The following is a 56,399-nucleotide window of genomic DNA, read 5'->3' as shown; positions in this document are numbered from 1 at the left end:
CCACGAACAGCGGCAGCTCGACGCCCTCCGCGCGCAGGAGGTCGGTGAGCGGGACCTCCTTCCAGCCGATGGTGGGCGCGTGCACGCGCACCGCCTCGCCCTGCTCGACGGTGCCCGGGACGCCGACTCCGACACCGAGCACGGTCGCTTCGTCGACCCCCGATTCCGTGATCACCTCCCGGAGCCCGGACGCCACCTGGGTGACCGCCGCGGCCGCGTCCGGCCGGGGCGAGGCGAGGGGATGTTCGACGGTGGCGAGCCGGTTCATGGTGAGGTCGAACAGTTCGACCTTCACCCCGGTCTCGCCGATGTCGACGCCAGCGACATGTCCGTACGCCGGGTCGACGCGGAGCAGGACGCGCGGCCTGCCGCCGTCGGACTCGACCAGCCCGGCCTCGGTGATGAGCCGTTCTTCGCCGAGTTCGGCGGTCACGTTGCTGACGGTCGCGGCGCTCAAACCGGTCAGACCGCTCAATTCGTGGCGGCTGAGCGGGCCGTCGAAGTAGAGTTTCGACAACAGGAGGGAACGGTTGTGCCGCCGCAGGTCACGGACGGTGGTGCGCTTGGCAGGCATGCGGATACCCATCTTGTGGCGGCGGACCTTTCCAGGATGCCCCACGACCTTATCCTCCGCCATGTATCAACTGGTGAAATAAGGCGGGAAGAGGGTTATGACGGGGGACGACGAGCTCATCGGCACCTTGCCGCCGGACTTCCGGTGGGGCGTCGGCAGCTCGGCCTACCAGGTCGAAGGCGCGGTCGCCGAAGACGGACGGACACCGTCCATTTGGGACACTTATGCCCAGTCCCCCTGGTCGGTCGACAACGGTGACACCGGTGAGGTCGCCTGCGATCACTACCATCGGATGCCCGCCGACGTCGCACTGCTCAAGGAACTCGGCGTCGACACCTACCGCTTCTCCGTTTCGTGGCCCCGTGTGCAGCCGCGCGGGCGCGGCGGCGTCAACCCGGCCGGGATCGCCTTCTACGACCGGCTGGTCGACGAACTGCTCAACAACGGCATCGACCCCTGGCTGACGCTGTACCACTGGGATCTGCCGCAGCACCTCGAAGACGCGGGCGGGTGGCCCGCGCGCGACACCGCCGTTCGGTTCGCCGACTACGCGATGCTCGTGTTCGAGCGGCTGAGCGACCGGGTCCGCCACTGGACCACGCTGAGCGAACCGTGGTGCACGGCCATGCACGGGTATGTCCACGGGGTGATGGCGCCCGGCCGCCGGGACGCGAAGGCGGGGATGGCGGCGGCGCATCACCTGCTGCTCGGCCATGGCCTCGCCGTGCGGCGGATGCGGGAACTCGCGCCGCCCGGGACCGAGTTCGGCATCACGCTAAACCTGAGCACCGCCGACCCGGCCACTTCGAGCGAGGCCGACCGGGCCGCCGCCCGCTTCGAGGACGGGCTCGGGACGAGGTTCTACCTCGACGCGCTCGTCCACGGCCGGTACCCCGAGGACGTGCTCGAGACCCTCGCGCGGCAGGGCATCCGCCTGCCGTCGGAGCCGTGGGATCCGTCGATCATCGCCGCACCGCTCGATTTCCTCGGTGTCGACTACTACTTCGGGACGCGGTACTCCGGGGTGGAGGAGAACGGGGACGCGGTGGAGCATCTCGGGATTCCCGCGTTCCGCAAGGTCCCGTTCGGGGCGCCGTCGACGGTGCTGGGCTGGGAGATCCTGCCGCACAAGCTCACCGAACTGCTCGTCCGGATCGGCCGCGACTATCCGGGTCTGCCGCTCTACGTCACCGAGAACGGTGCCGCGTTCGCCGACGTCCCCGACGAGACCGGCTTCGTCCGCGACGACGACCGCGCCGAGTACCTGTCCGCGCATATCGCCGCCACGGCCGCCGCGAGGCAGGCGGGCGCGGACGTCCGCGGCTATTTCGCCTGGTCCTTTTTGGACAGTTTCGAATGGGCGTACGGCTACGCGAAACGGCTCGGCTTGGTGCGGGTCGACCGCGAGACGCAGGCGCGGACGATCAAACAGAGTGGGCTGGCGTACCGCGACATCGTCGAGCGGGTGCGCGGCGGACGGCGGTAGGGGCTGCTCCACCCTCGAACCGGCGGCCCGCTCCATTCTTCCCGGTGGCCCCGCGTCCTAGGTTCGGCTGCGGAAAGTTGTTTGCCGCTACCGGAAACGTGGGGGACAGTGATGACCGTCAGGCTCGAACAACGTGACCAGCGGGAGGCGCCACGGAAATCGTGGTGGCGAAGGCCGTGGGTGGGGCCGTTGGCCGTCGTCATCGTGATCTTCCTGGCCTTTTCGATGCCGCCGTATCTGGCGATGGACCCGGCGCGGTCGAGGGTTCCACAGCCGCCCGGGTTCACCTCGCACTACTGGTTCCTCGCGGCGCATGTGCTGTTCGGCTCGATCGCGATGGTCGGCGCGCTGCTCCAGATCTGGCCGTGGTTCCGGGCGAAGTACCCGGCGGTGCACCGGAAGATCGGCCGGGTGTACGTCTTCGCCGGGGTGCTCCCGGCCGGTCTGCCGGCGCTGGTCGTCGGCGCGACGAGCCCGTTCGGCCCGGCGACGCGGGTGGCCAACGTGCTGGCCGGGGTGCTGTGGCTGGGGTGCACGTTCGCCGGCTGGCGCGCGGCGAGGCAACGTCGGTTCGGCGATCATCGGCGCTGGATGATCCGCAGCTTCGCGCTGACCATGTCGATCATCGTCAGCCGGGTGGTCGGGCCGATCGCGCTGATCACGCTGCGGCCGCAGCTGGAGACCACGTTCGGCGGAAGCGAACTGGCCTTGACCCAGTCGGTCGCCGCGATCTCGGCCTGGGTGAGCACGACGCTGGTCCTGTTCGCCACGCAGTGGTACCTGGATCGCCGTCCGGCTAAGAAGAAACCAGCGATCGCGCGATGATCGTCCGCTGCACTTCGGACGCGCCTTCGTAGATCCGCGGCGCGCGGACCTCGCGGTAGAGGTGTTCGAGCAGATGCCCTCGCCGCAGCGCCCGCGCGCCGTGGATCTGCACGGCCGAGTCGACGACGTACTGCGCGGTCTCGGTGGCGAACAGTTTCGCCATCGCGGCGCGGCCCGCGAGGTTCCGCTCGCCCGCGTCGTAGGCGGCGGCCGCGGCGTAGACCAGCAGGCGCGACGCCTCGGTGCGGGTCGCCATTTCGGCGAGGGTGTGCGCCACGGTCTGCTGTTTCAGGAGCGGACCGCCGAACGCGACACGGGACTGGGCGTGGGCGACCGCGGCGTCGAGCGCGGCCTGCGCCATCCCGACGGCGAAGGCGCCGACACTCGGGCGGAACAGGTCCAGGGTCCGCATCGCCACGCCGAAGCCTCGGTCCTTTTCGCCGAGCAGTTCGTCCCGTTCGACGCGGACGCCGTCGAAGACCAGGGTGCCGATGGGATGCGGGCTGACGAGGTCGAGGTGCTCGCCCGACAGCCCGGCGCGGTCGGCGGGCACGACGAACGCGGAGACGCCGCGCGAGCCCGCTTCCGGTGTGGTGCGGGCGAAAACGCTGTAGAAATCGGCCTCGGGGGCGTTCGAGATCCACATCTTCTCGCCGGTGAGACGCCAGCCGTCGCCGTCGGGCTCGGCGGCGAGTTCCAGTGCCGCCGCGTCCGAACCCGCGTTCGGTTCAGTGAGCGCGAAGGCGGCGACGGCGTCACCCGCGGCCACGGCCGGGACCCACTTCGAGACCTGCGAGTCCTGTCCGGACTGGAGTACCGGATACGTGCCCAAACCCTGCAACGCCAACGCGGTCTCGGCTTCGGTGCTCTGGCTCGCGAGCGATTCCCGCAGGATACAGAGATCCGTCGCGGCGGCCTCCCGGCTCGGGCTGCCGCCGTCAACGCCGGGGAACAGCCGGGCGAGCAGGCCGAGCGCGCCCATTTCCTTGAGCAGCGGCCGGTTCACCGCGCCTTCGGTGCCGGATCCGGCCAGTGGGCGGAGCTTTTCGGCGCCCAGCCGCCGGACCTCGTCGGCGAAGGCCTGCTGTTCGGGGCTCAGTGCGAAGGCGGTCATCGATCGCTCCCAGGTCGCCAGCGGGCATGCGCGGTGCCGGTTTCGCCGGAGCGCAACAGTTCGAGCCGTGGTTTCGGCCCGTCGGTGCGGCCGCCCTGCGGTTTCCGGCTGCCCGCCGCGAACTGCTTCGGCCACGGCATCGGATAGCCCTGTTCGGCGGCGGCGTGCAATGTCCACTGTGGATCGTAAAGGTGGGTCCTGCCGAGCGCGCACAGATCCGCGCGGCCCGCCAGGATCAGCGAGTTGACGTCGTCGTAGGAGGAGATCGCGCCGACGGCGATCACCGCGATCCCGTACTCGCGCCCGATCTCGTTGCGGATCCGGTCCGCGTACGGCGTCTGGTAACTGCGGCCGTACTCCGGTTTCTCCTCGCTGACGACCTGGCCGGTCGACACGTCGATGCCGTCCGCGCCGTGCTCTGCGAACGCGCGGGCGATCTCGACGGCGTCGTCCACGTCGATTCCGCCTTCGTGCCAGTCGGTCGCGGAGATGCGGACCGTCATCGGCCGCTCCGCGGGCCAGGCCGCGCGGACGGCGTCGAAGACTTCGAGCGGGAAACGCAGCCTGTTCTCCGGCGAGCCGCCGTACTCGTCGGTTCGCCGGTTGGTCAGCGGTGACAGGAACGAAGACAGGAGGTAGCCGTGCGCGCAGTGGAGTTCGAGGAGGTCGAACCCGGCGCGCGCGGCGGCGCCGGCGGAGTGCGCGAACTGGTCACGGATCTCGGTCAGCTCGGCTTTCGTGAGTTCGCGCGGGGTCTGATTCGCTTCGCTGTACGGGATCGCGGACGGGGCGCAGATCTCCCAGTTGCCCTCGGGGAGCGGCTGGTCGATACCGTCCCACATCAGTTTCGTCGAGCCCTTGCGTCCCGAATGTCCCAGCTGGACACCGATACGCGCGGGGGTGTGGCCGTGGACGAAGTCGGTGACCCGCGCCCAGGCGCGTTCCTGTTCTTCGGTGTAGAGGCCGCCGCAGCCCGGGGTGATCCGGCCGGTTTCGGAGACGCAGACCATCTCCGTCATCACCAGCCCGGCGCCGCCGAGCGCCTTGCTTCCCAGATGCACCAAGTGGAAATCGGTCGGGACGCCGTCTTCGGAGGAGTACATGTCCATCGGCGAGACGACGACGCGGTTCGGCAGGTCGAGGTTCCCGACGCGGAACGGCTGGAACATCGGCGGCCGTACGTCCGAGTCCAAAGTGGACGCGAACCAGGAGTCCAGTTCGGCGGCGAACTCGGGATCACGCAACCGGAGGTTGTCGTAGGTGACGCGGCGGCTGCGGGTGAGGATGTTGAACGCGAACTGCGCCGGATCCTGGTGGGTGTACTGGCCCATGTTCTCGAACCACTCCAGGCTCGCCTGCGCGGCGCGCTGGGTGGAGATGACGACGGGCCTGCGTTCGGCTTCGTACGCTTGCAGTGCACTGTCCATATCGGACTGTTCGTGCAGGCAGGCGGCGAGCGCGAGCGCGTCCTCCATGGCGAGTTTCGTGCCGGAGCCGATGGAGAAATGCGCCGTGTGCGCGGCGTCGCCGAGCAGGACGACGTTCTCGTGCCGCCAGCTCGCGCAGCGCACGGTGGCGAACGCGGTCCACTTCGAGTTGTTGGCGAACACCTGATGGCCGCCGAGGACTTCGGCGCACAGTTCGCGGATGACCTCGATCGACTTCTCGTCGCTCTCGCCCGGCGCCAGCGCGGTCGCGGCGATCTCGCCGAACGCGCGCTGCCAGACGTCCTCGTGTAGTTCCAGGATGAACGTGCTCGCGGTGTCGCTGTACGGGTAGCCGTGGATCTGCATGATCCCGTGCGGGGTCTCCAGCACGTAGAACTTGAAGGCGTCGAACACGAGATCCGTGCCGAGCCAGATGTACTTGCAGCGCCGGGTCTGGAGGCTCGGGCGGAAGCTCTCGGCGAAGGCGTCGCGGGTCGGGGAGTTGACGCCGTCCGCCGCGACGACCAGGTCGTACTCGGCGCTCGCCTCGGCCGCGCTCGGTGCTTCGGTGCGGAAACGCACGTCCACACCGAGTTCCGCGCAGCGTTCCTGGAGGATGCCGAGCAGCCGTTTGCGGCTCATCGCGGCGAACCCGTGCCCGCCCGACGTGTGCACCGTGCCGCGGAAGTGGACGTCGATGTCGTCCCAGCGCGCGAACTCCCGGCGCATGGCGGCGTGGATCACCGGATCGGCGTGTTCGATCCCGCCGAGCGTCTCGTCGGAGAACACCACCCCGAACCCGAAGGTGTCGTCGGGCGCGTTGCGCTCCCAGACGGTGATCTCGTGATCGGGATGGAGCTGTTTCGCCAGCGTGGCGAAGTAGAGCCCCGCCGGGCCGCCGCCTAACACCGCGATACGCACGTCGCTCAGGGTATGTCGCGGTATGTACGACCGTCAACGATACGGGATATGGTGACCCGTATGGAGCGCATCAATCCGCCCGAGCTCGGTCGCCCTTCCGGCTTCTCGCACGCCGTCGCCGCGACCGGGAGATTCGTCTTCCTCGCCGGTCAGACGGCGTTGGACGAGGAGAACCGCATCGTCGGCGACGGCGTGGTCGAACAGTTCGAACGCGCGCTGTCCAACCTGCTCACCGCGTTGCGCGCGGCGGGCGGGGCGCCGTCGGACCTGTGCAGCGTGACCATCTACATCGTCGACATGGACGACTACCGCGCCCACGCGCGCGAGATCGGCGCGGTGTGGAAGCGGCTGGCCGGGAGCGAGTACCCCGCGATGGCGGGAATCGGCGTCAGCCGGCTGTGGGACGAGGAGGCGTTGGTGGAGGTGCAGGGCTTCGCGGTCGTCGCCGCGTAAGTGAGATGAAGGACGCTTTCATAGCAAATTTTGCTATGAAAGCGTCCTTCATCTCACATGGGCAGGGTGCGTGAGACGTGCGCGGCCGCGGCCTCGCCCAGCCTCGCGTGCAGCGTGAAGAACAGGTCCGCCGCCCGGATGCCCGCCCAGCCCGGGGGCAGCAGTTCGGCGGGCAGGCCGGGGTCGAGATAGGGCAGCCGCCGCCAGTCGGTCAGCACGCGGACGTAGTCGGCGAACGCTTCGGCCTCGTCCGTGGTCTTGCGCCGCTGCCACCGCCGCAACGCGGCCGCGTGCTCGTCGAGGAAGGCGGTGTACAGCGACTCGAGTTGATCGAGGTCCCACCAGTCACGGATCTTCTCCCGCACGTCGCCGAACGCGAGGTGCTCGGCGTGGAAGAGATCGGCGTACCCCTCGAGTTCGAGCCGTCGCAGCATGTCGGAGGTCGCGTCACGCAGATGCGCGGGCGCGATCCAGACCCCGGACGACGCCGTCCCGAAGCCGAGCCGGGCGAGCTGCGTGCGAAGAACGTGCCTTTTGTGCCGTTCGGCTTCCGGGACGGAGAACACCGCGAGCAGCCAGCCGTCGCCGGGGGTGGCGCGTTCGCGGCGGAAGATCCGCTCGTCTCCTTCGCGCAGGATCGCCAGCGCGGTTTCGGAAAGCTCGTAACCCGCGGCGCCGTTCCGGCGTACCGCGGAAAGGATCCCGCGCCGTTTCAGCCGGGAGATCGACGACCGGACGGCCGGTTCCTCGACGTCCACGCCCGCCAGCAGGTCGATCAGGGAACGGACGGAGAGCCAGCCGCCCTCGCCGCGGGAATAGAGGCCGTACACGGTCACGATCAGCTGGCGCGGTTGCGCCGTCCGCCCCGCGCCGTCGACTTCGGTTGCCTCCGACACGGCCGTCACCCGGTCACCATAACAACGACGCTGTGCTCATGTTTCGGCCGTGACCGAAGCGTTCCGCACTTAGCGTCACGGTATGGACGATCCCCTGATCGAAGCCCCTGTCCCGCCGGTGCCCCAGGACGTCGAGCCGGGTGGTGTCCGGTGGTTGCGGGCGACCGTCGCCCGGTTCAGCCGCCCGGAGGACCACGCGCGACGGCGGGCGCTGGTGCTCGCCGAGCTCGCGTCGATGGAGTCCCTGCGGGACAAGGCTTTCGCGCTCGCCGGCGAAATGCGGGACGGGCCGGTGGAGCGGACCGTGTGGACGGTCCCGGTGGCCGTGCTGGCCGCGGAACTCGGCCTGCCGGACGTTTCCCGCGACGTCGCGACGGTTTCCGGCGCCTATCATCCGCACACGGAAATCGGGGCCGACGCCGAAGAGGCCATGCGGCGGCTGGTCGAAACCTGCGGTGACGCCGACGAGCGGACGGCCGCGCGGATCGGGCTCCTGGTGCAGGCCTGTGACGCGACGGCCAAGCTGCTCGGCAAGGCGCTGGCCGCCCACCGGCCCGGCGAGGACGTCGAAGGCCTGCTCGACCGGGTCCTGCGTGAGGATCCGCCGGTCCGCGTCACCCGGCGGTGGGTCGGCGGCGAGGTGGTCGAGGTGGACCTGACGAAACGTCCGTTCGGAGCAGGGCCCAAGCAGTGCCCAGGGGAAACGCAGGCGCGGCAAGTGGCCGCGGGAATTCTCGACGCCCTCCTGTGCTAAGACTTACCCCGGTCATCTGGAACTGGGGAGTCTTTCGATGCTGTATTTCAATGGTTTCTTCGGCGTTCTCACGCTCGGTCTGTGGATCTTCTGCATCGTCGACGTGATCACCACGGACGAGGGATCGTGCCGCAACATGCCGAAGGGGATGTGGCTGCTGCTGGTGCTGCTCGTCCCGTTGATCGGCTCGATCGTCTGGCTGGTCGCCGGTCGTCCGCAGAATGCCGCCCGCGTCCCGCGCGGCCGCTACGAACGTGAGTCGCCGGCGTTCCCGGAGTACGACCGGCCGGGCCGCTTCGCCGCCACGAGCGCCGAGGACGACGAAGAGTTCCTTCGCAAGTGTCGGGAGCGCGCCGAAGAACAGCGCCGCAAAGCCCGTGAAGGCTGAGTAGCCTCGGCATCGAGAAGATCGACACTGGAGGAAAGTTGTCCGAAGCGCTCGACTGGAACAAGAACATCATCAAGGAGTTCCGCGAGAACGAGGGGAAGGTGGGCGGCCCGTTCGAGGGTGGTTCGCTGCTGCTCCTCACCACCACCGGGGCGAAGAGCGGCGAGCCTCGCACGTCGCCGCTCGCGTTCGCGGAGGAGGACGGTAAGTACATCGTCGCCGCGTCGTTCGCCGGGTCGGACAAGAATCCGGCCTGGTACCACAACATCCTGGCGAACCCGAAGGTCACGATCGAGGTCGGCACGGAGAAGTTCGACGCGACCGCCACCGTCGTGGACCGCGCCGAGCGTGACCGTCTCTACGCGAAGATGGTCAGCTTGATGCCGGGCTTCGCCGACTACGAGAAGAAGACCGATCGGGTGATCCCGATCGTCACGATCTCCCGCTGACCCGCTCGCATTTAGTCCTCTGAATGCGGTAGTTGCAGGCGCAAGTACCGCATTCAGAGGACGAAACGCGGGAGGTCAGCGCGCGCCGCTGGGGGCTTTTACGGCTGCGGGGCGCTTGAGTTCGGCTTCGGCCGCACGCAGTGCCTTGCGCTCCTGGCGGCGCGCGATCAGCTTCTTGCCGGTGAGGATCATCGGCTGCTCGACCCAGCGGTGGATCAGGTCCGCGATCGCGAGCCCGACCGCGAACACGGTCAGCGCGCTGATCATCCGGTGCTCGCCCAGCGGCGGGATCGCCTCGACCACCACGAAGTGCACCGGGCCCTGCAGCAGGTAGAGCGAGTACGAGCGCTCACCGACGAACCGCATCACCTTCGTGGCCAGCAGCCAGCGAAGCGGCCCCGGCGAGACGAGCACGACCAGCAACATCGCCGACAGCAGGCCGTAGGCGATCAGCAGGCCCAGGTTGCTGCCGGTCTCCCACCACAGGCTTTCCATGTTGACGTGCAGCACGGCGAAAGCGCCGAACACAGGGATCGCCGCGAGCGGATGGGTCAGCGGTTTGAGCACCGCGTAGGACCGGCGGTAGTGCATCGCGATCGCCAGCACGCAGCCGATCAGCAGGATCGCGTAGTGCACGGTCGAGCGGTAGATCGGCACCTGCGGCCCGTTGAGCACCCAGCCGCTGGTGACCCCCACCAGCCCGGCCATCAGCGCGAACGCGGCGAACGCCAGCGCGAGCTTGCGCCAGGCCGCGGCCAGCCCGGCCGCCCCGGCGACCACCAGCAGGAACGGCCAGACCAGGTAGAACTTCTCCTCGATGCCCAGCGTCCACGAGCCGCTGAAGAAGTTGTCCGGGCCGTCCGGGCTGCTGGCGGGGAAGAACTCGTTGAAGAAGGTCAAGTAGTACTTCAGCGCGTGCGGGAACTCGCGGACGAAGAACTCCCCGCGCAGCCACACGAACACGACGATCCCGCCGAGGATCACCAGGTACGGCGGCAGGATCCGGAACACGCGCCGCAGGTAGAAGGCCGAAAGCGAGATCCGGCCGGTCCGGTCCTGTTCACGCAGCAGCAGCGTCGTGATCAGGAAACCGGACAGCACGAAGAAGATGTAGACACCGACCCAGCCGGACAGCCAGCTCCACTTCGGACCCGCGAAGTGGTAGAGGATCACGATGGTCGCCGCGATCGCGCGCAGGCCGTCGAGCGCGGGGAACCGACGCATGGCGAGGAACTCGTCATGGTCCAAAGCGCGCACGGCATGCCCCCTAATGGCGGTATCGGCCCGGAAGTATACGGGTGCCGTTCGCTGCGCTTTCGCCCCGTGTCGAGGCCTCCTACCTGCGGTTTCGAAGATCACCCAGCGTCAGGCGCGGGTTCGACGTTATGTGTCAGCCGGAACCGGTTCACCGGGTCGACGGCCGCCTTGACCTCGGCGAGCCGCCGCAGATCGGCCGGGGAGTACACCTTGGACGCTTCCTCGCCCGCCGCGCTCTCGCCGTAGACGAAGGTCAGCAGTTTGCCGGTCGACCAGGGCTTCAGCGCGTCGAACAGCTTCGCGTGCGCGCTCCGGATCTCGGCGATCGAAGCGTCGTCCACGACGGACAGCGCGCGGACGGTGAAGCTCGCTTCACGGTCCCAGCCCACGCCGGGGTGCTCGGGCACGTCGGACAGCGCGCCGCCGAGCAGGTCCAGCAGGACGACGGTCGGCACCGGGGCGTCCGGGCCGGCGTGTTCGAGGATCGCGTCGAGCATCGCGTCGTTGAGTTCGGACACGGTGGCGTTGTCGGCGCGGTAGCCGTGCGGGAAGGGCGGCTCGTTCGCGATCTTGCCCGATTCGGTGAACGGGATCTCGGCGAGCGTGTCACCCAGGACGGGGGCGGCGGCGCGCAGCGGGGCGACGAGGCGCTCGCCCTCGGCGGCGTCACCGAGATAGGCGACCCGGATCTGCGCGACGTGCTGCCCGCGCAGCGGTTCGGGCACCATCGGCAGATCCGGCATCGGGACCATGCCCAGCGACGACGTCATCTCGCGGGGCATCCCCGTCGCCCAGTCGCGCCAGGCGTGGAGCACCGCGGACAGCGATTCGGTGCCGAATTGCAGGCTGCCGCCGTACAGCCGGGTGACCGGGACGAGCCGGAACTCCAGCGCGGTGACGATCCCGAAGTTGTCGCGGCCGCCGCGGAGCGCCCAGAACAGGTCGCTTTCGGTGTCCGGGGTGGCGCGGCGGAGCTCCCCGTCGGCGGTCACCACCTCGATCGCGGTCACCTGGTCGGCCGCCAGGCCGTACTTGCGGCCGAGCAGGCTGAACCCGCCGCCGAGGGTGTAGCCGACGACGCCGACGCCGGGGAAGGAGCCGCTCAGCGGCGCGAGCCCGTGCTCCGCGGCCGCTTCGATGACCGCACCCCAGCGCACGCCCGCTTCGACCCGTGCGATCCCCTCGTCGATCCGGATCCCGGTCATGCGGTGGGTGGTGACGAGGACGCTACCTTCGAACGGGACGCCGACGCCGTGCCCGGTCGAGTGGACGGCGATCGGGAGGTCGTGCTCGACGGCGTGACGGACGGCCTCGACGACATCGGCGGCCGAGGCGGCGGGCACGATGACGTCGGGACGGCGGGGCACCGCGGTCTGGAAACCGGCGAGTTCGTTGTCGTAATCCGGGTCGCCGGAGCGGAGCATCGTGGTCATGCCATCAGCGTGATCCCGATTCGGCCAGAAGTCCAAGATCTGGTTTGTCTGGCAATTAGAATCATCGGTTATGGAACTGCGCCAGCTCGAATACTTCGTCGCGGTGGCCGAGGAAGCGAACTTCACCCGAGCCGCCGAGCGGCTGCACGTCGCGCAGCCCGGCGTCAGCGCCCAGATCCGCCGCCTCGAACGCGAACTCGGGCAGCCGTTGCTCGACCGGTCGGCCAGGGCGGTGCGGCTGACCGAGGTCGGCGCCGCCGCGCTCCCGCACGCGCGGGCCGCGCTCGCCGCCATCGCCGGGGTGCGGCAGGCGGTCGACGACCTGACCGGCCTGGTCCGCGGCCAGGTCGCGATGGGCATGGTGTCCTCGCGTGGCCCGGTCAACCTGCCGGATCTGCTCGCGCGTTTCCACGAGCGTCATCCGGCGGTCGACATCACGCTCGCCGAGGCGACGTCCGACGTCCTGCTCGCGGGTGTCGCCGACGGCCGGTTCGACGTCGCGCTGATCGGGGTCTCCGGCGAACCGCCGCCGGGGATCGGCCTGGAGGTCGTCCTCGACGAGCCGCTCGTCGTCATCTCCGGGCAGGAGGATCCGCTCACCGGACAGGCCACGATCACCCTGTCGGAGCTGGAAAGCCGTTCCCTGGTCAGCCTGCCGAAGGGCACCGGCATGCGCGCGATCGTCGACGCGGCGTTCCTCGCCGACAGCGCCCAGCCGAGGGTGACCCTGGAGGCGGGCGACCCGAACGTCGTCGCCGAACTGGTCGGGCGCGGGCTCGGCGTCGCCGTGGTGCCGATGTCGCTGGCGACGCACTACACGGAACTGCACGCCATGGAGATCACGCGGCCCGCCGGGCTGCGGGCGAAACTGGCGCTGGCCTGGCGGACGGAGGGGCCGGTCAGCCCCGCCGCCCGCGTGTTCATCAGTCAGGCACGGGCGCTGCTCGGGTTGTGAGCCGCCACCGCGTCGTGACCTCCTTCGCGTTGGCCCGCGGATGCCGCGGCCGGATGTCCTCCCGGCCCCGGACTTCGAGGCCGGACCGCTCGAAAGCGCCGAGGAGTTCTTCGCGTGTGCGCAGGCCCAGCAGTTCGAGGATCAGCCACGCCTCCCCGCCGGGTTCGAGATGCCGGGGGCAGCCGGTCGAGGAACGCCTTGAGCATCCTGCTTCCCGGGTCGTAGACGGCGCGTTCTAGCGAGGTGTGCGCGCGGGACGGCAACCAAGGCGGATTGCAGACGACCAGCGGCGCGCGGCTCGTTGTCCGTCGCCACCACGCGCTCGACCCCTCGACGTGCGAGGACCGCGGCGAGCACGCCGGTGCCGGTGCCGATGTCGAACACCAGTTGCTTGGCGGGCAACGGAGTTCTCGCCACCAGATCGACGTACTCGCCACGGACGGGGGAGAAGACCCCGTGGTGCGGATGGATTTTCGCGCCGAGCGACGGGATTTCGACGCCCTTCACCCGCCATTCGTGCGCGCCGACGATGCCCAGCAGCTCACGCAAGGACACCAGCGACGCGGTCTCGGAAGGTCCGAAGACCTCGGCGCAGGCCTCGCGCACGTCCGGCCCGCGGCGCAACGGCAGGACGTGGCCGGGGTCCAGCGGGACCAGCAGCCTGCCGAGGATCCGCGCCCGGCGTGACCGATGGTCCCGCTGCTCCTGAAAAGGTTTCCCAGCCGCGATACCGCAACGGCGGGACAACGCGGCGAGGAGGTTCCGCGCGCCCGGGAAGTCGCCGTGCCAGGCGAGACCGGTGCCGCACGCGGCGAGCCGGAACGCCTCGTCGGCGGTGATGCGATCGTCGACGGCGACGACGGGCCGGGGCATTTTCGTGCCGACGGTGGTCAGCTAGCGCCGACCACCGTCCTTTGTGGACAGGGGGTTCATGGTTTCCGTTCCTGGATCCGCCCGCGGTGAAGAGACCCCGCGGGCGTGGCTCGTCGGGGGACAAGGTCAGGAACGGCGGCTAGTGGACCACCGCGGCATGAACCGGTGTCGACACGGACCCGACTCTACCGGAACGCGGCGGCGTGGTCGGCCGCCCAGACCTCGAAGTCCAGCCCCGGCCTGCCGGTGACGTCCTGGACGGTCGAGGTGACCTCGCCCGGTTTCGTCACCAGTCCCTGGAACCCGGCCAGCATCGTGTCGACGATGAAGTCCGGCATTTTCGTGAGCAGGGCGGCACGCGCTTCTTCGAGCGGGATCTCCTCCCAGCGCGCCGGACGGCCCGCGGCCTCGCCGATGATCCGGACCTGTTCGGCCTGCGTCATCGGCCGTGTGCCGGTGAGCGTGTACTTCGCCCCAGTGTGCCCGTCGCCGGTCAGTGCTTCGACGGCCACCGCGGCGATGTCCTTCTCGTGGATCAGCGGCATCGACGCCTCGCCGTACGCGCCGCGGACGACGCCGTCCGCGCGGATCGACGGCGCCCAGCCGAGGGTGTTGGTCGCGAAGCCGTGCGGTCGCAGGAAAGTCCATTCCAGGCCGGCGGCTTCGATCGCCTCCTCGACGGCGCGATGCCAGGCGCCGATGGCGTTGTCCTGCTCCGCCAGCGAATCGTCGACGGCGCCCGAGGAAAGGAACACCACGCGCTTCACCCGTTCCCCGAGCAGCGACACCGTGGGCGCCAGTGCCTCGGCGGGGCCGGCGAGCATCAGGAACACCGTGTCGACGCCGTCGAGCGCCGGCGCGATCGTTTCCGGTTTCGCCAGGTCACCGCGGACGCCGTCGGCGGGCGGGTTCCGGCTCAGCGCCCGGACCGGGAGGTTCCGCGCCCGCAGCTGGGCGACCACTTGCGAGCCGACGTTGCCCGTCGCGCCGGCGACCAGGATCGGCTTCATGCCGCCACCGCCGAGAAGATCGGGCGGTACCGCTTGACCGACCCGCCCGACATCCCCGGGTAGGTCTGCACCTTCTTCCACGCGTCCGTCGTCCCGATGCCGTCGGCGCCAGGGGCCGCGAGCGCGGCGCGGTGGGCGTCGGCGCTGGTCCATTCGGCGTAGTTCAGCACCCTGGTCCCGTCGGTGCTCACGTGGAAGAACCCCGAGATCCCGCCTTTGGGGTGCGCGGGTTCGGACGCCAGCGCTTCGAAGACGAGGTCGATCCAGTCGCGTTGCCGCCGCTCGTCGGGTCCTTCGAACTCGACCGAGACGATCACGAGGCAGCCTGGCGCTCCTTCGCCGCGGTGGCCGCGGTAGAGGCGGAACACGGGCGCGCCGTCCAGGTTCTGGATGGCTTCTTCGCTGGTCCACTGCTCGTAAGTGAAGGCGCCGTCGTGGTCGATGCCCTCGTATGCGGTGAAGGAAACAAGTCCTTCGCGGCTTTTGAACGCCGCGCGCGCCGCGTCGGCGTCCGGCCATTCCCGTGCCACCACGACCGTCGAATCGTCCGGTGTCGGCCAATGTCCGTTGTGGATGGTCATTTCGGAGGTCCCCTGTGCTGTCATGCCTCCAGCATGGAACTTAAACAAGGGTTTAAGTCAAGGTAGGATCGTCGCCATGTCCGAACTGCCGTCCGAACTCACCATCGGAGAGCTGTCCCGGCGCAGCGGCGTCGCCACCTCCGCCCTGCGGTTCTACGAACGTCAGGGCCTCATCAGCAGCAGGCGGACCAGTGGGAATCAGCGTCGCTACCCCCGCAGCGCGCTCCGCGTGGTGGCGTTCATCCGCGCGTCGCACCACCTCGGCATCCCGCTGGAGGTGATCGGTGGAGTGCTCGATTTCCTGCCGGAGGGCGCCGCGCCGGACCAGGCGTTCTGGCAGCGGGCTTCCCAGTGCTGGAGCGCCGAACTGAACAAGCGCATCGAGCAGCTGGAGTGCATGCGGGACCGGTTCACCGAATGCATCGGCTGCGGCTGCCTGTCCTTCGACCAGTGCGTGCTGGTGAACCCCGGTGACGTCCTCGCCGACAAGGGACCCGGCCCGGCGCGGCTGATCACGGACTGACCGTGGCCAGTTTTCGTTCCAGCAGCCGCCGTTCGGCGCTGTTCTCCGCTCGCGCGATCGCGGCTTCGTAGGCCCGCGCCGACTCCTCCGGCCGGCCGAGGCGGTGCAGCAGATCCGCGCGGATGGCGTGGTACAGGTGGTATTCGCCCAGTCCGAGGCCGTCGATCACGGCGAGGGCCGCATCGGGACCCTCCACTTCGGCGACCGCGACGGCCCGGTTGAGCGCGACGATCAGCGTCGGATTCGCCGCCAGCAGCAGGTCGTACAGCTGGACGATCTGCGACCAGTCCGTGCTCGCCGCGTCGGCGGCGTCGCTGTGGACGGCGTTGATCGCCGCCTGGATCTGGTACGGACCCGGCTGGTTCCGCCGCAGGCAGGCACGGACCAGCGCCTGCCCTTCGGTGATCAGCTCGCGGTTCCACCGTGACCGGTCCTGCTCCGCCAGCAGCACGACTTCGCCGTCCGCTCCGGTGCGGGCCGCGCGGCGCGACTCGGTGAGCAGCATCAGCGCCAGCAGCCCGGTGGCCTCCGGTTCGTCGGGCATGAGAGCGGTCAGCAGCCTGCCGAGCCGGATCGCCTCCGCGCACAGGTCCTCCCGGACCAGCCGTTCGCCCGAAGTGGCCGTGTACCCCTCGTTGAACACGAGGTAGATCACGGCGAGCACCGAACGCAGCCGGTCCGGCAGATCGGCGTCGTCCGGGACGCGGTACGGGATCTTCGCGGCGCGGATCTTGCCCTTCGCCCGGACCAGCCGTTGCGCCATCGTCGTTTCGGGGACGAAGAACGCGTGCGCGATTTCGCCGGTGGTCAGCCCGCCCAGCAGTTTCAGCGTCAGCGCGACCTGCGCGGTGATGGCCAGCGCGGGGTGGCAGCAGGTGAAGATCAGCCGCAAACGGTCGTCACGCACGGGACCCTCCTCCACCGGCTCGTCGCCCGCGCTGATCAGCGCGGCCTGGGCGTGTTTGTCGTCGCGCGCGGCTTCCCGGCGCAACCGGTCGATGGCCTTGTTGCGGGCGGTCGTGATGATCCAGCCCGCGGGGCTCGGCGGTGGACCGCTGGACGGCCAGCGGTCCACCGCTTCGGCGAAGGCGTCTTGGACGGCTTCCTCGGCGATGTCGATACTGCCGAAGACCCGGACCAGTACGGCCACGGCACGGCCGTACTCCTCGGTGAAGACGCGTCCGATGTCCTCGGTGGTCACACGCACGAAGGACCTTCGTCGCCCTGGAACGGCCGGACCTCGACCGGGAGGTAGGTGATCTCGGTGACCCGGCGGCCCCATTCGAGCGCGGCGTCCAGATCCGGCGCCTCGATGATGGTGAACCCACCGAGGTGTTCCTTGCCCTCGACGTACGGGCCGTCGGTCATCGTGATCTCGCCGTTCTCCTTGGCGCGCAGCACGGTCGCCGTGGTCGGCGGGTGCAGGCCGCCGGCGAAGACCCAGACACCCGCGGCCTTCATCTCGTCGTCGAGCGCCTGGATCTTGCGCGCGATCGGCTCCAGGAACTCCGGCGGCGGGACGGGACCGTCGGGCTGGTACAGGCTGATCAGGTACTGGGTCATGGCGTCCTCCTGAAGTCGGAGCGGCTTGTCATCACCTACACGAAGAGCGTCCCGTCGATTCGACAGCCGGTGGGAATTATTTTTCGCGGGCACATCGTCGCAGGTCGATCCGGGATCCCTTGGTCAGACAGGCCGCGATCCGATGGACTTGCTGGCCGTAACTGCGGCCCTTCAGTGCCTTCACGGTCCCGTCCCGGCCGACCTCGCAGGGGTTGCTTTCGGTGCAGCGCTCGCCGTCACGGTTGTGGGTGTTGTTGATGCCCATGACCGTGTTCCCGTCGCGGGACAGCAGCACGGAGCCGGAGTGGCCGGGCATGCTCACACAGGTGTCGCTCGGCGCGTAGCGGACCGCGTCGTCCTGCTGGTAGCCGGCTTCGCGCAGGTGCGGCACGACGGCCTCCACCGTGCAGTTCGGACGGCTGCTCGAGTAGGCCATGAGGAGCCGGTCACCGGCGCGCATCGGCTTGGTCGTCAGCCGGAAGACCTTCGCGCCCTCCCTGGCCAGCTGGGCGTAGGTCTTGTCCAGCCGGTACAGCGCGATGTCGGTGCCGGTCATCGTCGCGTAGACCAGCCGGGTGGCGCGGGCGCTGGTCTTCGGATAGCCCTCCCGGTCGGCGATCGTGACCGGACGGGGCAGGTCGGCGGGCCGGTCGACCAGGGCTTTTCCCGGGGCGGGCCGCCCGCTCGGCACGCAATGGCCGTTGGTCAGCGCCAGCGCCGGGTCTTCGGGACGCGCGGTGGCGGCGCGCACCACCGCTCCCTTGCAGTTACCCACCTCGGCCGTGCCCTCCACGTTCGGGACCGGGGAGTCCGGGGGAACGGCGGTCCCGGTCACGATGCCGTTGATCCACGCGGCATTCTTCGAGACGTCGGTGTACATGCCGGGAAAATCGGCACCCCTGATCCCGGCGCCGATCACCGTCCCGGCCAAGGCCCAGCCGTCACCCGAACGAATCAGGGCGGGCCCGCCGGAGTCCGTCGTTCCCGGCCCGACCGGAGGATCGGCGCGGCCGACGCACAACGGCAAGGTGTGCCCGTCGTCGTCCCAGCACCGATCGAGCGGCACGACCTCGGTGTCCGCTTCGCGCAGCTTGCTGGGAAAGCACTTCGGGTCCTTGAAGTCGTCGCAGCCGGTCGCGGCCGCGCCCCAGCCGAGGATGCGGACCGGGGTACCGACGGCGGGTGTGGCCCCGGCGAGCCGGACGGGTGTGGCTCGCACGGCGTTTCGCAGGTGCAGGACCGCGATGTCCTCGCCGGCCGGGTCGTAGGTGTTGTGGCGCCGATAGAACTTGTCGACGTCGGTGACCTCACCGCCGCTGGTGGTGTCGAGCGAGCCGACGCGGACCTTCCAGCCACGAGGGACCCCGACGGTCGCGCCGGTCGGGGTGTTGGCGCAGTGGCCCGCGGTGACCGCCCACTGGGGCGCGATGAGCACCGCCCCGCACCGGTGTCCGTCCGGACGGGGTGCGTCGTACCGCAGGGAGACCATGAAGTCGTAGGGCGTGGTGGACTCGGTGCCGCCGATGACGGCCGACGCGGGGGCCGCGGTGGCCGTCATCATGGCCAGCGCGAGCGCGAGGGATCGGATTCGCATACGGATCACGCTGGCCGGTCCGTGTCCGCGGAACTCGATGAGCGCGTAACAGTTCCGTGCACGCCCTGACTGGTACTGCCGGACCCAGGCTGAACAGACCGTGCCATCTCCGGGCGGGGCCCGGTTTCCTGGACTCATCACCGAGAACGAGTCCACTTAGGAGAAACACAGATGACGAACTCCCCGGCACCGTACGCGAACAGGGTCGCCGTCGTCACCGGAGCGTCCAGCGGAATCGGCGCGGCGGCCGCCCGGCGGCTGGCCGCCTCCGGCGCGGCGGTCGCGCTGATCGCCCGCCGGGCGGACCGGCTGGAGACACTGGCCGAGAAGATCGAGGCCGACGGCGGTACCGCGCTCGTGCTCGCCGTCGATGTCGCCGACGCCGCGGCGATGCGGGCCGCGGCGGCCGATATCGAGGCGAAGCTGGGCCGCGCGGACCTCCTGTTCAACAACGCCGGCGTGATGCTGGCCGCGCCGATCGACGAACTCGCCACCGGCGACTGGCAGCGCATGATCGACGTCAACATGACGGGCCTGATGAACGCGATCGGCGCGTTCGTCCCGCATCTCGTCGCTTCGGCGGCCGAGAAGGGCGTCGCGGACCTGGTGAACACCTCGTCCATCGGCGCGCAGGCCGTCTTCCCGTCCTTCGCCGTGTACGTCGCCTCGAAGGCGTACGTGACGCACTTGTCGAAGAACCTTCGCGCCGACCTCGGGCCGAAGGGTGTGCGGGTCGCGGCGATCGAGCCGGGGCTGGTCGAGACCGAACTGCAGGGCCATGTCACCGACGCCGGCGCTCTGCGGTGGCTGGACGGCGCACGCGAGTCGCTGACCTGGCTGAAGCCCGAGGACATCGCCGAGACCGTGGCGTTCCTGACCTCGCTCCCGGCTCGGGTGAACCTTCAGCAGGTCACCGTGATGCCCACCGCGCAGGTCTGATCACGGGAACAGGATCCGGGCGATCGCGCGGGCGGCGGTGTCCGGATCTTCCTGGAGCTCGGCGCGCAGTGCGCCGGTGAGCCAGAGGTTCGCGAACCCGTGCATCAGCGACCACGCGGCGACCCCAGCCATCGCGTCGTCGCTGACCGACGCCGCGCCGCTGGTCAGCAGGGCTCCGGCGCGGTCACGGGCGGCGGCCAGCGCCGCGTCGTCCTCGCGGTGGAGTTCGGGGCGGAACATCACCTCGAAATGCGCGCGATGCTCGATCGCGAAGCGCACGTAAGCCACCCCGACCTCGACGAAATCCCGATCGCTCTCGGCCGCCAGCGCGTCCGCGAGCAGGTCGAATCCCTCGGCGGCCAGCGCGGTCAGCACCCCGGCCTTGTCACCGAAATGGTGGACCGGACCGGCGTGCGAGACGCCCGCGCGCCGGGCGAGGTCGCGGAGGCTGATCCCCGCGGGGCCGTGTTCGGTGATGGCCGCGACGGCGGCGTCGAGCACGGCCCGGCGGAGGTCGCCGTGGTGGTACGGACTCATGACCACGAATCTAGTCATTGACAAGATGGCCCGCAATCGCGCATCTTGTCAGTGGAAAGATTCACTGCTCGGAAGGCATGGTCATGGATCCCGGTCTCGCACCCGTACTGATGCTGATCGCCGTCACGGCGACGTTGGCCCTGCTGGGCGCCTTCGGCGTCCAGCGGTTCAAACCCTGGCCCGTCGCGGTGCGCGGCGGTGTCGCGGCGCTGTTCGTCACTACCGGTCTCGCGCACTTCATCGGCATGCGCGAGGAACTCGTCGCGATGGTGCCGCCCGCCCTGCCCGCGCCGGGACTGCTGGTGACCGTCACCGGCGTCCTCGAACTCGCGGGCGCCGCGGGGGTGCTGTGGTCGCGCACGGCGCCGTGGGCGTCCGCCGGGCTGACTCTCCTGCTGCTGGGGATGTTCCCGGCGAATGTGTACAAGGCACTGCACGGGCCGGTGACTTCGACGATGGACGAGCTGGTGCCGCGGAGCCTGATGCAGGTGGTGTTCCTCGCCGCGACGGTGTCACTGGTGGTGTATTACGCGCGTACTCCGGACAGACCCTTTGCCCAAAGGAGACCTTAAGTCTTTCCCAAGTTCGGGCCCCGCTCCCGGGAACGGCACTACCCTCTGAGAATGAAGATCTCATTGTGGATCGGATTCTGTGGGCTGTGCATCCTCGCCGGGCACATGCTTCTCGGGGCGGTCGGTGTCGTACTGCTGATGAGCTGTCTACCGGCGGGGCGCGAACACGAATCCGGTGACAGAAAAGGGAAAACGTCCGCGCGGCTGGCCTGAGTTCAGCCCAGTGCGCTCGCGAAGGCGAGCGCGCCCAGAACCGGAACGGCGATCGCCGTGAGCACCATCGTGCGGCGGCTCGGTTTGGGACTTTCCAGTAATGCCCGGATACCGGCCGGAACCAACGCGACACAAAGCCCGGCGGTGCCGATGATCGAAACGAATTCGGTCCCTTTCAGAACGCCGAGTGGCAGAAGCCCCATCGTCGCCAGTCCGATCGACCCGACGACGCCGAGCACTTTCGCCCGATAAGCGGCGAAGGCGAGCACGTACCAGCCGAACATGATCGTGAACGACAGAAAACTGAACAGATGCAGGTCCTGATACGACTCGCTGACCACGCTCTCGGCGAACCCGGACCCACGGCGTTCGGTGAGTCCCAGCGCCGCCTGGTCGATCCCGGCGTGAAAGGTCCGCTCGAAGAGTCCACAAAGGACGAACAGGCCACCCCAGGCGGCCAACGCCGGCCTGGTGCGGCCGATCTTCGTGGCGAGCGCGACGATCGCGGGCCACAGCACGACATTGCCTGCCAGGAAACACGTGTACGCGGCGGTCATCAGCGCGGGATGGTCGCTCATCGCCTTGAGCTGGCTCGGGAAGAAGAAGTCGAAGCGCGACCGCAGCAGCGTCCCGGTGAGCAGCAGGACCGGTCCGAGGACCATCGAGACCGCGGCGACGCGGCGGCCGGGGAAGACGTAGTCGGTTTCCATACCCGGTGAGCCTTCCGTGTGTGGTGGTGGCGCGGATCGGATCACGGTCCGGTCTTCGGGCTCAGACCGTGGGTGGAGTTGGTCTCTTGGGCCTCTTGCAAGGGGAGGGCGTGGTCGGTTTTCGGCTATGGGCTGGGTGCGTGGCAGCTGGAGAACTCGCTGTCGCATGGGGGGCGTGCCGTTTGTCGGCAACGCGGTTGCGGCTGGTGAGTGCGTACCTGGAGAACCCTCGGGGGCGTGAACGAGCCGTCGCCGTGTTTTGGCTATGTGACGAGTGTTGGCGGGTTTAAGGCGACAACTCGGTGCCTGGAGAACTCGTCATCGCGCGGGCAGGCCGTTGCCTTTTTCCGGCAACGCGACTGATGGCGGGTGTGCGGCGACCGACCTCGCGGTTGCAGAACTCGTCCCCTGGTAGGGGTTGTTGCCGTTTTCCGGCGATGGCTTAGAACGGTGGTGGTTCGTCAGCAGTCGGGGCTGGTGGTCGGGGTTGGTGGAGTGGCGGTGGCGAGCTGTCGTGGGTCTGTCCGGTGGGGGTGGTGATGGTGAGGGTGCCGTCGGGGGCGAGCTGGTAGGTCCAGCCGGGTTCGTCCTTGAGGCGGTGGTCGCGGCGGCAGAGGTCGACCAGCTCGTCGGCGTTGGTGTGGCCGCCGTGCTGCCACGGCAGCGAGTGGTCGATGTCGCAGGCCTGGGCGGGGCGGTGGCAGCCGGGTCTTCGGCATTCCCGGTCCCGCACCCGCACGAACTCGTCCACACCCGCTGACGGCCGATAGCGGCCGCGGCCGAGGTCGAGGACCTGCCCGGAGAGCGGGTCGGTGATGATCCGCCGTAGCACAGTGTTCGGGCCGGTGGCGATCTGGCGGGCCAACCCGGCGGGAAGGGACCCGTGCCCGGCCATCTCCGCCGGGTCGTCGTTCAGGCCGAGATAGGTGAACAGATCCATATACAGAAACACCTCACTGCGCTCACCCGCACCACCCCGGCCGCCCAGGAGGAGATCGAGAGCGACGTCGGCACGCAGCTGATCCAGAGTGCGGGTCTCACCACCGGTTTTCAGGACTCGCGCTTCACGATCGATCCGCTGATAAGCGGCGGCCGCCTTCTCGACTGGGGCGTCTTCGACCTCGATCGACGCGACACCGGTCTCGCCGTGACGCAACGTGAGACGACGGCCCTCACGATGCCCCTCGGCCCGCTTGTCCGCGCCCTCGGGGTCGATCGTGTTCGCCGCATGATTGGCGGCTTTGCGGACCTGATCAGGGTTCTTGTCCGCGATCCGGTCCTCCAGTAGCGCGTCGACGGCACGCGCGTCCTCGTCTGAGAGCCACGAGGTGGCCGCGGCGACTTTCATCGCCCCGAACCCGCCGAGTTTCCCTTGGTCCATCAAGCCCAGAGTGCGGGGCAGGCGAGTGGTCAACGCGTCGGCCGCGGCGACCATCGCACCCGCATGATTGTCCACAACAGACAACGCGAACGCCACCTCCTGCGTGACACTACGAGCACCGGCGCGGTGCCGGTTCAGCTGCGCCACAGCCCGGAACCGGATCGCTTCCAGCCGCGCGATCCCGGCCGATGCCGCTTGCGCGACAGCAACGGCATCCTTGTCATCCAAGGAATCGACAGCAGCGTTGACCGATGCCAGCACCTCGGGGTCAGTGATGTTTTCCAGAAGCGCCACGGGCGCGGAGTGAGTGTCCACCCCATGAACATACGATCCACCACCGACAAATCCCGACCCCGCGGACACGGATGGCATTACCGATTTTCGGCAACAAAGACCGCCCTCACAGCCGCCGCACACCCTTGCCGTTTTCCGGCAACCAAGCCTCGGGTGGGCAAGTGAGAGCCAATAGATGAGTTACGTCAGCCGACAAGCACCTCGACATCCGAAAGGTCCTACGGCGTTGCCGATTTCCGGCAACCGAAACCCAGCCCCATCGCCGTTTTCCGGCAAAGCACGAACACACCGCTGTCCGGTGCCCGGCCGAAGACCGGACACCGGACAGCGGCGTTCCCCGCTCAGTTGGTATCGAGCGCGACAGCGATATCCCCGCCCGGCAACGGGAAGTCGCCGACCTTGGTCGCCGCGCCGGTCAGCAGATCGACCGTGTGGAACGTCGACGGCCCGGCGGCCGGGTTGAGGGCGGCGAACGCGCTCACCGAGGTCGTCTTGCCGTTGGTGAGGTCGCTGAAGATGTCGAAGCCCGCGATCGGGCCGGTGTCGACGCCGAGCGCGCCGGTCGGGCTGAGGAACCCGGCGTTGGCGGGCGCCTGGACGAGTACCTGGTCGGTAGCCGTGCCGATGTCGAACAGCGTGGTCGCGGTGTCGGGGTTGAGGTCGTTGTTCGTGTAGGCAGCGGCCGTGACGCCTCTGGTCGGCCCTCCCGCCGGCGGCGTGGTCAGGATGGTGTCTTCGATCGTGACGTGGTCGCCGAGATTGTGCCGCAGGTTCTGGCCGTAGTCGCTGATCACCCGGAGCCGGTCGGCGGCCGGATTGAAGTCAATGCCGAACTCCTTGCCGTACAACGGAACGCTCAGCTGCGAGACCTTCGTGACGATGACGTCGGGTGCCGCGGGCGGGAATTTCATCGTGTAGATACAGCCCTTGTCGCCCACGCCGTACAGCAAGCCGTTCTGGACGCGGAAATCGAGCACGATCAGGCGTGTCTCCCCGCAGGTGAGCCCCTGTACGAGCCGGACCCAGTCGAGGACCTGGGGTGTGTCGGTGTAGAAGGTGGCCATCAGTTTGCCGTCCGACGAGATCGCGAACGCCCGCGGCCCGGCCGCTTGCGCCGAGCTGCCGGTCGCGGTCCCGACGACGAGCGCCGCCGCGAGGGTCACCGTGGTGGCCGCCGCGGTCAAGACCTTCTTGAGTCGTGCCCTCATCCGTCCTCCCCTCAGCGGAAACTGTTCGAGCACAAGCTATTCGGCGGCACTGGACGGACATTGGACGTCGGTTGGATCCGGCGTCCGGCGGCTTGCGGGCGTGGTGAACCGGCGGAACAGTGGGACGATGACGGTCAAGAAAGTCCTTGCCTGCTCGATGATCCTCTGCGCAGGCCTCACGATCGTCGCGCCGGCCGAGGCGGAAGCGGCCCGGGAATGCGCTTCCGGCGTCAAGGTCATCAAGCCGGTGGTGCTCGAAGAGGCGGGGAGGTGGACCTACACGTTCGACCTCTCGTGGTGTTCGGACGGCGGGACGATCATCTGGGCCGAGCCGTCGGTGACGGCGCGAGTCCACAGTCCGGCCTGTCGCTGGGTCGGCCGGATCGAGGAGTCGATCAAAGAACTGCCGGACAAGGCGTGGAGCGCGTTCGACATGAGTGAGTTCTCGTGCCAGGTCAGCGCGGGCGAGGAACACGGCGTCAACCCGTGGGTCGTCGTCACGTTCCATCCGGCCGGCGGGTACGACACCAGCAGCGACATCGCGGCCTAGGCGCTGTCCTGTAAGTCTTGTTCGCGGTCTTCGCGCCCAGGCGGTCCCTGACGGCACGGGTGGACGCGGCCGAGTACGACCCGGTACGAGGCCGATCCGCCCGCACCGCCAGGAACCACCTGGATCACGAAGCCCATCGAACAGACTTACAGGACACCGCCTAGGCGCGAAGGATCGACTCGACCGCGGCCGCCGCCCGTTTCCGCAACGCGCCATACCCCGCCCGTTCGGCGAGGGCGAGCGCCCGGCGGGCCTGCCCGAGGCGCCGGTCGCGGTGGCGAGCCCGATGAGCGCGTCGACCTCGGGGTACCGATCGCCGGTCTCCCGCAGCAGGGCCAGCGCCTGCCGGTACCGGCGGACGGCGTCCTTCCGGTGCCCCACGCGCTGATGCACGCCCGCGAGCGCGACGAGCGCCTCGCCCTCACCCCGCGGTTCTCCGGTCTCCCGCGCTAGTCGCAGCCCTTCGCGCGCGTGGTCGAGCGCGTCGGTGAGACGGCCGAGATCGCAGTACACCGAGGCGAGCCTTCCGAGCGTTTCCGCTTCCCCGGCACGGTTCCCCGCCTCTCGATGCAGCGCGAGGGCCTTGGCGAGCAAGCCGGCCGCCTCGCTGACCCTGCCGCCAGCGTGTCGCGCCTGCCCGAGGTTGGACAGGTTGATCGCCTCCCCGTAGCGGGAGCCGATCCCGCGATACCGGCGCAGCGCCCGGACGTAGTGGCCGGCCGCCCCGGAAAGATCCCCCATCTCCCAGTGGACGAGCCCCAGATTGCCCAGCGCGACGGCTTCCCCGGCCGGGCTTCCGGCGCGTCTGCTCAGCTCCAGACCCCGGGAGAACCGCGCCGCGGCCGCCGGGAGCCGTCCCGACTGCCAGTACACGCACCCGAGGTTGCCCAGCACCGCGGCCTGCGCCTCCACCCACCCGGCCCGCCGGGCGAGCATGAGCGCGCCGGCGTGCTCCCGGACGGCCTCCGGCTACCGCCCTTGGCGGAAACCCAGATCCGCCAGGCTGAACCGGGCGGGCACGCGGGCTCGGAGATCGCCGTCCTCCTCGGCGGCGGCCAGCGCGGCCCCGGCGGCCGCCCGCCACTCGACCTGACGCGACGACATCCAGAAGTAGCCGCGTAGCGCGTCGGCCGGCAGCCAGGCCACCGGACGCGGCCCGGTCCGCGCCGCGTCCTCGACGACGGCGACGAGGTTGCCCAGTTCGGTCTCCAGCCATTCCGCCGCGTTCTCCTTCGCCGCGGCGGGAACCGGGCCGTCCGGCACGGACAGCGGGACACGGAACATGTGCGGGTAAAAGATTTTCGCCGCTTGGTCGGCACCACGCAGATACCACTCGTGCAGGCGGCGCCGGGCGGATCGGGTCTCCGCCGGGGAATCCCGCAGGCGATCGGCGGCGTAGCGGCGGAGGAGATCGTGGAAGTGGTAGCGGCCGGGCGCGTGCTGTTCGACGAGATGCGCGCTCGCGAGCGTGTCCAGCATCGGGCCCGCCCGCTCCTCGCCGGTCAGGATCTCGACGGCTTCGACGCCGATGTCGTTGCCCGGCACCAGGCTCAGCAGCCGGAACAACCGGCGCGTTTCGGCGGGCAAGGCCGCGTAGGAAAAGTCGAAGGCGGTCCGGACGGCGATCTGCTCGTCGCCCGGCACGGTCAGCGCGGCGAGCGGATTGCCCTTGCGCAGCTCGATGGCGTAGTCCTCGATGCCGTTCCCGGGATCTTCGGCGAGGTTGGCCGCGGCGATCCTCAGTGCCGGCGGCAGATACGCGCACAACCCGGCCACCTCGGCGGCCGCTTCGTGCTCGGCCGGACCCATTCGGAACCGAGCACACGCGCGAGCAGGTCCAGCGCCTCGCCGGGTTCGAGCATGCCCAGCGTGAGCCGCCGGGCGCCGTGGAGCGCGACCAGCCCGCCCATCCGGTCCCTGGCGGTGACCAGCACCGGACATCCCGGCCCGGCGGGCAGCGGCGGCCGGACCTGATCGACGTCCACGGCGTTGTCCAGCACCACCAGCGCTTTCCGATCGGTCATCAGCGTCCGGTACAAGGCGGACGCGGTCTCGGTGTCCGACGGCAGGCGTTCGGCGGGGACGTCCAGCGCGGCCAGGAACCGGGTGAGCCCGTCCGGGAACCGGTCCTTGACCCGGTGACGGCCGCGAGCGCCACCGCGCCGCCGTAGCTCCCGGCGCGGGGCACCAGTTGGTCCAAAATGGACAGTTCGGTCGCCTGGCCGGTGAACCCGGACGGCTCGGCGGGCAACTGCCGGGGAACGCGTAGGGCGGATCGCGGAGCCGGGAGCGGTTCCCCGTCTTCGAACGGCGGAAAGAACCCCGCTGCGCCCGGCTTCGGGGCCGCTCAGGCTAATGGCCCGCCGGGGCGAGGTCGTGACCGTTCCAGGTGAACCGGGCCGTGGTGACCGCGTCGTCACCGTCGCCGCCGGTGATGAGCTGGTGGATCCCGACGCCGCCGAGTTCGGCGTAGGTGCACCATTCGTGGTCCGACGTCAGCATCAGGTCGAGGTCGAGTTCGGACAGCAGGCCGAACACCTGCCCCCGGTTGGTCGTGTCGACGCCGACGAACACCTCGTCGAGCAGGATCACCCTCGGTGCCTCGGGCGCGGCCTGGTAATGCGCGGCGACGGCGGCGAACAGCGGCAGGTGCAGCGCGATCGCCTTCTCCCCTCCGGAAAGCGCGCCGTGCAGCTTCTTGGTCAGCAGCTGCCAGCCCGCGCCGTTCGCGCGGTCCACCTTGACCACGAACCGGTGCCAGGACGTGTAGTCGAAGACCTGCGCGAGCTGCTGTTCCCAGCTGGTCGCCGTGTCGTCCGCCTTCGCCTGCTCGACGCGTTCCCGGAAGAACTTGTGCAGGGACACGCGATCCTCGGCGGTCAGCTGATCCGGATCCTTCAGCAGCAGATCCCGCGCGGTCTTGGTGCCGGGCGGCAGATCGGGGGAGACCTGCCAGACCAGCCGGACGGCCACCCTCGACGCGGTCCGCACGCGTTCCAGCCGCGCGTTCATACCGTCGACGAGGTCGTTGGCCTGCCGGATACGGGCCGCGAGATGGCGGCGGGTGTCGCCGGTCAGCGTCTTGTCGAACAGGTCGCTTTCCCGGTCGGTGATCTCGTGCCTGCTCTGTTCCGCTTCCGCGTAAAGGATCTTCAGCAGTTCGGTCGCGCCGACCCGCAGCCCGTCGACGACGGCGGTGAAGATCTGGACGTCCTCGTCGGTCTCCAGATCGAGTTCCGCCCGCGAGCTGAGGGTGTTCCGGCAGGTGTGCACGGCCTCGGAGAGCCGGTGCAGCGCCTCGCCGAGGTTGCTCGGCGCGTGCGGCACGGACGGCCACGCCGCGGCCACCAGCCGCGCCGTTTCGAGCGCCGACCGCACCCCGTCGGAGGCGGACAGGGTGGCCTGGAACTTCGGCAGGTCCTCGATCCCGCCGTCGGCGGGGAAGACTCCGGTCGCGAGCTTCCGGAACCGGTGCGCGGCCGCGTCCTGTTTCTTGGCGGCGTCCTCGCGGGCCCGAGCGTCGGTCGTGCGGCGGACGCCGAGCGCGCCCAGCGACACCGCGAGTTCCTTGGCGTCGGCGTTCGCGGCGCGGAGTTCGCCCGCGAGGTCACGCAGTTTGGTGCGCAGCGCGTCGATTTCGGCGAGCACCTCGCGCTGCCCGCTGCCCGCGGTCCCTTCGATCGCTTCGAGCATCGCCGTGAGCTTGACGCGTTCGGCCTCCGCTTCGGAAGCCTCGTCCTCACGCCGGGCCGCGTTCGCCTCCGACCGGTCCGCCTGTTCGGCGCACAGCTCGGCCCGCTGGGTCGCGGTGAGCAGGTTCCCGTGCTCGTACAACCAGTTCTCGCCCTGGTCGGAGTAGGTGCGCAGGGCCGTGGCGAGCGCGGCCAGGAGCGCGCGTTCGGTCGGGAGCCCGCTCTCCGAGGCCTGGGCGGTCAGCTCGTGCAGCGCCGTCTTGGCCTCGATCTCCAGCGCGGAGACGGCGGTCTCCAGATGCCGGACGGCGGCGTCGGCGGCGGTCAGCTCGGCCTCGGCCGCGTTCAGTTCTCCCGTGGCGGCAAGGAGATCTTCGTGGCTGGGGCGGGCGGCGCGTTCGATCTTGATCAGCTCGCGCCTGCCGCGCAGCGCGGCCAGTTCGCCCTCCAGCTCGGCGATGGTCTTCTCCCGGAGGGAGATCTTGTCCCGCAGTCCGGCGATCCGGCGCTCCCTGGCGCGCAGGCGCGCGGAACCGCCGATATATGCCGGGGCGTCCTTCGCCCAGCTGCCCGACAGGCCCCCCATCCGCCAGCCGCCGTCCGCGCCGATCGCGGCGGGTCCGGCGGGGAGTGTGTCGTCGAAGGCGATCACTTCCAGGATCCGGCGGATCTTCGCCGGGGAAAGCTCCGCGTCGGGTTCGGGTACGAGGACGTCGGCGAGTGAACGGCCGGTGGCCACCGGCAGCGTCCCGGTCTCCGCGAGCACGTCGTGTCCATCGACGACGCCGTGGGAGTTCACCCAGGCGTCCAGCAGGCCGGCGCCTTCGAGCGCGGCCTCGATCCCGGCCCGGGCGCTTTCCGGGACCGAGCCCGCGAAATCGACCAGGCGCCACAGCGGCGCGCCGCTCATCTCGGCGCGGTCCGTCGTGCGGGTGCGCGGCGGCTCGGGCGCGAGGACGTCCTCCGTTTCGAGCACGCCCGCCTCGACGAGGAGCCCGTCGTGCTCGGCGCGCGCGGTGGCCAGCGCGGCACCGGTCGCCGCCTCCCGCCGGATGATGTCTTCGAGCACGGTCTCGGCGACGACGCCGAGCCTGCCCAGCAGCGCGACCTCCGCCTCGGCCTCCCGGACGACCGCTTCCACGTCGGGGAACCGCAGCTCGCGGCAGCCGATCGCCCATTCGGCGAGCCGGGTGCGCAGATCGCTCAGCGCGAGTTCCCGCGTCGCCGTCGTGAGGTCCAGCCGCTCCTGCGCGGCCGAGAAATCCGACCGCGCGCGGTCGAGATCCGCCTCGGCCCGGTGCCGCCGCCCCACCGCGAGTTCGTGCTTGTCCAGCGCCCGGCCGAGCGTTTCGACCTGGTCGCGCTTGCCGCGGACGGCGGCCTGCAGCAGCGGACGGAGCCGGGCCGGTTCGTTCAGCCCGGCGACGAGTTCGTCGTGCACCCCGGCCAGGTTCGCGCGGGTCGCGGCGGCACGGACCTCGGTCTCCAGCGAGCGCACGAGGTCGGCCTGCCGTTTCGCGACCTGCTTCGCCGCCCGTGAACGCTCCTCGTCGGCGTCCGCCTCGGCACGGAGCCGGTCCGCGTCCGCGCGCAGTGCCTCCGCTTTTTCGCGCGTGGACAAGGTCCGTTGCCGCAGCTTGTCGAGCTCCTGGCCCTTGCGGTACGACTCGGATTCGGTCAGCCCGGCGAGGCGGGCTTCGGTCTCTTCGACGTCTTTTTCGAGCTTCGCTGACCGTTCCTCGGCGGCCTCCTTCTTCGCGGCGACCTCGTCGTGCTCCTCGGCCGAACGGCGGGCGGCCGCGGCGAGTTCGTCGAGTTCGGTGGTCGCGGCGATGAGGTTCGCGGCGCCCGCGCGCAGCACACGCTGGGCGTAGGTCCTCTGCCGCGCGGCGAGTGCGCGGGTCGCGTCGACCTCGGTCTCCAGTGAGCCCAGCCGTTCGCGCTGCGCGTCGAGCCGTTCGAAACCCTCGGCGAGCTCGGCGATCTCCTGCTGCCCCAACGGCGGAAGCGCGCGGGAGAGCAGATTGGACAGCAGGCTCGGGTCGAGCCGCTGCGAGAGCTTGGGCATCCGCAGCTGGAGCAACGCGGTGATCAGCGCGTCGTACCGCTGTTCGCTCAAGGTGGGGAACAGTTTCGCGCGGATCGCCGCGCGGTACTCGGCCGCGCCGTCGTGCACGGTCCCGTGTTCGCCGAGGGTTTCCTCCAGCGCGTTCTTGGTCAGCGGCTGGCCGGCCTCGTTGACCAGCGGCAAGCCGTCGCCCACCCGAAGATCGGTGGTGAAGAAGTCGGCGTGCACCGTGCTGGTGTGCGTGCTGGCCTGAAGCCGCGCGCCGCAGGTGAACCACTTCTCGCCCGCCATGCCGAATTCGAGCCAGACGTACCCGACGCGGGTGGCGCCCGAAGCGCCTTCGCCCATCAGGTTCCAGTGCATGCTGCGTTCGCTGGTGCCGAAGGTCGACAGCCGGTTGGCGCGCAGGCTCGCGTCGAACAGGAACGGCAGCAGCAGTTCCAGCGCCTTGGACTTCCCGCTCCCGTTGGGGCCGCGCAACAGCAGGCGCCCGTCGTGGAACTCGAAGATCTCGTCGTAGTAGCGCCAGATGTTGAGAATGCCCGCACGGGAGGGAATCCACCTCGTCACGGTCACGGCGCCTCCTCGGTGCGGTCGGTGTACCTCGCGGCGGCCGGGAGCGGCCGGACGAGTTCGGCTTCGGTGCGGATCAGGCCGAAGCCGGTCAGCACGGCGAGCGCGTCGACGGTCAGCCGCCGCACACCGTCCTTGCCCCGGTACGTCTTGGCCCAGCGCGGGAAGCGTTTCAGCAGCTTGGCGGTGGCGTTGCGCAGGTAATCGGTGGTCCGCGGCTCGTCCAGCGCGTCGAGCAGCAGGAGCGCGGCGACCTTGGCGTTGCTGCCGTCGTCCGGGAACCGCTCGTCGGTGGCCAGCCCGTCGACGTCGACGAGCAGCACGCCCTCCGCGCGTTCTTCGAGGACGAAACCGCCCTGCTCCGCGGCTCGCCGCAGCAGCTGGCGCCCGGTAGGCGTGCCGAGGTACGCGCGCTCTTCCGCGGTCAGCTCGGCGAAGTACAGCACCGGGTCGTCGACGAGACGGCGGAAGACCGTGTGCCGGAGCCACAGGTTCCGCTGGACGTCCGACGCGCTCGGCGTGTCCTCGTGGCGGCCCGACGAGAGGCCGTAGCGCTGCTCGTGCGACACCGCATCCAGCAGTTCCTCGAACCGCAGCGCGACGTCGTCGGCGGGCACGGCCAGCTGCGACGGCCCGACCGGCGCGGCGAGCATCCGCAGCAACAGGGTCGCGTCCACCCGGAACAGCACCTTCGCCGCCGGATCGTCCACAAAGGACTCCGGGTCGCCGTCGGCGGCTTCGAGGACGCCGTAGGACTCCAGGAGCTTGAGGACGTCCACGAACGCGAGACGCTCCGCCCTGGTGGCGACGTCGAAGGCGGTGACGAGATCGTCGGCGGCGCTCGCCTGCGCGACGCGGCCGGCGAGCAGGCCGATGGTGGTCACCGGCACGGTCAGCAGTTCGGCGGCCACCACGCACAACAGGACGTAGCGGCGGCGGTCGAACGCGGCGCGCCCGGAGCGCAGCCGTCGCGCCGGACGCGTGGGATCGGTGGCCGCGCGGACCTTGACCAGCCGGGCGTAGCCAAGCCGCGGTTCGACGGTGAGCGTCCAGCCGCAGTAGTAGTCGAACCACTGCCGGATGGGCTCGCGGCGGCGCCGGATGAGGTCGAAGGTCTCGGGGGAGCCGCGCTCGCCGATCAGCGGGGTGGCCAGCAGTGCGCGGATCCCGCGCGCGACCTCTTCGCGTTCCGCGATGACCAGTTGGTTGGTGAGGCTCACGCACCGCCTCCGGCCGTACTGATCTCGATCTCGTAGTCGGGGCCCCGGAAGACACCGCTCGTGGTGGTCAAGCGGGCGACCGCGCCGGTCTGTGGCGGCCGCAGGACGATCTCGATCTGTCCGTCGGACGTGGTGCTCCGCCGGGTGCCGTCCGCGCCGACGGCACTGCCCAGCGCTTGCCCCAGCAGGTCGAGCAGCCGCTCGAAGACGCTGTGGTCGAGCTTCTCGAACGCCGAAAGCCGCACGACGCCGCCGGTGTCGAGCATGTTCCACGCCGCTTCGAGTTCGGCGCGTTCCTGCAGGGCTTTTTCGGCTCTCGCGCCTCTGATCGCGCTGACGTCGCGCACCCGGCCGGTCCTGGTGAACCGCTCGGTGCGGCCCGCGGAGCGAAGCAGTTCCGACACCTCGACCGGCGGCGCGTCGAGCCACGACGCCGTCGTGCTGACCACTTCCGGATCCGCGTGGGCGAGGTGCGCGTGCCGAGCGGAACTCAGCCCGAACATCGTGGACCACAGGCGATGCAGGTCCTCCTGTGCCGGGACGACGGTGAACCACCGCGCCAGCTCGCGGAAATCGGCGACCGCGCTGCTCGCGCGCCGCCGCGATTCGGTGATCCGGTCGAGGACCTGGAGAAGCGTGATGATCGCGCGCCGCGCGAGGCGATGAAGGTCCTCGACCCGCGGCGTCGCCCCGTCCTCGGGCAGGAACCACGCGCGAAGGCCGTCCCACCGCGCCTTGCGTACGTCGAGCCAGCGCGGGTCGGGGTTCGGCAGCGACGCTCCGTTGAGTGCCCGCCGGTGCACCCGCTCGACGCCGTGGTCGTCGATCTCCTTGATCCGGGTGGCGATCGTGTGCGCGTGATGTTCCAGGTCGTTCAGGAACCCCTGCAGATACGTGACCGTGGCCGCCTTGACCTCGTGGAACGTCGCGAGGTCGGCTTCGGTGTGCAGGAGGCGCTGGAGGTCGCCGTTGAAGCGCTTCGTGTTGTCGCGGAACGCTTCGAGGTGGCTCTCGACTTCGGTGAGCGTGCTGAACACGCGCCGGTCCGTGCCGTCTTCGAGCTGCTTCGCGAGCTCGCCGAGCCGCTCACCCAGCGCTTCGAGCGTCGCCGTCTGGAGCGCCCCGGACGCGTTGAGCACCTCGTTCGCGCGGACCACCCCCGCGTACGCCGCTTCGCCCTGGCGGGTCAGCGAGTACTGGAGGTTGCGGCGCTCGTACTCCGACGCCGTCCGGTAGTCGCCCGCGTGGCTCTGGACGACGTCGAGGTGGCCCTGGCCCTTCAGCTGGTCCAGCGCCTTGACGAGGTCTTCGTCGTCCAGCGTCTCCAGCCAGCCGACTTCCCGCAGCCTCGTGCGGACGTCGTCGATCCCGAGCGCCGTCTCGAGCCGCTCGTTCGCCTCACCGAAGGCGTGCAGGATCGCCAGGGGGAGCCCGGATCTGCTGCCGTCGGTGAAACGGAACAGTTCGGGCGGTACACGGAACGGATCCATGCGTCCTCCGGCGGATGGTGCGTGGAGCTACACGTTAGGGGGTCACCCAGGCGAGTCCGAACGGCCCATCTTTTTCACGCTGAGTGCTCACGTCGTGAACATCTCAAGGCGCACCGTGGTCCCCTCGACGGTGACCTTGCGGACCACGCGGCGGCCGTCGACGAGCCGGTCGTCCTCCATGACGCCGGGAGCGAAGTTCGACCCTTCGAGCAGCTTGGGCACGTCCTCCGACGGCAGGGTGAGGACGACGACGTACCTCGAGTCGATGCCGCGGTCGTACTGCGTCTCCAGCACCTTGCAGCTGGCGGGCATCGAGATCCCGCCGAACCGGAAGGCGTCTTCCGGTTTCGGGCTTGGCGGGGTCGTCGCGCAGCCGGCCAGAAGGAGTGCGAGGACCGCGAGCAGGGTTTTCACCTAACGTGAGACGCACGGTGGACGTAAGCATTCCGTCACACTCGGACGGGGATGACAGGGGCGGTGCGACACGTTGTACTGGGTGTCAACGACCGAAGGAGATCTACAGTGACGGAAAAGGCTGTTCTCGCGGGCGGCTGTTTCTGGGGCATGCAGGACCTGTTCCGCCGGCACCCCGGGGTCGTCTCCACCAGGGTCGGCTACACCGGCGGCGACGTGCCGAACGCGACCTACCGCAACCACGGCTCCCACGCCGAAGGCATCGAGATCGTCTTCGACCCGGCGCAGCTGTCGTACCGGCAGATCCTGGAGTTCTTTTTCCAGATCCACGATCCGACGACCCGTAACCGCCAGGGCAACGACATCGGCACGAGCTACCGGTCGGCGATCTTCTACACCGACGACAAGCAGAAGCAGGTCGCCGAACAGACGATCGCCGACGTCGACGCCTCGGGCAAGTGGCCGGGCAAGGTCGTCACCGAGGTGACCCAGGCCGGTGACTTCTGGGAGGCCGAACCGGAGCACCAGGACTACCTGGAGCGCATCCCGAACGGCTACACCTGCCACTACGTGCGGCCGGAATGGCAGCTCGGCGAGCGCTGATCGTGCCCTGACCTGCCCTGAGCCCGGCTTCAGGGCAGGTCGGGACCCGGATGCTCCGCGGCGAACCGGTCAGCGCTGCCCTCGGCGGCGGGTGCGTTGTCGGCGAGCCACTCAACCGCGCGAAGCTTTGCGCGGTTGTCGCTGAAGGAGTTCCAGACGGGAACAAGGTGGGGGTATCGGTCGTGCAACTCGTTCCTGAAACGGCGGAAGGCACCCTTGCCGCGGAGTGTCCTTGATAGCCGTTCGCCGGCTCGTTCGTCGCCGATACCCGCCGTGAAGTCGACCATGTCCTGGAACCAGACAGAGGATGGCAAAGGCTCGATGACGATCAGATCCACGTCGTCGAGGTCGATGGGAGTCCGGCCGTCGATCCCGCCGTCTTGTGTCCACAAGCCCATCTCGCCGGTCCGCGGGTCGACCAGGTGAAAGTGCTCGTAGTCGGTCTGGTCCTGCAGGGCCATCGCGATGGCCCCGAGGTCGAACTTGTCCAAGCCGAGCATGTGGGCAAGTCTATCGGCGCGCGGCGAGGCGCTGGTTGGTCTCGTCGAGATTGAAGTGCGCAGGGTCGAATTGGTCCGGGTCGTCGAGACCGAGCCAGTCGACTACGTCTCGGTGTTCCTTGTGGCCGGGATCGCCGAGGATCTGGATCAGCCGGGCGTACCCTCCCGTTCCGCCGACGTCCTCCGGCGGGCAAGCCCCTTCGCCCGCGACACAGCGCGGATAACGCTCATCGGACGTGGCGACCGTGGCTTCCTCGATGAGAATCTCGTGGTCCCAGCTGTCGCCGAAGTCGTAGTTGTACACGAGGCGGCCGCCGGGCTTCACCAGGTCGTTCAGCCACACTTTGCGTTCGTCGCGGTACTGCAGTTCAGGCTCGGCCTCGCCGTAGTAGGTCTTCCCATCGAGAAAGTAGTGCAGGTGGTAGTTCTCCCAGCCCATCGCGGCCTGGATGACGATGTGCAGCCGGTCGAGCGGGATGGCCGCCGGAACCACCACCCGTCGCCACACCGGAAGACCCTCGATTTCCAGCAGAGTGATTTTCGCCTGGTAGATCGGATCTCCGGCTTCCGGCTCGCCCAAGATCCGTCGCATACCCGACCTGCCGAGTTCGGTCAGCTCGGCCGATTCGTCCCGGAGGGTCACCGCTCCCAATCGCTGTAGGACCTCGAGCGTTTTCTTGGTGTCGCGGTCATTCGTGCTCCGCAACATCTCAAGCTGGAGTTCGGTGAGATCTTCCAACACGTAAGGTGCGCTCACGACATCCCAGACCGTCGCGCACAAGCTCGCGATTGCGACAGCACCGTCCGCGCCATACAACGACGCCAACACGGCGCGGGTGCCGTGCGCGAACTCCGGGCGCAGCAATGACTCGCCGAATCCCGAGTGCAGGAACGCCTCGCCCAGCTTGTCGAACCCGGTGAACAACGCGAACCACAGCTTCTGCGGGTCATCGAGAAGGACCTGATTCTTCTTCACCGGCACCAGCCGTTGCCCGGTCTTGCGGACCAGCCGCGCCGCCTTGGCGCACTCCACGACGAGCATCAGGTTGAGCAGCCGCTCGCTCGACCTGGTCCGGTACACGTGGCTGCCGATGGTCTGCTCGAGCACGTCACCGGTCTTCAACAACGGCACCAGCGCTTTGGCGTCAGCCAAGGTGAGACGCCCGGTCTGGGTGAGTTTCCGTCCTGCGCCCACCCATTCGGTGAACGCGCGCACCTGCTCGACCAGCTCGGACTTCACCGCGAGATCCATGCCACCCCTTCCAGGCTTTCCAGGAGTCTAGGTGCGCTGGTACAGGTCACCCAGTCCCGCTTTGATCTGCTCCGGCGCCATGCTTCGTCGCTGGTAGACGTACTGCGCCGCCGCCAGTGGCGCGAGCAGCGCGTCGGCCCTGAAATGCGCGTCCGCTTCCGGCTCGATTTCGCTGATCAAAGCGACCAGGTGACTGTGGTGCAGCCGGTACGCGCCCGTGACGAACCGCGCCATCGGCGTCTCCGTCTCCGCGACCATCAGCAGTTCGCCGTGCGTCTCGAGCCTGTCGACGTACGCGTCCATGAACGCCTTCAGCCTTTGGGTCGCGGGTGCCCCCGGCCCGAGCGGCGGCGGCCCGCTGATGAACGCTTCCTGGAACTCGCGCTCGTTCTCGTCGAGCAATGCCTGTGCTAAGGCGCCCTTGTCCGGGAACCGTCGATACACGGTGCCGATCCCGACGCCCGCCTCCGCCGCGACCTCGTCCAACGCGAGCCCGTCGATTCCTTTGGCCGCCACAAGCCTGGCCGCCGCGTGGACGATCTTCTGCCGGTTGCGAGCCGCGTCCGCCCGCTCTGGAGTCCCGGCTCCTGCGATGGGAAGCACTCGGCAAGCCTAACCGGTGGACAAGTGGAACTTTCTCCAGTTAACTAAGTGGAGGAACTTCCACTTAAGGAGATTTGGATGTCTGTCGAACACTTCACGAGCGATGACGCTTCGACCTGGTTCCAGCGGCTCGACCAGCGGATCTTCCTGGCCGACGTCCTCGCGCAGGACAGTGGCGCGGCCATGTCCGTCGGCTTCGCCCGTTACGGGAAAGGCGAGAAGAACCCGTGGAAGATGACCTACGACGAGGCCCTCGTCATCACTTCCGGCACTTTCACCGTCGAGGGCCCTTCGGGTTCGGTGACGGCTCGGGCAGGCGAGGTGATCTATCTGCGGGCTGGAACCGAGGTGGTCTACGTGGCCGATGAGGACACGGAACTGGTCTATGTCACCTATCCGCATTGGCTGGCAGCTACGGAGTCTTCAGTCGAAGCCCATCGCCTCGAAGATTTCCACGAGGCCTAGCGAAGATCCTCCAACAAGGCGGGAAGGACGAGTTCCTCTTCGATGCGCACTCCGCGTCGCTCCAGCGCCGGCCGCAGGTCCGGATCCCAGATCGCGTCCGCCGGCCTTCCCGCCAGCGGGCCGCCTGCCGTGGTCGTCGCGGAGTACGCCGAAGCATCGAAACGCCAGGGCATCCACGGAATCCGGTCGCGCAGGGTGTTTCCGATCCGGATACCGCCCCAGTCGAAGTCGCCGTGATACCGGAAAGAGGCACCGTCCGCCGCGAGCAGATCGAGGAGACGCCACACCGCGGCAGACGGCTGGCCGTTCACGCAGACGAGAGGAGGGCAGCCAGGTCCCAGCTCATCGGCTGCGGAGGCGAGGACGATCGGGTTTTCGCAGACCGACACCATCCCGGCTCCGACGCCGAGCCCCGCGGTGTTCAACTGGCGTAGCGTCAGGACACACGGTTCGCCGATTTCCTTCGCCAGCGCCAGCATGCGGCCGGTCGCCGTCTCCGTGTCACCGGGTAGACCGAGGCACAGCACGGACGAGGACAGATCGTCACGGTGTACGCCCACCGCCGCCCAGGAAGTTCGCCGTTCGCCCGCTGTTCCGTCTCCGGCCGGTGGGCGGCCGCGGAGGGCTCTCGCTGCCGAGAGGACGAGCGTCGCCAGGGGGCGCCCGTCGTCCAAGCCGTGAGCGTCGCCGGTGGTCTCCGCCGCGAGCCTGCCCAGCGCGATGCCCTGCGACGGCAACTCGGCGAGAACCTCGACCACTGCAGTGATCAACGCCGAAGCGTGCTCCGGTTCGGAAGCCAACCTCCGGACCATGCCGGTGGAGTCCAACCACGCGCGCCACGTCGCCAGCATCGGACGTCGCGCGACCAGTTCGTCCAGTGGCCCGAAAGCCGCCGTCCAGGCCGCGGCTTCGGTTGCCCGGTCCGGCACAGTTCCGATCAGCAGCCTCGTCGCGTCGGCGAGCCCGTCGGGGGCCGAACCACTGCGGCGAAGCACAGCGTCGACTTCGTCGAGTGAAACGCTCAGGGAGGTACCGGTACCCGCCCGCCTGCCGAGCAACCGTTCGATGGCCCTGCGCTGGTCATGCGTCGCCGAATTGAGTGTGACTACTCCGCTCAACGGCCTGCCGGCGACCATCCGCCGGCGCAAGCGGTCGAGCAGCCACGCCGTTTCTTCGCCGCCCAGGAGCCTGCGGAGCCGATCCGGATCGGCCATCAGGCGCCCGGTACGTAGGGAAGCGGCCGTTGCCGCTGGACACGCTCGCGCCCGTCCCAGCGCCAAGGGGTCACGAGAACGGCGTCGATTCCGTCGCGCCGAGTGAGTTGTGCGATGGTCAGCCCCGGCACCTGCGGGTAGCAGCCCCATTCGCGTTCGCTGGTCATCACGACGTCGAGATCGAATGCGGCGAGCAGGCCGAGGCACTTGGCCCGTGAATCGTCGTCGACGCCTGCGAACGCTTCGTCGAGCGCGACCAGACGTGGCGTGTGGGGATTGGCCGAAGACGAGTAGAAGGAGGAGGCCGCGGCGAAAAGCGGAACCGACGCGGCGAGCACCCGTTCACCGCCGGACGCCGGTCCGGTCGCCGACCGCCACTGGCCATCCTGGTAGCGCTGAATGGCGAACTCGTGCCAAGATCGATAATCCAGCGCGCGAGTCAGTTGTTCGACCCAGCCGCCGGCCGCGTCTTCGGCGTGCTCGCGGTTGATCTGCTCCTGCAGGAACCCGCCGACGGCGGTCCGGTCCTCGGCACTCCAGGCGTCCGCGGTCTGCCGCAACAACCGGTCTCGTACTCGATCGAGCCCATCAGGCGCCGTTCGCGAAGTACGCCACTGCAACCGTAGACGCATTCCGGTCGACGTCGGCCGGGCTTCGAGGTCGGTGTTGATGGACCGGACCTGATCCTCGGCGTTCCCGATCAATTCTTGCAGCGTGCCCGCGACTTCGTTGATGAGGTGGTTCTCGAGGATCTCGCGTTCTTTCGCCGAAAGCAGGTTCGCTCGTTGCTCGTTCTCCATCTCCAAAGCGGTCACCAACGTCGGAATGTCCTGGGTGCGCCCTTGGAACAGCACATCGACGACGATGATTCCGTCTCGTAGGGTCATACCGACCGAGTGGCCGTGCCTGGACAGCGCGTCGGTCAGCAGTTTGTGCTCGGCCGACACCTTCTGCTGAACCAATTCCCACGGCCGGTCCGCGTCGTCCACGCCGTCCAGCGCGGCGTTGATCGCCCGCGCGAGAGCGACGGCCGGATTGGGAGCCCACTCCTTCTCCGGGGCGGGGAAATCCAATTCGGGAACGGCTGTTGCCAACAGCCCTGTCGCCGCGAAGGCCCGCAGCTCACTGATGGCCTGATCACGCCCGGCCACGGCGGTCGAGATCGAATCGCGAAGCTTCTCACGTCGTCCGATCGCCGTGCCTCGGTCTTGGTGCAAGACCCGTTCTTCTTCTCGCACCCGCTTCTCGCGGGCGTCCCGTTCGTCCGATTCCCTCGCGACCGCAGCCAGCTTCCGATAGAGCTCCTCGACTCCCGCGCCCGCGGTCTCCACCAGTACGCGATGGCGTTCGGCCGCGGTTTCGGCTTCAGCGCGGGCTTCGGCGGCCGACTCTCGCGCTTCGTCGTGGCGTTCGGCGGCATCCCGCTTCTCGTGTTCGGCCTTGGCCGAATCCGCTTTCGCCCGAGCCAGCGCCCGCGCCGCGGGCCAGAGCCCGGCAAGGGCCACCCGGTAGTCGCCGACTGCCTTGTGGACGCGGGCCAGATCCTCGGGGTCCGTTGGCAGACCGACATCACCGGCGAATTCGATGGCCTTGCCGCGAGACCGCTCGGCTTCGTCGGCACACTCGGCGGAAACTCCGACAGCTTCGTCGAGGCGGCCGTCGATCCGGCGCTTCTCCTTGTGCTCGCCGACGAGCACGGAGTGGGCCTCGCGGAGATCGGTGTCTTCCGGCTGGGCTCGGTGTTCCGCGGTGAGGGCGGTCCGCTGAGCGGCCAGGCCGTCCGCGGCTTCCGCCAGCTCGGCAAGGTGCCGAGACATCCGGTCGCCCGCATCCCGCAGCTGCTGGATCCGTTCCCTGCGCGCGGCTTCCCGAGCACCTTCACCCAGGTAAGCCGCTGCGTCCTTGTGCCATGCCCCGGTCAGCACGCCGATGGCGAACCTGCCGTCCACCGCGACCCACGTGTCCGCGCCAGGACCGAGACCGATCGCACGCAAGACCGCGTTCACCACATCGTCGGTCAGGGCCGAGGCCTGAGGGTCGGCCCGATCCACCGCCGGCGCGAGCACAGCGGTGAGGCCTCCTGACGGCGCGGCCTCACCGGGTTCGATGATCACGTCGCCGGTCCGCGTGCTGTGCAGTTCACCTTCCGGGGATACCCAAGCGTCCAGAACGCCAGAGGCCTCCAACGCCGCTTCGAGCCCAGCACGGTGCTGCTCGTTGACGCCGGGGACGAAATCCACGACTTTCCATAGTGGAGCACCAGGACGGCCGGTTCGTGTGTCTTCGTCACGTGTATAGGGCCTTGGCGGAGCGTCGTGCCCGCCCGCTTCCAGTCGTGCGATCTCGTCGTTGATCGCTTGCCGTTCGGTTTCCGCTGCTGTTCGTTCGGCATCGAGGGTGGCTTGCCTCCGAGCGAGCTCGGCGGTCGCCAGCAGCACGGCCTCCTCGACGGCCGATGCCGCAGGATTGACGCCGATGAGCGTCTCAGTCCACGCGTCGAGGGTGTCGAGCGCTTCGTCCATATCGGACAGTACGAACTGTTCGGTGCTCGCCAGGTAGGACCGGTAACTGTCGACAAGGGCCGCACCGTGCCGGGCGACACTCTCCTCGGCCGCGGTGATCCGCTCGGCGGCGCTCTGCTGCTCAGCGGTGATCCGGTCGACACTTGCCCGCGCGGAACGCAATGCTGCCTCGGCCTGCGTCGCGGCATTGAGCAACCGTTGAAGCTGATCGACCGCCTTGGTCCGCCGTTCGATGATCACCTGCCCGGCTCGCTCGTCTTCGTCGGCGATGAGCGCGGAATGTTCATCGGTCAGGTAGGCGGCATCGGCGGCCTCGTACGCGATCTCTTTGGCCTGCTCCAAAATCTCCGCATCGGCGTCGGCCGTCCGCTGAGCCGTCTCGGCTTGCTCCTCACGGAGGCGCAGGTTGCCGGCGGCCGACAACAGGTCGCGCTCCCGCAAGTTCGCGAACTCACGGAGCCTGGCGGCTTCCTTCCCCACTTGTTTCAGTGTTTCGGCGTCCCGCATTTCGGGGCTGCTCTGCAGTGCGGCACGGCGCGTATCCAGCTGGGCTTTCGTGGCCGCCAGTTCATCGAGAAGTCTCTGGGTCTCGTTGAGCGCCAGTGTCGCTTGCTCGTATGCGGCCTCGGCTTCACCCAACTCACGTCCGAGCTTTTCGTAAACGCTGTGCGTATGGCGAACTGGTGCCGCACGTCGTTTGGCCGCGATTCGGGAGTAACGCCGGTAATGTGCGAGGAACTGATCGGCCGCCGTCTTCGCCTCCGCCAGGGCGTGTAAGGTTTCCCGCTCCTCGTCCAGGCCACGGAATGCTTCCGCGACCGTGGCCACCAAGGCCGGGTCGAGCGGCGGGAGTGCCTCGGTGAGCGCCCGGGACAGCAGTTTCTCGTCCGGCTTCTTCGACAGCTGCGGTTGCCGTAGCTGGATCAGCAGATTGACGAGGGCTTCGTAGCGGTGGCTTCCCAGCCCGAAGAGCGCTTCGTCCACTGCGCGTCGGTAGTCTGACGCGGTGTCGTACACCAGGCCATGCCCGACGACGGCGTCCTTGAGCTTCTCCCTGGTCAAGGCCACCCGGGTCGGGCTCACCAGGGAAAGGTCCTGTCCGACGCGCTGGTCGGTGACAAAGAACCAGTGCTTGGCGATTCCACGCCCGGCGACGGCCTTGAGACCACAGCCGAGTGTTCGATACTCGGCGCTCCCGTCGGGAAGGGCACGACCGAATTCCAGCCAGGTATAGCCAAGGCGTTCATTATGTGGATGCTTCCCGCCGAGCAGCAGGTTCCATTCCATGCGTTTGTTGCGATCCCCGTCGGGCTCCACCCGGTGTGCCGAGAGTTCGCCGTCGAGGAGGAACGGCAGGGTCAGCGCGAGGACCTTGGATTTTCCGGTTCCATTGTTGCCGCGTAACAGCAGACGGCCGTCGTGGAAGTGGAACTCTTCGAGGTCGTAGTAGAACAGGTCGACAAGGCCTGCCCGGAGCGGTTGCCAGCGGGCCTTGTCCGGGACGGGCAAGGTCACTTCCCGGTCTTCCTCTCGCGGATGGTGGGCGCGTCGAGCCGGTAACGCCCGATCGCGGGCAGCGCGCGCACCATCGGTGGATCCCCGACGGAATCCTCGACGAGCCGTAGGGCACGCAGCTTGTGCAACGCGATGGCGAGGAGTTCCTCGTCAGCGCCTTCGTCGGTGACCCCGCGGCGCCAATAGGAGGCATGGTCACGGGCGATCTTCCTGACGTACGCCAGCATTCGCTCGATCGGTACCGGGCCGTTCCGCGCAGCGAGGTACTCGGCGACGAGCAAGGTGGCGTGGCCATCGGTGCGCTGCTCCGGCATGCGCACATCGGTCAAGTCGTCGTCGGGATCGACCATCGCGATGCCCTCCGCGCGGACCTCGGCGATCAGCCCGGTGGCGGCCTCGATCCGGTGCGTCAACGCATGCCGCTGGCCGGTCAGGTACGCCCGTTCATCGTCGGCCAGCTCGTCGTAGTAGACCACAGGATCGTCGAGGAGGCGGCGGGTCAGGCGGTGGCGCAGCGCCCGATTGCGCAGGTCATCGGTGTCGGCGACAGGCTCGTGGGCGAGCTCTTCGAGCCTGGTTTCGAAATCGGCGGCATTGATCGTCGAAGGGCCCCGTGTGCTGGTCAAGAGCGTGGCCAGCACCCGGCGCTGCACGTCGTACAAGACGTCTCCGTTGTCGCTCAAATAAGCGTCTTCCTCACCGGCGACACGTTCGAGGACACCCCAGGAGAGCAGTAATCTGACCGCGGCGACGAGATCCGAACGCTCGTCCCGCCGGCTCATCGTGAAGGACACGCCCGCGTCGACGAGTTCGGGTTCGCCCGCGGCGGTGAGTACGCCTTCAGCGAGTCGGCCGAGGGTGATCTGCGCGTCGGCTCGCTCCAAGACGGCCAGCGCCAAGCAGAGCAAGACGTACCTGCGGCGGCCGAAAGGTGGTTTGCCCTTGCCGTCTCTCGCTGGATGAGTCTGGTCGGTCAACGTCGGCGCGGTCTTGAACAGGCGCGCGGATTCAGCACTGACCAGCAGCCGCCAGCCCGTCTCGGTGGCCAGCCAGTCACGCAGCTCCGGCGCGTGGCGTCGGACCAGCCGCAGTACTTCGTCGTCCGTTCCGGCTGTCAACAGCGGCTTGGCAAGGAGCGCCCGCAGGGCTTTCCGCTTCTGGGCGACGGTTTCCTCGCCAAGCACGGTCACGCGATCGCCTCCTCCCGGCCGTTCCCGATCAAGTCGATGATCTCGATCAGATGTTCCGGACCGTGCAGGATCCCATCTTCGGTGTGGATGCTCACCGTTCCTCCGCCGCGTACGAGAGTCAAGCGAACCTCCATCGTGCCGTCACTCGTGGTGGTCCGGACTTCGTGATCGCCAGGAGCGCGCGCCGACAGCGCGTCGCCGAGGAGACCGAGGAAGAGCCGGAATGCCCGCGCATCGAGCTCGCCCAGAGCCGATAGACGCGTGGGCCCTGGTGTCGCCAGCCGCTCACGTGCGGCGGCGACCTGCTCGGCTTCGAGAACCGCCTGCTCGGCCAGGATTCGACGCTGCTCCGCGCGGTCCGCGACCCGGTTGGGCTGGCCGCGCCGCTCGTAGGATCCCGTCCTGCGCAACTGCGGGCTGATGCGCACTCCGGCCGCTTCCCGCCACGGCGTACTCGGTGCGGGTTGCTCTTCCTCCCACGCGGCAACGGTTTCGTTGTCGACGGTGAGGTGTCGCGCGGAACTGAGCCCGAACGCCGTCCGCCACAAGCGATGCGCCGCATTGTCGTCCGGTGCCTCCGCGAACCAGCGAGCCAAAGTCCGGAAGTCGGCCGAGCGGTCGGAACGTCCGGAACGGCGTTCGTTGAGCGCGGCCACCGTGTCGATGAGCTGCGTGATCGCCGTGACCGCGGCTCCGCGCAGCAGGCGCGCCTGTGACTGATGCCGAGAGTCGGCCGAAACGAACCAGTCGTGCAGTCCACGCCAGCGGTTTCGCCAAATTTCGTAACGGCTTTCGACGGCGGTCGCGTTCTCGTGGTCGTCAGGTGCGACATCGGCGGCTTCGCGTTTCGCCGCCACCATGAGGATGTCCCTGACGCCGACTTGCTCGATCTTGCCCAGAAGGGTGGCGATCTCCGCACCCCGGTTGGCGAGATCCGCGATGAAGCGGTTGACGTAGTCGATCAGCCGCTGCTTGTAGGCGACGAACGCCTCCACGTCCCCGTCGGCGAAATCGATGACACGGCGTAGCGATGCCATGAACGCCTGCGCGTTGTCGGCCAGACCGGTGAACCGCTCGGCGAGCGCGAGCAACAGCAGATGCACCTTCGCCGGGTCGAGCTCCCGTGCCCCGGCCAGCTCCACAAGCGCTCGCAACTGCGCGGCGATGTCCTCCAGCGCCACGGACTGCAGCGATCCGCGGCGGCCCAGGGCCTGGTCGTAGACCGCGAGCGCTTCCTCGGCGGCCTGGCCGGCGGCCGTGAGCTGGTACAGGTACCGGGCACGATGGAAGTCGGCGACACTGGTCACCCGGCTCGTATCCGGATCGGCCCGCAGGTTGTCCCAGTCGACGAGCTTGTCCAGCGCGTCCGCGACCTGCTCGACATCACCCGATCGGCCCAAGTCCGCCGCGACGTCCTCCGGCCGCATGTGAACGATGAATCGGTCCCTCGCCCGCGCGAACGTCAACAGGACGTCGCGATAGAGCGCCGCGTTCGGCGCACTGAGGTGCGCGAACGGTTGAGGCTCCAGGTCGTCGGTCACGATCCCATTATGAGGAGGGCACCGACAGTTTCGATCGCACCCCTCATGGCGCCTGGTCAGCACGCAATTGCCGCCGACGGCGGGGCGACTTGCCGTTCGGTCATCTCGGCCGCGGAAGTAAGCTTCACGGCGAGTTCTCGGGCCTCGGCGGGTGTCATGTACCAGCCATGGTTGGTTTCACCCTTCCCGCACCAGATACGTGGCTCGATTTCGCGCACGCCCTGCAGAAGGTGCACGGTCGCGTACTCGGGTTGGTATGACAGGCCGTTCCCCATTTTGTCGCCGCCTTCCAGCACAAGAGGGACATTGCCCGTCCACTCGGACATGTGCTGGCGGTTTTGGCCGCGATCGTCATCGCTGTGCCACCCGGAGTTACACCACCAGGGGCATGGCTGGGTCAGCCAGAATACGGAATCCGTGCATATGCGCGCGTGCTCATCCGCGCAAACGACGAGGTCCGCGCCATCGAGGCTCTGTGGGCTGAGCGGGACACGTCCGCAGCGGGCGCAGGTGCTCCCTCTCTTCTGCGCCTCACTCAACGTGGCGATCTCTACCGGTGGGAAATTCGAGTTGCTCATGAAGGCGGCTCCTGCGTAGCTGCTTCGGATGAATACATGAACCGCATGTCATGCTGCGGAACTACCTGTTTTCAGGTATCCGGCGAGATGCCGGGTGGCGGAGTCCAGCTGGCACGACACCTGGTAGCGGCTGATGCCAAGACGTTCCGCGGCCGCTGACCGCTCGTCATGGTCCAGAAGCACATCGGACACCAAATCCGCTTGTGCCGGTGTCACCGCGCCCTCGAGCATCGCGCCGGCGAGGACAAGATCCGGATGTCCCGCGGCCGAACTCGCGGTGGCTATGGTGTCGTTGAGCTCGGACCGGGACATCGCGAGCCGAGTCTCGCGATTGCAGGCTTCGTGCGCGCGGCGGAACGCTGCCCAGTAAAGCTGCCCGTACACCTTCTGAGCTGCAGCGTCCGCGACGTCGAGTGCTTGCAGGAACCCTTCGAGGATCTCGGAATCCAGGTCGTTTCGCTCGCCCGGATAGCGAGACCTGAGCTTGCTGCCGATGTGCTTCAGACCGGGCATCATCATGGCGGCCGCCACGACGGTCCACGGTTCAGGCGTCGCGTGCGCCCGCCCGACCAAGTCTCGCCAGACGGCGTTCTTGGTGACCCAGCTCGTCTGCCTCTTGAGCAGCAGCACTCGCACCTCGTCGATGGGTTTCACTTCGGCGGGCAGACCGCAACCGAGCGCGGCGCAGTCAAGCGTCAGCGCTCGCGGGCCGGCGGCCAACGCCAGGAACTGCCGCTCGATCACGTCCAAGTCCGACGGGGAGTAGGTCATTATGGGCCTTTCGGGTTCGGCGGAAATCTCACTCCCCAAATCGCCTCCGTGGGCACCATATGCAAATGATTCACTGGATCGGTGGCATGCCGGTTCTTGCAAAGTGAGAATCTCCGGGTCGACGCCAGGTGGCTGGCGTCAACTTCGCTGCGGCGCACGAGCGGAACCCGACCAATCAGCACATCCCGGTGGCCATGAACCAGCACAACAACGAAGTCGGCCGCGCGATCGCCCGGGCCAACCCGGACGCCAGCCCCGAGGAGATGGCGAACCTGGTCGAACAGGCGGTCAAGGACGGCAAAATGGTGGTCATCGACAAGAACGACACACTGGTATCGTCCGACGAATCGCCTCCTGGCGAGACCCGCGAAACCAAGAACAAGCCTTGGCCCACGGACGATCCGGGGCGCAACGACGACCACGACCCCGGCGAACCGTCGGCGACTCCGGACCAATACTGACCATGCGCTTGATAGTGACTCTGCTCGCCCTGCTCGCCCTCGTGGCGGCCTGCGGCACGAGCATCCCAGAAGTGACGGTGGAATTCGACGAAGGTCTCGAAAAAACGATCGGAGATCTCGCCAGGACAGGCGGCTCGCGGCCGCTCAAGGAACTGGCGTCCGGCGATTGGACCTCGGTACAGATCCTCACCGGCCCCGCTTCAGGCGCGCGAATCGAACGCGAGCTCGGCAGGCCCGTCACGGTCGAGGGCGATGGCACGCACAGTGGGGACTACGTCCAGGACGGCAATCTGCTGGTGTTCGACCGCGACGGCGCCACTACGCGGATGGTCAGCCTCGGCACTCTCGCCGCCCTCGGTGAGGGTAAGTACCGGGCCGATGTGGTGCTGCGGGCGCAGGGTGGCGCCATCACGATGACGGACCCGGACGGGCGCCCCGCAGGCTGATCAGGGCTATCGGGTCATCTCTTCCAAGAACGCTTGGGTCTCGGGATCGGTCGAATAGACGGCGGTGCCACGCATCCCACGGGTGAGCAGGACCTTGTAGGTGTTCTTGATCAGCGCACCGAAATGCAGTTCGTCGGCCCGTTTCACGGCACTGTCCTCCGAGTTCTGGCGCTGAGGAACCCACATGCCGTCGCGCCGAACGAGATCGGAGCCGAAGATGACTCCGGACCAGTCGTACTCGAATCCCTGCGCGGTGTAGATGCAGCCCACTTGCCCGAAGCCGCGTTCGTCAGTGGCCCAGTAGTTGGATTCCGGGACACCGGCCACGGCCTTGTTCCGCTCCGACTTCGCGTTCCACGGACGCTGCCAACCGCCGATCTTGACGTCGTCGACCAGCGCGCGGCCGTCCGGAGTCATCACCGGATCGCTCCAAGGCCAGCAGAAACCGGCGGCGAGCCGGGGCACTCCGCCGTGCAGTTCCTGTTGGTGCAGCACCCATGACTCGAGTGCTTGCGGCGATGCGGCACTCGACACCGTGATGCCCGCGTCCAGAGGGCCCGCGAGCTTGCTCCATGGGACAGGTGGTTCGACGTTCTGCCCCAGGCCCAGCAGCCGGGCGACCCAAGTGTCGTAGGAGACAGAACCACCGCAGCGCAACTGATCGTGCAGCCGGACGACCTCCACCTTGCATCCGAGTGACTCGGCAGCAGCGGAGATCTCGCGCAGAGAACCCATCTCGCCGGGCCGCACGATCTGATTCTCATCGAGCAGGAACACCGGCACGATGGCGACGTTGATCAGTTCGTCGATCTGGCGACCAGCGCGATCGCGCTGCTCCTTCTTCGTGTACTGCGTGACGCCTTTCTCGCGAATGCGGTGTGCTTCGTCGCAGATGAGGACGTCGAGTTCTCGCGGTTGACAGCCGACGTAGGTGTTGAAGTACTTGAACAAGCCCTGGACGCGTGTACTTCCACGACCGGCGTATTTCCGCATCGTCTGGGTGAAGGACTTGGAGCCGGTCGCGTGGTGGACGGCGAGGCCGCGGCGAGCCAAATCGCCGAGGAGACTCAACGCGATCACACTTTTTCCTGATCCGGGACCGCCCTCGACTATGACGACGGTACGAGTCTGGGCCGCGCGAGAACGTTCTACTGCCTGCATCACCAATTCGTAAGCGACCTTTTGTTCGTCAAGCAGGACGAACTGTTCGCGATCCCGGATCTCCGCGGCCGCCAACGTCAGCAGAGGTTTGGTCGGGCGGTGTGCGAAGCCGAGGAGTTCGTCACCCGCGGTGAGGTTGCTTCCTCGTTCCGCCGATTTGTCGAGTACGGCGTTGAATGCCTGCCGGAGGTCGGCCTTGTCGTCCATCGTGAACAGTCGCCCGTATTCGCTGACCCTGTACTGGAGGAGGTCGTCGATATCGGCACGGCGGGCGTTGTGCAGGTACGCGATCCCGTGGACTGCCTGGGGACGCTCGGCGAGCGCCGGAGTGTGGTCCACGAAGTACTGGCAGTACCCGCGCACTTGCTCGACCGGATGGAGGTGCAGACCGGGAAGGCCGGGGATGTTGAGCACCTGGGCAAGGTGGACTTCGGCCTTCGACCATTGCTTGAGCTCGACGAATACGAACGAGCTTTGCCCGGTACGGGGGTGAGTTCCGCACAGGACGACGTCCACACGTTGCCTACTATGGGGAAGCTGGTGCTCGAGGAGGACTTCGACGTCTTCGAGTCCCGCATCGATCAGGTCACTCAGCAGGACGGGAAGGCTCTTCTGCCAGGAGACGACCTCGCTCGTGCCTGCCCTGGTGCCGAGCACGTATCCGGACTGCTCACGCAGTCTCTGGTGCAGGCTGCCTGTCCGAGCCTCGACCAGAAGATCGGCTGCTCGGCCGCGTGCAAGTGCCACCTTGTCCCCTCCCCAGGGCGTGCGTCATCGACGTACGGATGGGGACAACAACGAGGTGACTCGGTGTCCGTCGGACCGTTCCCGTCCAGGTTAGTGGATCGCTGTCCCCGCTGCGGTTCACCGGGCCGGGGAGCGTTTCAGCTACAGATGGTTCGCACGACGCGCCAGCAGGCATCTCTACCCCCTGTTCGAGGCCAGGTCGTAGCTCACTAGTGTGAGCGCGCACGCTGGACTCTGACTAAGAGTGACTACGCGACGCTGCCTCGGGGGAGGACGTTTTGCCGGTGAGGAAGACCGCTGCCGAACTGCGGGTGGCGCTGGGCGAGGAAAGTTTCATAGCGACGCTCGCGATACATGCCAGGGTTGGCTACAGCGCTTCGACGAGGAGCGGTGAAGTCGGTTCGTGGCGGCGCAGTCTCCCGGTCCTCGCGGAGACTCTTTGTGGCATCGGGCTGGAGCATGTCGAAGTGTTTCTCGAGTATCGGCTCCCGTTCAGTCCCAAGCGAGTCGACGCGATTCTGTGTGGCGTGCATCCGGAGACGGGGCAACCGTCGTACGTACTGGTGGAACTGAAGCAATGGCGTCACATGGAGTTGGTGGGCGACGGGCTGGTCAAGACGTCGGATGACGATCCGCAGCCCGTCTTGCATCCGTCTGAACAGGTTCGGCGTTACTGTCGTCAGCTCCTTGACTTCACGCCTCAATTCGCGCGTGCGCCGCGACTGGTGAAGGGCATCGCCTATCTTCACGACGCCGTCTACGATCCGACCTGGAGAATGGACAAAACCAGTGCCGATGGTTTGGGTCGGCTCTTCGCGGCTGACACGAAGAAGGACCTGGCCAACTACCTCTGTTCCCTTCTTGACACTGACGCCGGTGCGGCCGCTGGTGCGCGAGATGCGGCGAACGCCCTCCTCTCTGCTCGGCACACCCCGGCTCGGAACCTGCTGACGACCGCTGCCGGAACCCTTGAAAAACGGGACGAGTTCGTCCTTCTCGACGAACAGCAGGTTGCCTACCAGTCGGTAATGGACGCTCTTGACGAGGCGGATTCCAAGGGGTCCTCAGGGGCTGAGAAGAAGGTGGTCGTCGTCAGTGGCGGCCCGGGTTCCGGGAAGAGCGCGATAGCGATAACCCTTCTTGCCAGCCTTGCTCGTCGTAGCAGGCGGGTCCTGCATGCGACAGGCTCGAAGGCGTTTACGGAGACGCTGCGAGCGACGGTTGCCGGAATCGATGATCGTCTCGAGGAGATGTTCAAGTATTTCAACCAATTCGGTTCGGATCGCGAGAACTCATTGGATGTGCTGCTCTGTGACGAGGCGCACCGGGTCCGTGGGCTTCCCGAACGTCCTCGTGCACGAGGACGAGAACAGATCGACCAGCTCATCGACGTGGCCAAGGTTCCCGTCTTCCTGCTCGACGAGCATCAGGTCGTGCGTCCCGGCGAGGTCGGCACCAGGAAGTACATCGTCGACATCGCGAACCTCAAAGGTCACGAGGTTCTCGACATCCGCCTCGACGGGCAGTTCCGGTGTGGCGGGTCGGACAAGTTCGACGAGTGGGTCACGCGCCTCATGTTTCTGAGCCCCGAGGAGCCGATCGTCTGGTCCGACCTGGTCCAGGGAAGCGATGACGAGTATGTGGTCGATGCGGCGGAGTCGCCTCAAGAACTTGAATCATGGCTCCGTCAGCAGTCGAACATGCGTGGTGGAAGCGCGAGGATGACGGCGGGGTTCTGCTGGGACTGGAGCGACCCCATCGAAGTCGACGGTACACGTCGTCTGGTTGACGACGTGAAGATCGATGAGTGGTCGCGACCGTGGAACGCCAAGCCCAAAGCGCCCGTTCCAGGTGTTCCGTCGTCGTCATTGTGGGCCTCCGACCCACGTGGTTTCGGTCAAGTCGGCTGTATTTACAGCGCCCAGGGTTTCGAATACGACTGGGCAGGCGTGATCTTTGGCGATGACCTGGTGATTCGTGACAGGCGATGGGTCTCGAACAGGAGGCCTTTGAAAGATCAGGCGGTGAAGAACGCCAAGGAGAGGGATTTCGACCGTTTGGTGCGGAACACGTACAAGGTGCTGCTGACTCGGGGAATGCAGGGAGTGTGCCTTTATTCGAAAGACCCGGCGACGAACCGGATACTTCGTAAATACGCGCGCTGAGCGCTCGCCGTCGTCGATCCAAGAGCGACTGGCAGGTTCGAGATCCGGGTGACCATGCCACGGCGGGTCTCAAGATCCGTTCCGGCCAGTGAGATCTCCGTGGGGTACTCGAAGTGCCCCCGGCAGGATTCGAACCTGCGACACCCGCTTTAGGAGAGCGGTGCTCTATCCCCTGAGCTACGAGGGCATGTACTGCCACGCGCAGCTTACCGTGTAGCCACGCGAGGGAGCACAGGAGGGCGTCGTCACATCGGAGCGCGCCAGCGGCCAGCCCGGTGAAAGCCCCGAATGCCCCGAACGGCGGTTGCCCAACAGGCCGCGAGAGGGCATGCGGCCAGGCCGAGACACTGGCCGTCTAGTGACACTCGACCTGCGGATCCGTCCCCGAGCAGCGACACTCTCCAGCAGGAGATCAGGGTCTGAATCGAGCGCTAGATCGACACAGATGACCCGCGAGGGTCACTCGTACGTGTCTGGTTTCGAAACCCTGAACAACAGTAGGTAATCTTCGTTAACGGGACGCGAGACGCCGCTCCCCCGGCTGCCGGAGGGCTTCGTTGATCAAGCTCATGTTCGCCGACGACGAGGAACTGGTCCGTTCGGGCCTGCGTGCCATGATGTCGGGCGCTGCCGATATCGAGATCGTGGGCGAGGCGAGCGACGGGAGATCAGCGGTCGAGGTCGCCCGGCGGTACCACCCTGACGTCGCGTTGCTCGACATCAAGATGCGGGCGCCTGACGACGGTATTCGCGCGCTCAGGGCCATCCTCGCCCTGCCGGATCCGCCGACCGTCGCCATGTTGACCACGTTCGACATCGACGACTACGTCAGTCTCGCGCTCAGGCTCGGGGCCAACGGCTTCCTGCTCAAGGACATCGACCCGGCGGCTCTCCTTCGGGCAGTGAGGGACCTCGCCAGGGGAGGCGCGGTGCTCGACCCCGGGGTCGCGGCGCGCATGGTCCAGTCGCATCGGGACGAGCAGCGGGCCGCGCAGCCGGCGCGCAAGCTGCTCGCGTCGCTGTCCGAGCGGGAGCGCGAGGTCGTCGGGCTGATCGGGCAGGGGCTGTCCAACGCGGAGATCGGCGGACGCCTGCACCTGTCCGAGGCCACGGTCAAGGGCTACGTCTCGGCCGTCCTGTCCAAGATCGGCGCGGCGAACCGGGTGCAGGCCGCGCTGCTGGCGTACCGCGGTGGCCTGCTCGACCAGTAATGATCCTCACCGCGCTCGAGTTCCTCGGCTTGATCGCGTTCGCCGCTTCGGGTGCGCTCGCGGCGGTGCGGTCCAGGTTGGACGTCTTCGGAGTCGTGGTCGTCGGGTTGACGACCGCGCTCGGCGGCGGGGTCATCCGTGACGTCCTGCTCGGGATCACGCCGCCCACGACCCTGCGGACCTGGCCCTATCTCGCGGTCTGCGGCGGGACGGCGCTGGTCGTGTTCGTCTTCCATCCGCAGATCGCGAAGCTGCGGCGCGCCGTGCTGCTCGCGGACGCGCTCGGGCTCGGGGTGTTCGCGACGGCGGGGACCACCATCGCGTTGAACGCGGGCGCCACTCCCTACGCGGCGTGCTTGATCGGCATGACGACGGGTATCGGAGGCGGCGCCGTGCGTGATCTTCTCCTGCGGGAAATCCCGCTCGTGCTGCGGAAGGAGATCTACGCGGTCGCGGCGCTCGCGGGGGCCGTACTCGTCGCGATCGGTCACTCTCTGCGACTGCCGCCGGGGGCGGTGACGGTGGTGGCAGCCGCCGCCGTGGTGGGGGTCCGGATGCTCGCTTTGTGGCGGAGATGGAACGCACCCGTTGCGAAAGGGCCCGAGACCGGCTGAAACGTCATCTGGACCGCCGGATTTCCTTTGTTGGTTCTGTGTGTGTTCTTAGGCGAGTCTCAGCACTCTGCGTAAGACTGTCGTCATGCGCATCCTCGTAGTGGACGACGACAGGGCCGTCCGTGAATCACTCAGGCGATCCCTTGAGTTCAACGGGTACCAGGTGGAACTGGCCGGGGACGGCGCACAGGCCTTGGAAGCGATCATCGCCAACAGACCCGACGCGATGGTCCTCGACGTCATGATGCCGCGGCTCGACGGCCTCGAGGTCGCCCGGCGGCTGCGGAGTACCGGAGACGACCTTCCGATTCTCGTCCTCACCGCGCGGGACACCGTTTCCGACCGGGTGTCCGGCCTCGACGCCGGCGCGGACGACTACCTGCCGAAGCCCTTCGCGCTCGAAGAGCTTCTCGCGCGCCTTCGCGCGCTTCTGCGCCGGGCGATCCCGGATCCGCAGGCCGGACAGAACGCCGAGGCCCTCTCGTTCGCGGACCTCACCTTGGACCCGGGGACGCGTGAGGTGCGCCGGGCTGGGCGGGAGATCAGTCTCACGAGGACCGAATTCGCCCTGCTGGAGCTGTTCCTCTCCTACCCGAAGCACGTTCTGACCCGCAGCCGGATCCTGGAGGAAGTGTGGGGATACGACTTCCCGACGTCGGGCAACGCGCTGGAGGTCTACGTCGGTTATTTGCGCCGAAAGACCGAGGCTGGGAGCGAACCGAGGCTGATCCACACGGTGCGGGGAGTGGGCTACGTCCTGAGGGAAACCCCGCCGTGACGGAGCCGGTCCCGGTCGTCGACGTGTCCGAAAAGGATCCACGCGGCGACCGCTGGGGCACGCGGCGCTTCTCGCTCCGCGGCCGGGTGACGCTGCTCGCGGCCGCTTCGGTGGCGGGTGCGGTGGCGCTGGTGTCGCTCGGCGCGTACCTCGTCGTGCGCGACAACCTCTACCAGCAGGTGGACGACAACCTGCTCGCCCGCGCGCAGGCCGCGGTCGATTCGCCGCAGGTGCAGACCGAACTGCAGCAGGTGCCCGGCGCCTTCCTCGCCAGCGCGGACCTGCAGATCGGGCAGCTGACGGTCGGGGAGAAGGTCCGGCTGACCTATCCGCAGTCCGGGAGCCGCCCGCCGTACGGCGAGGACGAGATCGCGGTCGCCTCCGGGGACAAGGCCTTCTCCCTGCGCACCGACCCGAGGACCGACAGCCGCGTCGTCGCCCTCCCGCAGGGGGACGGCCAGGCGATGGTGCTCGCCCAGTCGCTCGGGCCGACGAAGCGCACCCTGAACGAGCTTTCGGTGGTCCTGTTCCTGATCGGCGGCGCCGGGATCCTGGTCGCCGCGGCCGCGGGAACGGCCGTCGCGAGAGCGGGCCTGCGGCCGGTCGACAGACTCACGTCGGCGGCGGAACGCGTCGCCACCACGGGTGATCTGCGGCCGATCCCGGTCAGCGGCGACGACGAACTCGCCCGCCTCACCCAGAGTTTCAACACGATGCTGGGCACGGTCGCCGAATCGCAGGAGCGGCAACGGCAACTCGTCGCCGACGCCGGCCACGAACTCCGCACCCCGCTGACGTCGCTCCGCACCAACCTGGAGCTGCTCCTGTCCGCGAGCAGGCCCGGCGCGCGGACGCTGTCCGACGAGGACCGCAGCGACATCGAGGCCGACATCCGCGGCCAGCTCGACGAGCTGACCCAGCTGATCGGCGACCTCGTCGAACTGGCGCGCCAGGACGAGCCGCGGATCGAGCACGAGCGGGTCGAGATGGTCGACGTCGTCGAGCGCGCGCTGGACAGGGCACGCCGCCGCGCGGGCGAGATCGAGTTCGACGTCTCGCTCCAGCCATGGGTGCTGACCGGCGACACGAGCGCGCTGGAGCGCGCGGTGCTGAACCTGCTGGACA

The 56,399-nt window shown here is 68.2% G+C and carries 52 protein-coding genes, 1 tRNA gene and 2 pseudogenes (2 of these 55 running past the window's edge); 21 read left to right on the top strand and 34 right to left on the bottom strand.

Annotated elements, in window-relative coordinates; all coding sequences use genetic code 11:
• Positions 1-586, bottom strand: the 5' portion of a protein-coding gene (locus tag AC069I_RS13975; RefSeq protein ID WP_478235475.1) for an ROK family protein. Its footprint begins 659 nt before the window's first position; the window shows 586 of its 1,245 coding nt (coding positions 1-586); the start codon lies at positions 584-586; the stop codon falls past the left edge of the window.
• A gap of 85 nt (positions 587-671) precedes the next feature.
• Between AC069I_RS13975 and AC069I_RS13970 the strand changes: the two genes are divergently transcribed.
• Positions 672-2,060: a GH1 family beta-glucosidase gene (locus tag AC069I_RS13970; protein ID WP_478225365.1), complete on the top strand. Its 1,389-nt coding sequence runs from the start codon at positions 672-674 to the stop codon at positions 2,058-2,060.
• Positions 2,061-2,171: 111 nt separating this feature from the next.
• Positions 2,172-2,885: a DUF2306 domain-containing protein gene (locus AC069I_RS13965; RefSeq protein ID WP_478265569.1), complete on the top strand. Its 714-nt coding sequence runs from the start codon at positions 2,172-2,174 to the stop codon at positions 2,883-2,885.
• Here the strand turns inward: AC069I_RS13965 and AC069I_RS13960 are convergent.
• Both AC069I_RS13960 and AC069I_RS13955 read right to left on the bottom strand, forming a co-directional pair.
• On the bottom strand, positions 2,857-3,999 hold the full coding sequence (locus AC069I_RS13960) for an acyl-CoA dehydrogenase family protein (protein WP_478265568.1): 1,143 nt from the start codon (positions 3,997-3,999) through the stop codon (positions 2,857-2,859). The genes AC069I_RS13965 and AC069I_RS13960 overlap by 29 nt on opposite strands.
• Complete coding sequence (locus tag AC069I_RS13955) at positions 3,996-6,347, bottom strand: bifunctional salicylyl-CoA 5-hydroxylase/oxidoreductase (protein WP_478265567.1); 2,352 nt, start codon at positions 6,345-6,347, stop codon at positions 3,996-3,998. The genes AC069I_RS13960 and AC069I_RS13955 overlap by 4 nt, the downstream gene beginning before the upstream one ends.
• A gap of 48 nt (positions 6,348-6,395) precedes the next feature.
• Here AC069I_RS13955 and AC069I_RS13950 point away from each other — a divergent pair, with 48 nt between their 5' ends.
• Complete coding sequence (locus tag AC069I_RS13950; protein ID WP_478225368.1) at positions 6,396-6,800, top strand: RidA family protein; 405 nt, start codon at positions 6,396-6,398, stop codon at positions 6,798-6,800.
• A gap of 53 nt (positions 6,801-6,853) precedes the next feature.
• Here the strand turns inward: AC069I_RS13950 and AC069I_RS13945 are convergent, their stop codons facing one another.
• Positions 6,854-7,705, bottom strand: a complete 852-nt coding sequence (locus AC069I_RS13945; RefSeq protein WP_478225369.1) for a PaaX family transcriptional regulator — start codon at positions 7,703-7,705, stop codon at positions 6,854-6,856.
• Between the two features lie 73 nt (positions 7,706-7,778).
• On the opposite strand from AC069I_RS13945, the gene AC069I_RS13940 reads away from it, so the two are divergent.
• Genes AC069I_RS13940 through AC069I_RS13930 form a run of 3 tightly spaced genes read left to right on the top strand, consistent with a single transcriptional unit; the run spans position 7,779 to position 9,287 of the window.
• Positions 7,779-8,450: a cytochrome P450 family protein gene (locus AC069I_RS13940; protein WP_478265566.1), complete on the top strand. Its 672-nt coding sequence runs from the start codon at positions 7,779-7,781 to the stop codon at positions 8,448-8,450.
• Between the two features lie 37 nt (positions 8,451-8,487).
• On the top strand, positions 8,488-8,838 hold the full coding sequence (locus tag AC069I_RS13935) for a PLDc N-terminal domain-containing protein (RefSeq protein ID WP_478265565.1): 351 nt from the start codon (positions 8,488-8,490) through the stop codon (positions 8,836-8,838).
• A gap of 38 nt (positions 8,839-8,876) precedes the next feature.
• A complete protein-coding gene (locus AC069I_RS13930; RefSeq protein ID WP_478225371.1) occupies positions 8,877-9,287 on the top strand; it encodes a nitroreductase family deazaflavin-dependent oxidoreductase in 411 nt (136 codons plus the stop codon).
• Between the two features lie 75 nt (positions 9,288-9,362).
• Here the strand turns inward: AC069I_RS13930 and AC069I_RS13925 are convergent, their stop codons facing one another.
• Both AC069I_RS13925 and AC069I_RS13920 read right to left on the bottom strand, forming a co-directional pair.
• Positions 9,363-10,544: an acyltransferase family protein gene (locus tag AC069I_RS13925; protein ID WP_478265564.1), complete on the bottom strand. Its 1,182-nt coding sequence runs from the start codon at positions 10,542-10,544 to the stop codon at positions 9,363-9,365.
• A 98-nt stretch (positions 10,545-10,642) separates the two neighbouring features.
• The gene (locus tag AC069I_RS13920) at positions 10,643-11,977 is read right to left on the bottom strand and encodes an FAD-binding oxidoreductase (RefSeq protein WP_478265563.1); all 1,335 of its coding nucleotides are present in this window, start codon (positions 11,975-11,977) and stop codon (positions 10,643-10,645) included.
• Positions 11,978-12,047: 70 nt separating this feature from the next.
• Here AC069I_RS13920 and AC069I_RS13915 point away from each other — a divergent pair, with 70 nt between their 5' ends.
• On the top strand, positions 12,048-12,932 hold the full coding sequence (locus AC069I_RS13915) for a LysR substrate-binding domain-containing protein (protein ID WP_478225374.1): 885 nt from the start codon (positions 12,048-12,050) through the stop codon (positions 12,930-12,932).
• Here AC069I_RS13915 and AC069I_RS13910 read toward each other — a convergent pair.
• The 3 genes and pseudogenes from AC069I_RS13910 to AC069I_RS13900 all read right to left on the bottom strand — a co-directional run bounded on the left by AC069I_RS13910 (position 12,901) and on the right by AC069I_RS13900 (position 15,420).
• A pseudogene (locus tag AC069I_RS13910) lies at positions 12,901-13,805 on the bottom strand (class I SAM-dependent methyltransferase). The gene AC069I_RS13915 and the pseudogene AC069I_RS13910 overlap by 32 nt on opposite strands.
• Positions 13,806-13,990: 185 nt before the next feature.
• The gene (locus AC069I_RS13905; protein ID WP_478225375.1) at positions 13,991-14,815 is read right to left on the bottom strand and encodes an NAD(P)H-binding protein; all 825 of its coding nucleotides are present in this window, start codon (positions 14,813-14,815) and stop codon (positions 13,991-13,993) included.
• Positions 14,812-15,420: a hypothetical protein gene (locus tag AC069I_RS13900; RefSeq protein WP_478225376.1), complete on the bottom strand. Its 609-nt coding sequence runs from the start codon at positions 15,418-15,420 to the stop codon at positions 14,812-14,814. Before AC069I_RS13900 ends, AC069I_RS13905 begins: the two co-directional genes overlap by 4 nt.
• A 52-nt stretch (positions 15,421-15,472) precedes the next feature.
• Between AC069I_RS13900 and soxR the strand changes: the two genes are divergently transcribed.
• Positions 15,473-15,919 carry a redox-sensitive transcriptional activator SoxR gene (soxR, locus tag AC069I_RS13895; RefSeq protein WP_478265562.1) on the top strand — a complete coding sequence of 149 codons (447 nt, stop codon included), beginning with the start codon at positions 15,473-15,475 and terminating at the stop codon, positions 15,917-15,919.
• Here soxR and AC069I_RS13890 read toward each other — a convergent pair.
• The 3 genes from AC069I_RS13890 to AC069I_RS13880 all read right to left on the bottom strand — a co-directional run bounded on the left by AC069I_RS13890 (position 15,909) and on the right by AC069I_RS13880 (position 19,076).
• Positions 15,909-17,126, bottom strand: a complete 1,218-nt coding sequence (locus tag AC069I_RS13890; protein ID WP_478265561.1) for an RNA polymerase sigma factor — start codon at positions 17,124-17,126, stop codon at positions 15,909-15,911. The genes soxR and AC069I_RS13890 overlap by 11 nt on opposite strands.
• Entirely contained in the window at positions 17,117-17,482 is a 366-nt protein-coding gene (locus tag AC069I_RS13885) for a YciI family protein (RefSeq protein WP_478225379.1), read from the bottom strand. Before AC069I_RS13885 ends, AC069I_RS13890 begins: the two co-directional genes overlap by 10 nt.
• A gap of 76 nt (positions 17,483-17,558) precedes the next feature.
• The gene (locus tag AC069I_RS13880) at positions 17,559-19,076 is read right to left on the bottom strand and encodes a trypsin-like serine protease (protein ID WP_478225380.1); all 1,518 of its coding nucleotides are present in this window, start codon (positions 19,074-19,076) and stop codon (positions 17,559-17,561) included.
• Positions 19,077-19,247: 171 nt separating this feature from the next.
• Between AC069I_RS13880 and AC069I_RS13875 the strand changes: the two genes are divergently transcribed.
• Complete coding sequence (locus AC069I_RS13875; RefSeq protein ID WP_478265560.1) at positions 19,248-20,015, top strand: SDR family oxidoreductase; 768 nt, start codon at positions 19,248-19,250, stop codon at positions 20,013-20,015.
• Here the strand turns inward: AC069I_RS13875 and AC069I_RS13870 are convergent, their stop codons facing one another.
• The gene (locus AC069I_RS13870; protein WP_478265559.1) at positions 20,016-20,552 is read right to left on the bottom strand and encodes a TetR/AcrR family transcriptional regulator; all 537 of its coding nucleotides are present in this window, start codon (positions 20,550-20,552) and stop codon (positions 20,016-20,018) included.
• Positions 20,553-20,629: 77 nt separating this feature from the next.
• Here AC069I_RS13870 and AC069I_RS13865 point away from each other — a divergent pair, with 77 nt between their 5' ends.
• Together AC069I_RS13865 and AC069I_RS13860 are read left to right on the top strand one after the other, a co-directional pair.
• Complete coding sequence (locus tag AC069I_RS13865) at positions 20,630-21,124, top strand: DoxX family protein (protein WP_478235416.1); 495 nt, start codon at positions 20,630-20,632, stop codon at positions 21,122-21,124.
• A gap of 51 nt (positions 21,125-21,175) precedes the next feature.
• Positions 21,176-21,337, top strand: coding sequence for a hypothetical protein (locus AC069I_RS13860; RefSeq protein WP_257484144.1), 162 nt, complete (start codon positions 21,176-21,178; stop codon positions 21,335-21,337).
• A 2-nt stretch (positions 21,338-21,339) separates the two neighbouring features.
• Here the strand turns inward: AC069I_RS13860 and AC069I_RS13855 are convergent, their stop codons facing one another.
• From AC069I_RS13855 to AC069I_RS13845, 3 genes are all read right to left on the bottom strand, one after another.
• On the bottom strand, positions 21,340-22,047 hold the full coding sequence (locus AC069I_RS13855) for a hypothetical protein (RefSeq protein WP_478225384.1): 708 nt from the start codon (positions 22,045-22,047) through the stop codon (positions 21,340-21,342).
• A 442-nt stretch (positions 22,048-22,489) separates the two neighbouring features.
• A complete protein-coding gene (locus AC069I_RS13850; RefSeq protein WP_478225547.1) occupies positions 22,490-23,722 on the bottom strand; it encodes an HNH endonuclease signature motif containing protein in 1,233 nt (410 codons plus the stop codon).
• 341 nt (positions 23,723-24,063) lie between these two features.
• A complete protein-coding gene (locus tag AC069I_RS13845; protein ID WP_478265558.1) occupies positions 24,064-24,930 on the bottom strand; it encodes a DUF4394 domain-containing protein in 867 nt (288 codons plus the stop codon).
• Between the two features lie 127 nt (positions 24,931-25,057).
• Between AC069I_RS13845 and AC069I_RS13840 the strand changes: the two genes are divergently transcribed.
• Positions 25,058-25,480: a hypothetical protein gene (locus AC069I_RS13840; RefSeq protein ID WP_478235474.1), complete on the top strand. Its 423-nt coding sequence runs from the start codon at positions 25,058-25,060 to the stop codon at positions 25,478-25,480.
• Positions 25,481-25,837: 357 nt separating this feature from the next.
• Here AC069I_RS13840 and AC069I_RS13835 read toward each other — a convergent pair.
• The 7 genes and pseudogenes from AC069I_RS13835 to AC069I_RS13805 all read right to left on the bottom strand — a co-directional run.
• Positions 25,838-26,221, bottom strand: a pseudogene (locus AC069I_RS13835) (tetratricopeptide repeat protein); the annotation flags it as partial.
• Between the two features lie 228 nt (positions 26,222-26,449).
• Positions 26,450-27,289, bottom strand: a complete 840-nt coding sequence (locus tag AC069I_RS13830) for a hypothetical protein (protein ID WP_478265557.1) — start codon at positions 27,287-27,289, stop codon at positions 26,450-26,452.
• Positions 27,220-27,504, bottom strand: coding sequence for a hypothetical protein (locus tag AC069I_RS13825; RefSeq protein ID WP_478265556.1), 285 nt, complete (start codon positions 27,502-27,504; stop codon positions 27,220-27,222). Before AC069I_RS13825 ends, AC069I_RS13830 begins: the two co-directional genes overlap by 70 nt.
• A gap of 328 nt (positions 27,505-27,832) precedes the next feature.
• Positions 27,833-31,816 (bottom strand): TIGR02680 family protein, encoded by a 3,984-nt coding sequence (locus AC069I_RS13820; protein WP_478265555.1) that lies wholly within the window; start codon positions 31,814-31,816, stop codon positions 27,833-27,835.
• Complete coding sequence (locus tag AC069I_RS13815; protein WP_478265554.1) at positions 31,813-33,033, bottom strand: TIGR02678 family protein; 1,221 nt, start codon at positions 33,031-33,033, stop codon at positions 31,813-31,815. Before AC069I_RS13815 ends, AC069I_RS13820 begins: the two co-directional genes overlap by 4 nt.
• Positions 33,030-34,523 carry a TIGR02677 family protein gene (locus AC069I_RS13810; RefSeq protein WP_478265553.1) on the bottom strand — a complete coding sequence of 498 codons (1,494 nt, stop codon included), beginning with the start codon at positions 34,521-34,523 and terminating at the stop codon, positions 33,030-33,032. The genes AC069I_RS13815 and AC069I_RS13810 overlap by 4 nt, the downstream gene beginning before the upstream one ends.
• 87 nt (positions 34,524-34,610) lie before the next feature.
• Positions 34,611-34,937 (bottom strand): hypothetical protein, encoded by a 327-nt coding sequence (locus tag AC069I_RS13805; RefSeq protein WP_478265552.1) that lies wholly within the window; start codon positions 34,935-34,937, stop codon positions 34,611-34,613.
• Positions 34,938-35,045: 108 nt separating this feature from the next.
• Here AC069I_RS13805 and msrA point away from each other — a divergent pair, with 108 nt between their 5' ends.
• The gene (gene msrA / locus AC069I_RS13800) at positions 35,046-35,540 is read left to right on the top strand and encodes a peptide-methionine (S)-S-oxide reductase MsrA (RefSeq protein WP_034305803.1); all 495 of its coding nucleotides are present in this window, start codon (positions 35,046-35,048) and stop codon (positions 35,538-35,540) included.
• A 29-nt stretch (positions 35,541-35,569) separates the two neighbouring features.
• Here the strand turns inward: msrA and AC069I_RS13795 are convergent, their stop codons facing one another.
• From AC069I_RS13795 to AC069I_RS13785, 3 genes are read right to left on the bottom strand one after another with little or no spacing between them, the layout of a single operon-like run.
• Positions 35,570-36,040 (bottom strand): UPF0158 family protein, encoded by a 471-nt coding sequence (locus AC069I_RS13795; protein WP_478265551.1) that lies wholly within the window; start codon positions 36,038-36,040, stop codon positions 35,570-35,572.
• 10 nt (positions 36,041-36,050) lie between these two features.
• Complete coding sequence (locus AC069I_RS13790; RefSeq protein ID WP_478265550.1) at positions 36,051-37,292, bottom strand: plasmid pRiA4b ORF-3 family protein; 1,242 nt, start codon at positions 37,290-37,292, stop codon at positions 36,051-36,053.
• Positions 37,293-37,319: 27 nt separating this feature from the next.
• Positions 37,320-37,895, bottom strand: coding sequence for a TetR/AcrR family transcriptional regulator (locus AC069I_RS13785; protein ID WP_478225392.1), 576 nt, complete (start codon positions 37,893-37,895; stop codon positions 37,320-37,322).
• A gap of 78 nt (positions 37,896-37,973) precedes the next feature.
• On the opposite strand from AC069I_RS13785, the gene AC069I_RS13780 reads away from it, so the two are divergent.
• Positions 37,974-38,360, top strand: coding sequence for a cupin (locus AC069I_RS13780; protein WP_478225393.1), 387 nt, complete (start codon positions 37,974-37,976; stop codon positions 38,358-38,360).
• Here AC069I_RS13780 and AC069I_RS13775 read toward each other — a convergent pair.
• The 6 genes from AC069I_RS13775 to AC069I_RS13750 are packed head-to-tail and all read right to left on the bottom strand — an operon-like array spanning position 38,357 to position 47,670.
• Positions 38,357-39,574, bottom strand: coding sequence for a TIGR02679 family protein (locus AC069I_RS13775; protein WP_478265549.1), 1,218 nt, complete (start codon positions 39,572-39,574; stop codon positions 38,357-38,359). The two genes, AC069I_RS13780 and AC069I_RS13775, sit on opposite strands and share 4 nt — an antisense overlap.
• Positions 39,574-43,611, bottom strand: coding sequence for a TIGR02680 family protein (locus AC069I_RS13770; protein ID WP_478265548.1), 4,038 nt, complete (start codon positions 43,609-43,611; stop codon positions 39,574-39,576). Before AC069I_RS13770 ends, AC069I_RS13775 begins: the two co-directional genes overlap by 1 nt.
• Positions 43,608-44,801 carry a TIGR02678 family protein gene (locus tag AC069I_RS13765; RefSeq protein ID WP_478265547.1) on the bottom strand — a complete coding sequence of 398 codons (1,194 nt, stop codon included), beginning with the start codon at positions 44,799-44,801 and terminating at the stop codon, positions 43,608-43,610. Before AC069I_RS13765 ends, AC069I_RS13770 begins: the two co-directional genes overlap by 4 nt.
• Complete coding sequence (locus AC069I_RS13760; RefSeq protein ID WP_478265546.1) at positions 44,798-46,342, bottom strand: TIGR02677 family protein; 1,545 nt, start codon at positions 46,340-46,342, stop codon at positions 44,798-44,800. Before AC069I_RS13760 ends, AC069I_RS13765 begins: the two co-directional genes overlap by 4 nt.
• A gap of 56 nt (positions 46,343-46,398) precedes the next feature.
• On the bottom strand, positions 46,399-46,920 hold the full coding sequence (locus tag AC069I_RS13755; protein WP_478265545.1) for a DUF6907 domain-containing protein: 522 nt from the start codon (positions 46,918-46,920) through the stop codon (positions 46,399-46,401).
• Positions 46,921-46,968: 48 nt separating this feature from the next.
• On the bottom strand, positions 46,969-47,670 hold the full coding sequence (locus AC069I_RS13750; protein WP_478265544.1) for a hypothetical protein: 702 nt from the start codon (positions 47,668-47,670) through the stop codon (positions 46,969-46,971).
• 149 nt (positions 47,671-47,819) lie between these two features.
• Here AC069I_RS13750 and AC069I_RS13745 point away from each other — a divergent pair, with 149 nt between their 5' ends.
• Both AC069I_RS13745 and AC069I_RS13740 read left to right on the top strand, forming a co-directional pair.
• The gene (locus tag AC069I_RS13745) at positions 47,820-48,152 is read left to right on the top strand and encodes a DUF6973 domain-containing protein (RefSeq protein WP_478265543.1); all 333 of its coding nucleotides are present in this window, start codon (positions 47,820-47,822) and stop codon (positions 48,150-48,152) included.
• A gap of 2 nt (positions 48,153-48,154) precedes the next feature.
• The gene (locus tag AC069I_RS13740) at positions 48,155-48,598 is read left to right on the top strand and encodes a hypothetical protein (RefSeq protein ID WP_478265542.1); all 444 of its coding nucleotides are present in this window, start codon (positions 48,155-48,157) and stop codon (positions 48,596-48,598) included.
• Between the two features lie 6 nt (positions 48,599-48,604).
• Here AC069I_RS13740 and AC069I_RS13735 read toward each other — a convergent pair whose 3' ends face one another.
• Positions 48,605-50,506 (bottom strand): DNA/RNA helicase domain-containing protein, encoded by a 1,902-nt coding sequence (locus AC069I_RS13735; protein ID WP_478225402.1) that lies wholly within the window; start codon positions 50,504-50,506, stop codon positions 48,605-48,607.
• Positions 50,507-50,790: 284 nt separating this feature from the next.
• Here AC069I_RS13735 and AC069I_RS13730 point away from each other — a divergent pair, with 284 nt between their 5' ends.
• On the top strand, positions 50,791-52,671 hold the full coding sequence (locus AC069I_RS13730) for a DNA/RNA helicase domain-containing protein (protein WP_478225403.1): 1,881 nt from the start codon (positions 50,791-50,793) through the stop codon (positions 52,669-52,671).
• A 114-nt stretch (positions 52,672-52,785) separates the two neighbouring features.
• Here the strand turns inward: AC069I_RS13730 and AC069I_RS13725 are convergent.
• Positions 52,786-52,858, bottom strand: a tRNA-Arg gene (locus AC069I_RS13725).
• A 370-nt stretch (positions 52,859-53,228) separates the two neighbouring features.
• Between AC069I_RS13725 and AC069I_RS13720 the strand changes: the two genes are divergently transcribed.
• From AC069I_RS13720 to AC069I_RS13705, 4 genes are all read left to right on the top strand, one after another.
• Positions 53,229-53,882, top strand: coding sequence for a response regulator (locus AC069I_RS13720; protein ID WP_005155565.1), 654 nt, complete (start codon positions 53,229-53,231; stop codon positions 53,880-53,882).
• Entirely contained in the window at positions 53,882-54,496 is a 615-nt protein-coding gene (locus AC069I_RS13715; protein ID WP_478225404.1) for a trimeric intracellular cation channel family protein, read from the top strand. Before AC069I_RS13720 ends, AC069I_RS13715 begins: the two co-directional genes overlap by 1 nt.
• An 85-nt stretch (positions 54,497-54,581) precedes the next feature.
• On the top strand, positions 54,582-55,274 hold the full coding sequence (locus AC069I_RS13710; RefSeq protein ID WP_478225405.1) for a response regulator transcription factor: 693 nt from the start codon (positions 54,582-54,584) through the stop codon (positions 55,272-55,274).
• On the top strand, positions 55,271-56,399 hold the 5' portion of the coding sequence (locus tag AC069I_RS13705; protein WP_340686904.1) for a HAMP domain-containing sensor histidine kinase. 296 nt of this gene lie beyond the right edge of the window; only the first 1,129 of its 1,425 coding nucleotides appear in the window; its start codon is at positions 55,271-55,273; its stop codon lies beyond the right edge, outside the window. Before AC069I_RS13710 ends, AC069I_RS13705 begins: the two co-directional genes overlap by 4 nt.

The sequence above is a fragment of the Amycolatopsis sp. NPDC043885 genome (genome assembly GCF_056435685.1).
The sequence above is the reverse complement of the archived record's forward strand: the minus strand, read 5'-3'. Positions and strand labels throughout refer to the sequence as shown.

Excerpts from the sequence above, each read along its gene's own strand:
- AC069I_RS13840 (WP_478235474.1), top strand. The coding sequence starts at position 25,058 with ATGACGGTCAAGAAAGTCCTTGCCTGCTCGATGATCCTCTGCGCAGGC.
- AC069I_RS13810 (WP_478265553.1), bottom strand. The coding sequence starts at position 34,523 with ATGGATCCGTTCCGTGTACCGCCCGAACTGTTCCGTTTCACCGACGGC.
- AC069I_RS13970 (WP_478225365.1), top strand. The coding sequence starts at position 672 with ATGACGGGGGACGACGAGCTCATCGGCACCTTGCCGCCGGACTTCCGG.
- AC069I_RS13865 (WP_478235416.1), top strand. The coding sequence starts at position 20,630 with ATGGTCATGGATCCCGGTCTCGCACCCGTACTGATGCTGATCGCCGTC.
- AC069I_RS13960 (WP_478265568.1), bottom strand. The coding sequence starts at position 3,999 with ATGACCGCCTTCGCACTGAGCCCCGAACAGCAGGCCTTCGCCGACGAG.
- AC069I_RS13920 (WP_478265563.1), bottom strand. The coding sequence starts at position 11,977 with ATGACCACGATGCTCCGCTCCGGCGACCCGGATTACGACAACGAACTC.
- AC069I_RS13740 (WP_478265542.1), top strand. The coding sequence starts at position 48,155 with ATGCGCTTGATAGTGACTCTGCTCGCCCTGCTCGCCCTCGTGGCGGCC.
- AC069I_RS13875 (WP_478265560.1), top strand. The coding sequence starts at position 19,248 with ATGACGAACTCCCCGGCACCGTACGCGAACAGGGTCGCCGTCGTCACC.
- AC069I_RS13830 (WP_478265557.1), bottom strand. The coding sequence starts at position 27,289 with ATGGGTCCGGCCGAGCACGAAGCGGCCGCCGAGGTGGCCGGGTTGTGC.
- AC069I_RS13880 (WP_478225380.1), bottom strand. The coding sequence starts at position 19,076 with ATGCGAATCCGATCCCTCGCGCTCGCGCTGGCCATGATGACGGCCACC.
- AC069I_RS13795 (WP_478265551.1), bottom strand. The coding sequence starts at position 36,040 with ATGCTCGGCTTGGACAAGTTCGACCTCGGGGCCATCGCGATGGCCCTG.
- AC069I_RS13755 (WP_478265545.1), bottom strand. The coding sequence starts at position 46,920 with ATGAGCAACTCGAATTTCCCACCGGTAGAGATCGCCACGTTGAGTGAG.
- AC069I_RS13915 (WP_478225374.1), top strand. The coding sequence starts at position 12,048 with ATGGAACTGCGCCAGCTCGAATACTTCGTCGCGGTGGCCGAGGAAGCG.
- AC069I_RS13900 (WP_478225376.1), bottom strand. The coding sequence starts at position 15,420 with ATGACAGCACAGGGGACCTCCGAAATGACCATCCACAACGGACATTGG.
- AC069I_RS13870 (WP_478265559.1), bottom strand. The coding sequence starts at position 20,552 with ATGAGTCCGTACCACCACGGCGACCTCCGCCGGGCCGTGCTCGACGCC.
- AC069I_RS13715 (WP_478225404.1), top strand. The coding sequence starts at position 53,882 with ATGATCCTCACCGCGCTCGAGTTCCTCGGCTTGATCGCGTTCGCCGCT.
- AC069I_RS13855 (WP_478225384.1), bottom strand. The coding sequence starts at position 22,047 with ATGGAAACCGACTACGTCTTCCCCGGCCGCCGCGTCGCCGCGGTCTCG.
- soxR (WP_478265562.1), top strand. The coding sequence starts at position 15,473 with ATGTCCGAACTGCCGTCCGAACTCACCATCGGAGAGCTGTCCCGGCGC.
- AC069I_RS13905 (WP_478225375.1), bottom strand. The coding sequence starts at position 14,815 with ATGAAGCCGATCCTGGTCGCCGGCGCGACGGGCAACGTCGGCTCGCAA.
- AC069I_RS13775 (WP_478265549.1), bottom strand. The coding sequence starts at position 39,574 with ATGGCCGATCCGGATCGGCTCCGCAGGCTCCTGGGCGGCGAAGAAACG.
- AC069I_RS13710 (WP_478225405.1), top strand. The coding sequence starts at position 54,582 with ATGCGCATCCTCGTAGTGGACGACGACAGGGCCGTCCGTGAATCACTC.
- AC069I_RS13935 (WP_478265565.1), top strand. The coding sequence starts at position 8,488 with ATGCTGTATTTCAATGGTTTCTTCGGCGTTCTCACGCTCGGTCTGTGG.
- AC069I_RS13790 (WP_478265550.1), bottom strand. The coding sequence starts at position 37,292 with ATGGATCTCGCGGTGAAGTCCGAGCTGGTCGAGCAGGTGCGCGCGTTC.
- AC069I_RS13940 (WP_478265566.1), top strand. The coding sequence starts at position 7,779 with ATGGACGATCCCCTGATCGAAGCCCCTGTCCCGCCGGTGCCCCAGGAC.
- AC069I_RS13885 (WP_478225379.1), bottom strand. The coding sequence starts at position 17,482 with ATGACCCAGTACCTGATCAGCCTGTACCAGCCCGACGGTCCCGTCCCG.
- AC069I_RS13845 (WP_478265558.1), bottom strand. The coding sequence starts at position 24,930 with ATGAGGGCACGACTCAAGAAGGTCTTGACCGCGGCGGCCACCACGGTG.
- AC069I_RS13950 (WP_478225368.1), top strand. The coding sequence starts at position 6,396 with ATGGTGACCCGTATGGAGCGCATCAATCCGCCCGAGCTCGGTCGCCCT.
- AC069I_RS13825 (WP_478265556.1), bottom strand. The coding sequence starts at position 27,504 with ATGACCGATCGGAAAGCGCTGGTGGTGCTGGACAACGCCGTGGACGTC.
- AC069I_RS13965 (WP_478265569.1), top strand. The coding sequence starts at position 2,172 with ATGACCGTCAGGCTCGAACAACGTGACCAGCGGGAGGCGCCACGGAAA.
- AC069I_RS13780 (WP_478225393.1), top strand. The coding sequence starts at position 37,974 with ATGTCTGTCGAACACTTCACGAGCGATGACGCTTCGACCTGGTTCCAG.
- AC069I_RS13860 (WP_257484144.1), top strand. The coding sequence starts at position 21,176 with ATGAAGATCTCATTGTGGATCGGATTCTGTGGGCTGTGCATCCTCGCC.